The organism is Pseudoclavibacter sp. RFBI5 (genome assembly GCF_002931395.1).
Classification (GTDB): domain Bacteria; phylum Actinomycetota; class Actinomycetes; order Actinomycetales; family Microbacteriaceae; genus Pseudoclavibacter.
Map to the genome: position 1 here is coordinate 170300 of NZ_PSYA01000007.1, position 56944 is coordinate 227243.

Sequence of the window (56944 nt, forward strand, 5' to 3'; positions counted from 1 at the left end):
CCGGGCGGGCGGTTCCTGACCCAGCAGGTCGACGGACGGGAAGCGCACGAGCTCCGGGAGTGGTTCGGCGGCGACCCGCTGCACGACGACGTGACGCTGGCGAACGCGAGCAGCGAGGTGGCGGCCGCCGGGCTCCGCATCGAGCTCGCCGACGAGTGGACTGGGCGGATGGCGTTCGCGGATGCTCGTGCGCTGGTCGAGTACATGGCCCTGGTGCCGTGGGATGTCCCAGGCTTCGAGGTCGACGCCAACATCAGCTCGCTGCGTCGCCTCGACGCCTCCCGGCCGATCGTCGTCACGCAGCGGCGGTTCCGGCTGGCCGCAGTGCGCGACTGAGCTGCTCGACGCGCCGGAGCGTCCGCGCTCGCTGGCGTGGTGCGACGCGGCCCGCGAGAATGGGGCCATGATCGACGTCTTCGGGGAGACCCTGACCCATGAGACGGTCGCGCAGTTCGCCTTCTGGGGCATGGTGCTCGGCGTCGGAATCGCGCTGCGCATCGTCCGCTCGGTGCGGCCGCGCCTGCTCAACCGCACGTGCTGGGGAGTGCTGGCCGCCGCCATCCTCCTGCTCCTCGTCGCTCTGAGCATCGTGACCCTGTCAGCCTCCGTCGTCCCCTCAGTGGTGTCGAGCTTCCTGCTCATCGCGCTGGGGGCAGCCGGCGCCGGTGCCCTCGCCGCGCTCGCAGTCTTCTCCCTGCTCGAGTTCATCGCGCCCAAGCGGCGGCGCGATCTGGTTGCGGCACCCGCGGGCGCTCCCCAGCGGTGACGCCTCGCGGGGGAGCGAGGCGACCTCTCCTGCATCCACGTCCTAGGATGCTCGCGTGTACGTCAAAGTGTGTGGCCTGGATTCTGTCGAGTCGGCGGCGGTTGCCGTCGAGAGCGGAGCCGACGCGGTCGGCATCGTCATGAGCCGCACGAGCCCGCGCAGGCGTTCTGCGGAGGAGGCCGCGAAGATCTTCGGTTCCGTTGCTGCGGGTGTCGATCGGGTGCTGGTCGTGCACGACATGCCGGCCACGGATGCGGCCGAGATCGCGGCAGCAATCGGCGCGAACGTGCTGCAGCTGCACGGCTCCTACTCGGGCGATGAGGTTCGAGCGGCCGGCGCGATCTTCCCGCGGATCTGGCGAGCCACCTCGCTCGCCGACGACCCTGAGCTGCGCGTCGGGGCGTTCGGTGAGGAACTCCTGTTGCTGGATGCGCCAAAGCCGGGGTCTGGCGAGCGCTGGGACCTCTCGGAGCTCGTCCGGCGTCGCCCCGAGGGGCGCTGGCTGCTGGCAGGCGGCCTGCACCCGGGGAATGTGGCCGAGGCGATCGGCGAGGCGGGGCCCTGGGGCGTCGACGTGTCGAGCGGGGTCGAGTCGAGCCCGGGCGTCAAGGACCACGCCCGGATTCGCGCCTTCGTGGAGTCAGCGAAGCGCGCCGGCTGACCGCTCGTGGCCCGATCTGCTGTCCAACTTGCGTGATGAAAGCCACCCCTGTCGCCGCATCCAGCATGCGCTCGTGGTCAGCTCACTAGAGCTGGTCAAGGGCGCGGTGGGTCGACCTCCGCGAACTCCGCCTCCAGGTCGGCGCCCGCGGCGGTGAGGTGGTCGAGCACCGTGCGAACGGCGAAGCGCGCCTGACGGTCTGGACGCGCGATGGCGACGATGCTGCGCACGGACCGCACGCCATCGAGCGGGCGCAGCACCACCCCTGGGCGTGGGCGAGTCGTGAAGCGCGGCAGCAGCGCGAGCCCCGTGCCGGTCGCGACGAGCGCTTCCACGAGTCGGTTGTCGCGGAGCCGCTGCACTCGATCGAGGTTGGTGCTCGTGGCGTTCTCGACGGCGATCAGGATGCTGTCGAACGGGTAGCCGACGGGCACACCCACCCAGGTGGTGCCGAGCAGATCGCCAGGGACGAGGTGGTCGAGGTGCGCCAGCGGATGCTCGGACGGCAGGGCGACGTCGATCGGCTCCCGGGCGAGGACTCGCGTGTGCAGGTGCTCTGCCCCGCGCGGGACGTCTCCCGTGAGGCTGTGCCCGATGACGATGTCGGCGTCGAGGGTTCGCGCTGCGTACTCGGACTCGGCGAGGTCGAAGTCGTCGAGGTCGAGCTGGATCGCCGACCCGGCCGTGCGGCGGAGGAGGCCGGGGACAAGCGCTTCGCTGGCGCTCGGGAGCGCGCCGATCGAGACGGTGCCGCTCGGCTCGCCGAGGCTCGCCTCGAGCTTCGCCTGCACTTCGGCGAGCGCCCGGCCCACGTCGTCGGCGCCGTCGGCGAGGATCCTCCCGGCAGCGGTGAGGCGCAGCCCTCGGGAGAACGGTTCGACGAGGCTCGCGCCGAGCTCCCGCTCTGCGGTCCTCAGCTGCTGCGAGAGGGCGGAGGGGGTGCGGTGCGTGGCCTCGGCCACCGCCGCGAGCGTGCCCCGCAGCGACAGCTCGCGAAGCAGCTCGAGGTGGCGAAATTCCATGTAGGGAGCCTACAGTTACCGGTCACGGATCATCACTGGTGCTTCAGGGTGAGCGCGCCGCACACTGATCCCGTGCCTCCTCGCCATGTCGCCCTCGCCTGCCTCGTCGCAGTCCTCTGGGGCGTGAACTTCCTCGCCATCCACGCCTCGCTCGAGCAGTTCCCGCCGTTCTTCCTCATCGCCCTGCGCTTCGGGCTGCTCGCGATCCCGACGATCCTGTTCATCCCGCGCCCGAACGTGAAGCTGCGGTGGCTCGTCGGGTACGGGCTCGGCTTCGGCACCCTGCAGTTCGTCGGGCTCTACCTCGGTATGGCGGCTGGCTTCCCCACGGGGCTCGCGTCGCTCGTGCTGCAGATGTCGGCGCCGTTCACCGTGCTGCTCGGCGCGATCTTCCTCCGCGAGAAGCTCACGACGCGTCGTGTCATCGGCATCGCGGTCGCGGTCGGCGGCCTGCTGCTGGTCGGTGTCGCCCGGGGCGGCGCCGGAAGCTGGTGGCCGTTTGTGCTCGTGGTGATCGGCGCGTTCGGCTGGGCCATCGGCAACATCTCGAGCCGACTCGCCGAACCGCCGAAGCCCCTGCACCTGACGATGTGGATGGCCGTGGTGCCTCCCATCCCCATGCTCGCCGTCTCGCTGCTCGTGGAGGGGCCCGAGCAGATCTGGGCGTCGCTCGCGACGGCGTGGACCGCCGCGGCGGTTCCCGCGTGGGTTGGGCTCGTCTACACGATCGTGCTCGGCACGGTCCTCGGCTCCGGCATCTGGGTGTGGCTCATGAAGCGCCACCCGGCGGGTGTCGTCGCACCGTTCTCGATGCTCGTCCCCGTGGTCGGCATCTCGACAGCGTGGCTCGTGCTGGGGGAGCGGCCCGGCCCGCTCGAGCTCGTCGGCGGCGCGATCGTGCTCTTCGGGGTCCTCTGGGCGAGCCGCATGCCGGCCACAGCGCTCGTGCCGGCCCCGGAACCGAGCATCCCGGAGTCACCCGTCGCCGAATCGCTTCCCCTTGAGCCGCCTCGTCCCGAGTCGCCTCTCCCGGACTCACCGAAACTCGAGGCCCCCGCGCCTCGTTAGAAGCACGCGGGAGGCGCAGATTCCCGGCACTGGGAACCTGCGCCTCTCGCGTGGATGCGGCCGGACTGTCTTCGCACAGACCTGGCCCAACGACGAAGGCCCCGAGTTCTCCAGCACTTGCAAGTGCAGGGAACTCGGGGCCTTCCAATATGGGGTGAGTAACGGGGCTTGAACCCGCGGCCTCCTAGACCACAACCAGGCGCTCTACCAGCTGAGCTATACCCACCATGTCTGTCGCACGCGTGCTCTCGCTCGCCTGCGACTACGAGAGTCTATTACAGATTTTGGGCGAAGTCGTTCACCACTTCTGCTGCGACCTCTCGAAGCTCCTCGCTGGTCGGTCCGGGCTCGGGCACGAGCACTGCTTTCCGGTAGTACTTGAGCTCGCGGATCGACTCGAGAATGTCGGCCTTCGCGCGGTGGCCGCCGTCCTTGTCGGGGGAGTGGAAGTACACGCGGGGGAACCAGCGGCGCGACAGCTCCTTCAGCGTGGAGACGTCGACGTTGCGGTAGTGGAGGTGCTCGTCGACCTCCGGCATGTACTTCGCGAGGAACATGCGATCGGTGCCGATGGTGTTGCCCGCGAGCGGTGCCGTGTTGGGCACGGGGACGTGCTTCTTCAGGTACGCGAGCAGCTGCGCCGTCGCGGTCTCGAGGCTGGCGCCGTTCGGGATCTCCTCGATGAGCCCGGACGTGGTGTGCATCTGCGTCACGAACTCGCCCATGTTGGCCATGGCTGCGTCACTCGCCGAGATCACGATCTCGAAGCCCTCGTCGAGGATGTTCAGGTCGCTGTCGGTGACGAAAGCGGCGACCTCGACCAGCTCGTCGATGGACGGGTCGAGGCCTGTCATCTCGCAGTCGATCCAGACGAGACGTTCCTGAGCAATAGGCATAAGGGACATCGTAGTGATTCCCCGGGTTTCGTGGCGGCCAGTGCGCCCTTTCGTGGCCCGCTATGCTGGCTGGGATCGCGCCCCAGTAGCTCAGTGGATAGAGCAACGGCCTTCTAATCCGTCGGTCGCAGGTTCGAATCCTGCCTGGGGCACTCATTGTTGCCTGTCTCCCGGTCCCGAGGAGAGCGCGTTCGGTGCGCTCGTAGCCGGGGCCGTGGGCTTCCTCCTCAGGCACATCCCCCGAGGGGCCCGTGGCGGCGATCCTCGCCGTTTGACGCCGTGGTGTCCCCACGCACGTGATGGCGGGCCGTGCGGTTGTCGCTCGGACTCTCAGGAGAGGGAGTTGACGAGCACTCCGCCCACACCACCGGCGAGCATGGGGAGGAGTGCGGCGATACCGAGTGCCGCCGCCGTTGCCGCCGCCAGTCGGGGCTGTCCAGGCCGGAGGAAACCAATGACTCCGAGGACAGTTGCAACTATGGCGAGCACGATGACAGGCATCCGCAGCAGCGTGAAGATCTCTGCGACGTTGAAGGGCAGCTGGTAGGCAGCGTCGGGGACGAAGGGTGTGAGACCCGCAGCGATTGTTTGAGCGACCACAAGCGCTACTGCCACCACGAGGGCCGCGCGTCCGATCGGATTCCGGGCTGGCGCGCTCGAGTCCGCGCGACGGCTGGAACTTGGGCCTGGCATCGAAACCGCTTCTTCGGTCATTTCGCAAGTATGGCAGGGCGGCGTTGTCGAAGGTGTCCATTACAAGCTCATCCGCCGCTGGACGTCGATGGCGTTTCCTTGGATTCTCGACGCTGGGGAGGCCCTCGCTCGCTTATGTCTCCTTGCGCGATCAAGCCGAGTCTGACAAAAAATCTGCCGTTCGCACGATGCCTGTGGCGACCCGCAGAAGCGGTGCAAGTGTGAGAATGGGCGCGTCTCTTCCGGCCAACAGCTCCTTGGAAGGGCAGCCGACATAACCTGTCGGTCGCAGGTTCGAATACCAGGCACCCTTCTCCGCAGCTCCTCGGCCCGGCCGACCTCGATTCCGGAGGCACTCTCGTGAACGTCACCCAGCTCTCTCCCCAGCTCGTGCGCGGCGCCGCGGAACTCGAGCAGACCGACCGGGGCGTTCGGCCCCACCGGCTGCCCGAGGCCGTCCGGTCGCAGTTCCCGGATCCGCAGCTCCTCCTGGTGGAGGCTCAGCCCTCTGGTGTTCGCGTGGTCTTCGATACGGCAGCCGCGAGCGTCGCGCTCGAGCTGCACCCCACGAGATCCGCCTACGCCGGCATCGAACGTCCTCGCGGGCGCGTCGATGTCTTCGTCGACGGCACGCGGCTCGTCAGCGACGAGCTGACGGGCGGCGACGCCGTCGAGGTCGACCTGCAGACCGGGGCGACGTCGTTCCACACGGGCGCGACGCACACGACGACGATCTCGGGGCTCGCGACGGGCGAGGTGAAGCGAGTCGAGTTCTGGCTTCCGCACAACGAGTCGGTCGAGCTGGTCGAGCTGCGCTCGGACGCACCGCTTGAGCCGGTCACGTCGGCGGGCCCGTTGTGGCTGCACCACGGCAGCTCCATCAGCCACGGTTCGAATGCGTCCGCCCCGAGCGACATCTGGCCGGCCGTCGCGGCCCGCCGAGCTGGCGTCGAGCTCCTGAACCTCGGGCTCGGCGGCAGCGCGATGGTCGACCCGTTCCTGGCCCGCGTCCTGCGGGACACGCCCGCGGACTTCATCAGTGTGAAACTCGGCATCAACGTCGTGAACGTCGACGCGATGCGCATCCGGGCGTTCGTGCCCGCCGTCCACGGCTTCCTCGACACGATCCGGGACGGGCATCCAGACACCCCGATCGTGCTCATCTCGCCGGTCTTCTGCGGCATCCACGAGCACACGCCAGGCCCTGGCGCGCTCGACCCGGAATCGCTCGGGGCCGGACGCGTGAAGTTCCTGGCGACGGGCACCCCGGGGGATGAGTCGCAGGGGCGCCTCACCCTCAGCGTGATCAGGCGCGAGCTCGCCTCGCTCGCCGAACGCCGTGCTGCCGACCCGAAGCTGTACTTCATCGAGGGCACCGAGCTCTACGGCGAAGCGGATGCGGAGCTGCTGCCGCTTCCCGACGACCTGCACCCTGGTCCCGAAGCTCACCAGCTCATGGGCGAGCGCTTCGCGGCGTACGCGTTCTCGCCCGGAGGACCGTTCCGGCCGTCGTCCTGAGCGCAGCAGACGCGTCTCCGGGCCGCGCCTGGCACGATGAAGCATGCCCTCTCGACTGCGGATGATCTTGGACGCGCTCACGCTCTCCGAACGCGATGCGCCGGTCCGGTCGCTGGTCGAGGCGTTCGGCGGCGCCCCTGCCTGGGTGTCCGAGGTGCTGGTGGGGGAGCCGGCCGTGCGGTCACGGCGGCTGCGGTTTGCCTCTGGTGGGGAGCTGATCCTGCAGGACGACGCGCTCGTCGCCGTGATCCTGCACACGGTGCCCACCGCCCACTCGCCATCGGCGATCGACCTGTCCGAGTGGCTCGAGGGCGCCCACAACGCGGCGACGCTCGACGACCTCAAGAAGGTCATCGCCGGACGCCGCCGCTTCGCCGGGCTCGGCACCCCCTACTTCGAGCTCGACGACGGATACGCGCGGGCTGAATTCCGCGACCGCCGCGGCTGGAATGACCCAGGCAACCTCGTTGCGCTCGTCTTCACACTCGAGCAGCCGGGCCTCGTCGTCCGCCCTGAAGACGATCTCTGCCCCAGCTGCAGCGGCCTCGTCGTGCGCGACCGGGCCGGCGCCTGTGACCTCGAGCGCACCGTCGACGCGATCGCGGAGGCGCTCGCGGCCGGCCTCCTCCAGGAGAGCGCCAGCTGGGTGCGCCTGTCGGATCTTCGCCCCCTCCACACCTCCGGCCTCATGGAGCGGGTCGAGAGTCAGCTGACCTGCCTCGCGTGCCGCCGCATCCTGTGCGTCACGCTCGTTCGTGGCGGCACCCCGGTCGTGAGCCACCTCGCGCTCGACCAGGCGCGGCGGCACCGGCTCGGCGCGATCCCGCCGGTCGAGCAGTGGGGCGACGCGGCACGCATCGCGGAAGAACGAGACGCCATGCGCTACGTCGACCACGAGCCCGGGCGCTGGTTCCTCGTTGCGCAAGGCGAGCGGCTGTACCTCGACGCGAGGTACGTGGTGACGAACATGGTCGACGACTCCGCCCTGATCTGCCTCGACGAGGACGATCTCGAGCAGTACCGCCTCGTGGGCCGCACGTACCTCAGCGAGCTCGCGGAGCGAATCCACAACGGGTCGCCCCACCGTGAGACCTCGCCCTACTTCTCCCGTGATCTCCGGCGAGGTCCGGAGGGTGCCGCCTATCGCGAGGCGGTGAGTCGGGCCATCGTCAACCACACGTGGTTGGCCTCGCAGAGGCAGCAGGGCTAGCTCGCCGTGCCGTCGGCTGGGGTCTCAGAGCTTCGCCAGCATGGTCGGGATGAGGATCGGCGCGTTGATCAGGAAGTGGAGGAGCATCGTCGCGACGAGGTTGCGACGGATGAGGGTGAACGCGACGAGCGCCAGGGTGCCGACGAGCTGATGGAACAGCCAGCTCGGCCCGAAGAACACCACGTGGGGCGCGATGAAGATCACGAGGCTCACCGCCGCGCCGATCCACCGCGAGTGCAGGAGCGATCCGAGGCGCTCCTGCAGGTAGCCGCGGAAGGCCACCTCCTCCGTGACGGCGGCGGTGACGATGAGCAGCAGGACCCCGGCGATGCTCATGCTCGTGATCGTGGCGACACCGCTGTTCTCCTCCTGCGGGGCCACGAGGCTGGCGATCCAGGACCACGCCATGACGCCCCCGAAGGCGGAGAAGGCCCACTCGATGTCCTTGCTGGTGGGCTTCGTGATGAGCAGCGAGGCAAGCCCCCGACGCTCGCCCCAGAGCACGAGTGCGATCAGGAGGAGCGCCCCGAGCCATTTCCAGGCGTTGCTCGACGCGGGTCCCGCCATACCCAGTCGGAGGTCGATGCCTGCCAGTTCCGGAACCGGCGGGCCGTTGTAGACGACCCAGAACAGCAGGAGCCCCGCGAGGAAGATCCAGCCGTCACGCGTCCGCGGCTCGAACGTCGGCGTGCCGATGCCGCCGCGCGCGGCGTGCCTGTCGATTCGCTCCTCCGTCGTTTCGCTCATGCTCTAGAGTAAACACTCTAGAGTGAACGCTCTACATCGGTTTCGAGAAGGTGGCGGGAGGCAGCGGATGGCGGCACGCACCGGAGGAACGCGCACGGCGATCATCGAGGCCGGCTCTCAGCTCATCGCCGAGCTCGGCTACGCGGGGGCGACGACGGCACGGATCTGCGCACGCTCCGGTGTCTCGTCCGGGACCTTCTTCCATCACTTCCCGACGAAGCTGCACCTTCTGGTCGGCATCCTCGAGGCGGATGCAGCGCAGTCGCGCACCCGGTTCGCAGCGCTCGCGGAACGCGCCCCGGACGATCCGCGAGGTGCGCTGCTCGCCTGGCTCGACCTGCTGCTCGAGGAGGCGAGCGATCCGCACCTCGCCGGCTTCGTCGCCGGCCTGAGTGCAGCACCAAGCGACGAGCGCGTCGAGCAGCTGCTCGAGGAAGTCGCGTCGGGGCAGCAGGGCGCGCTCGAGGCGATCATCACGGCGGGGCAGCGCGAGCGGCTGTGGCGCTCGGATATCACCAGCGACCGGCTCGCCCTGTGGGTCGGGGTGATCGCCGACGGGGTCCTGACGCGCAGCGTCGAGGACACGACCTTCGACGCATCGGGCGCAGCTGACGAGCTGCATGACCTGATCCGCCGCTACCTGGCGCCCTAGGCACGGTTCGGTCGCAATTCGTCGCGTGGCCGAGAAGCGTCCGGTGCTCTGGAAGAATGGCGAACGTGACGAGCTTCGATGCCGCAGGTCTCCACGATTCCGCCAACACCGCGATCGACGCTGATCGTCGCGCCTCCGGTCACAGCCTGGAGCGAGATCCGGGCATGCCGACCAGCACCTGGCGCCTGCGCAGCGACGCGTGGGAGTACCTTCGCTTCGCGATCAAGCGGCTCGAGTCGGGGCACGAGACGTCGAGCATGCTGGATGCAGACGGCGAGATCTCGCGAAACCTCCGCGCGCTCGAGACGCTTGAGCTGTACTGGGCGGGCTTCGGGCAGCGCTACGTCGCAGAGATCCGCGAGTCGCTCGACAAGGGCGAGTACTCGACGGCCCTCGAGCGCATCGGCCGGGTCGTGAGTCGGCTGCGGGGCACGAGCATCCCTGCCGACCATCGCGAGGACCGCCTCGACGAGGCGGAGCGTGCGGAGCTGCAGGACGACGCCGACCCGCGTCCTCGCTTCGAGGTGCTGCTCGTCGACGAGACGACCACCGCCGACCGGGACGCGCTGCGCGCCGACATCCTCAAGCTCCGCAGCGCCGCGGATGCGTTCGTGTACGACTACGTGATCGTGCCGTCCGCGGACGACGCCGTCGCGGCCGTGCTCACGAACCCGAACATCCTCGCCGTCATCATCCGCCCCGGCTTCAGCGACCGCAGCCAGCAGCGCCTCAGCCGCGACATGCGCGAGACCATCGACCTGGCCCACGTCGACTCGGCGGGGACCACGGCGACGTCGCGCTCGAGCCTCGCCTCGGTGCAGCGCGTGCTCGGGCTCGCCGACACGCTCAACACCCTCCGTCCCGAGCTCGACCTGTACCTCGTCGCGGGCGCGCACATCGAAGACCTCGCCGGCGTGCTCACGCGACGCTTCCGCCGCGTGTTCCTGCGCGAGGATCAGCTCGAGCTGCACCTGTCGCTGCTGCGGCGGGTCTCCCACCTCTACGACACCCCGTTCTTCACGGCGATCCAGGAACACGCCAGGCGCCCAGCCGGTGTGTTCCACGCCCTGCCGATCTCGCGCGGCGGGTCGGTGGTCACCTCGAAGTGGATCACGGACCTCGTCGACTTCTACGGCCTCAACCTCCTGCTCGCCGAGACGAGCGCCACCTCGGGCGGCCTCGACTCGCTGCTCGCCCCGGTCGGAGCGATCAAGAAGTCGCAGGAGCTCGCGGCCCGAGCCTTCGGGGCGAAGCACACGTTCTTCGTCACGAACGGCACCTCCACGGCCAACAAGATCGTCCACCAGGCGCTCGTCTCTCCCGGCGACATCGTGCTCGTCGACCGCAACTGCCACAAGTCGCACCACCACGCGCTCATGCTCACCGGGGCCCGCACGGCCTACCTCGAGGCCTATCCGCTCAACGAGTTCGCCTTCTACGGGGCGGTGCCCCTCGACCGCATCAAGCAGCTCCTCCTCGACTACCGCGCGGCGGGGCGCCTCGACGAGGTGCGCCTCGTGACGCTCACGAACTGCACCTTCGACGGCATCGTCTACGACCCGGAGCGGGTCATGGCGGAGTGCCTCGCCATCAAGCCTGACCTCGTGTTCCTCTGGGACGAAGCCTGGTTCGCGTTCGCCGCGTTCCACCCCATCACCCGCCGCCGCACGGCCATGGCGGCCGCGAAGCACCTCGAGGATCGCCTGGCCACCACCGCGCACGCGACCGCCTACCAGGAGCAGCGCGCTCGCCTCTTCGACCCTGAGACTGGCGAGCCTGCTGCCGACGAGGTGTGGCTCGCCGAGCGGCTCCTGCCTTCCCCGGATGCACGGATCCGGGTCTACGCCACGCAGTCGACCCACAAGACCCTCACCGCGCTGCGTCAGGGCTCGATGATCCACGTCTACGACAAGGACTGGTACCGAGAGGCGGAGGAGCCGTTCCACGAGGCGTACATGACGCACACCTCGACGTCGCCGAACTATCAGATCCTTGCCTCGCTCGATCTCGGGCGACGCCAGGTGGAGCTGGAGGGGTTCGAGCTCGTCCAGCGTCAGCTGGATCTGGCGACGAGCATCGCGCAGGCCATCGCGCGTCACCCGCTGCTGCGCCGCACCTTCCGTGTGCTGTCCGGCCACGATCTGATCCCGGCCGAGAATCGCGCCAGCACGAGACCCATGCCCCACCGAGACGGGTTCTCGACGATGTGGCAAGCGTGGGAGGAAGACGAGTTCGTCGTCGACCCGAGCCGGATCACGGTGGAGATCTCGCGCACGGGTGTCGATGGTGACACGTTCAAGCACGAGCACCTCATGGATCGCTACGGCATCCAGGTCAACAAGACGAGCCGCAACACCGTGCTGTTCATGACGAACATCGGCACCTCCCGCAGTTCCGTCGGCTACCTCATCGAGGTGCTCGTGAAGCTCGCGGAGCGCTTCGAGGAGGAGTCCCAGGCGCGGGAGATCGACGGCGAGCGCCCCGCGCCCGCGCCGATGCCGCCGCTGCCCGACTTCAGCGCATTCGCGCCGGAGTACGCCTCAGCCGACGGGCTCCCGGACGGCGACCTGCGGACCGCGTTCTTCCGGGGTCAGCGCCGGGCGAACATCGAGCACCTCAGCCACGCCCAGCTCGCCGAACGGGTCAAGGGCGGCGCCGCGCCGATCTCCGCGGGCTTCGTCACGCCCTACCCGCCAGGGTTCCCCGTGCTCGTGCCAGGGCAGCTCGTCACCGACGAGGTGCTCGACTTCATGGCCGTCCTCGATACGCGCGAGATCCACGGCTACGACCCGCTGCGCGGCTACCGGATCCTGCGCGAAGACTGATCTGCGCGCACCTCGGTCGGCGACTCTCAGCCGTCGCAGGATTCTGGATCTGAGCCTGGGAATACCTGCCAGGGGTATACGGTTACACACACCGTACATACCCCCAGGGGGCACTGCCCCGGCAAGGAGATCCAGGATGACCACCACCACATACCAGGTCACGGGCATGACCTGCGCCCACTGCGAGCGCGCCGTCACTCAGGAGGTCAGCGACCTCGCGGGCGTCGCGAGCGTCGACGTCTCGGCCGAGACCGGGCGCCTCGTCGTCGAGAGCGCAGAGCCCCTCGACGATGCGGCCGTGATCGCCGCCGTCGATGAGGCCGGCTACGCAGCGACCAGGGCCTGACGTGAACGTGCCGGTCAAGCTCAGCCTCTACGCCGCGCTCCTCGCGGCGGTCTTCGGCGCGGCCTTCTTCACGGCGCAGCTCGCCGTCGACGCGGGCCCGGCTGACGACTGGCGCCCACAGATCCATCAGACCCCAGACGAGCAGTCCGAAGCCCCCGAGCACGGAGAGGGAGAACGATGAACACGACGACCGACATCGAGCTCGAGATCGGCGGCATGACCTGCGCCTCCTGCGCCATGCGCATCGAGAAGAAGCTCAACAAGCTGGACGGCGTCACCGCATCCGTCAACTACGCGACCGAGAAGGCCCGCGTCAGCGCACCGGATGGGCTCGACCCGCAATCCCTCATCGACGAAGTCGAGAAGACGGGCTATACCGCCGCGCTGCCGACTCCGGACGCGGCAGAACCGAGCCAGGGGTCTGCGGAGGCTGATCCCGAGCTCGCGAGCCTGCGCCAGCGACTCATCGGCAGCATCGTCCTCTCCGTCCCCGTGATCCTGCTCGCCATGGTCCCCGCCTTCCAGTTCACGTACTGGCAGTGGGCCTCGCTCGCACTCGCGGCGCCGGTCATCGTCTGGGGAGCCTGGCCCTTCCACAGGGCGGCCTGGATGAACCTCCGCCACGGCAGCGCGACGATGGATACGCTCATCTCGGTCGGCACGCTCGCCGCCTTCGCGTGGTCGCTCTACGCGCTCTTCCTCGGCACGGCGGGCGAGGCGGGCATGACGCACCCGTTCGAGTTCACCATCGCCCCCTCCGACGGCGCGGCCAACATCTACCTCGAGGTCGCAGCCGGCGTCACGATGTTCGTGCTCGCCGGTCGCTACTTCGAGAAGCGATCCAAGCGACAGGCCAGTGCGGCCCTCCGTGCTCTCCTCGAGCTCGGCGCGAAAGACGTCGCCGTCCTGCGTGGGGGAGCGGAGACCCGCATCGCGATCAGCGAGCTGCGCGTCGGCGACGAGTTCGTCGTGCGCCCCGGCGAGAAGATCGCCACAGACGGAGTCGTCACGGGTGGCCGCTCCGCCGTCGACGCCTCGATGCTCACCGGAGAGTCCGTCCCCGTCGAGGTCATTGAAGGCGACCGGGTCGTCGGTGCGACGATCAACGCGGGTGGGCGCCTCGTGGTTCGCGCGACGAAGGTCGGCGGCGATACCCAGCTCGCGCAGATGGCGAAGCTCGTCGAAGACGCCCAGACCGGCAAGGCCGAGGTCCAGCGACTCGCTGACCGCATCTCCGGCGTCTTCGTCCCCATCGTCATCGTCATCTCCGTCGCGACGCTCGGCGCCTGGCTCGGCGCCGGCTTCCCCGCCGCGGCTGCCTTCACCGCGGCCGTCGCCGTGCTCATCATCGCCTGCCCGTGCGCGCTCGGCCTCGCGACCCCCACGGCGCTGCTCGTCGGCACCGGACGCGGCGCGCAGCTCGGCATCCTCATCAAGGGTCCAGAGGTCCTCGAGTCCACGCGCCGAGTCGACACGATCGTGCTCGACAAGACCGGCACGGTCACGAGCGGCAAGATGGCCCTCGTCGGGGCCTGGAGCGCGGCTGGCGTCTCGAGAGGTGACCTCCTCAGGCTCGCGGGGGCGCTCGAATCCGCGTCGGAGCATCCCATCGCTCGCGCGCTCGCGATCGGGGCCGCAGCAGAGGTCGGCCCACTGCCCGCCGTCGACGCCTTCCAGAACCACGAGGGCACCGGAGTGCAGGGCATCGTCGATGGCCACCTCGTCGTCATCGGCCGCGAGCAGCTGCTTGCCGACTGGGCCATAGAGCTGGGCGAGGAGCTGGCGACTCGCAAGCGCGAGGCCGAGGCCCTCGGCCAGACGACCGTCATCGTCGCCTGGGATGGTGAAGCGCGTGGCGTGCTCTCCGTGGCAGACACCATCAAGCCGACGAGCGAGCGTGCCATCGCCGAGCTGCGCCGCCTCGGGCTCGCCCCAGTGCTGCTGACCGGCGACAACTCCACCGTCGCGAAGCAGGTTGCGGCCGCAGTCGGCATCGATGAGGTCATCGCCGAGGTGCTGCCGCAGGAGAAAGTCGATGTGATCCGCCGCCTGCAGGGCGAGGGGCGCGTCGTCGCGATGGTCGGAGACGGCGTCAACGACGCAGCGGCACTCGCCCAAGCCGACCTCGGGCTTGCCATGGGGACGGGCTCGGACATCGCCATCGAGGCGGCCGACGTCACGCTCGTGCGCGACGACCTCCTCGCCGCGGTGGATGCGATCCGCCTCTCCCGTCGCACGCTCGGCACCATCAAGGGCAACCTCTTCTGGGCGTTCGCCTACAACGTCGCGGCAATCCCGCTCGCGGCGCTCGGCATGCTCAACCCCATGCTCGCAGGCGCTGCCATGGCATTCTCGAGCGTGTTCGTCGTCGGCAACAGCCTTCGGCTTCGCGCCTTCCGAGGCCTCGAAGCTCCGAGCGCCACCCCAGAGCACACACCACGAAAGGCAGCATCATGAGCGAGACCACCGACGCGGGCGGCCACGCCCACCACGGCTACATCGAGGACAAGAGCAGGTACCTCACTCGACTCAAGCGCATCGAGGGGCAGGCGAGGGGCATCCACCGGATGGTCGACGAGGAGCAGTACTGCATCGACATCCTCACCCAGATCTCCGCGATCACCTCCGCCCTCGAGAACGTCGCGCTCGGCCTCATGGACGACCACCTGAAGCACTGCGTCGCCGACGCCGTGCGGCTCGGGGGAGCCGAAGGCGAGCAGAAGCTCAAGGAAGCATCCGATGCCATCGCCCGTCTCGTGCGCAGCTGAGCGGTCTCGCTCCGGGTCGCGGCGGCGACACTCTGGGTGCTTGCCCCTGAAAATGACTCCCCACCGAAACAGGCGCTCGCTAGGATCGGTCGCACCATGAGCGCACAACAGGAAATCATCACGGCCCTCGGCGTGAAGCCGGTCATCGATCCAGCGGCGGAGATCCGGGATCGAATCGCCTTCATGCGCGACTACCTGCTCGCAAGCGGCTCCAAGGGGCTCGTGCTCGGCATCAGCGGCGGCCAGGACTCGTCTCTGCTCGGCAAGCTCGCCCAGCTCGCCGTCGAGCAGGTCCGCGCGGAGGGTGGCGAGGCGACGTTCGTCGCGGTCCGCCTGCCGCACGGCATCCAGGCCGACGAAGACGACGCGCAGCTTGCGCTGGACTTCATCGAGCCGGACGAGCGCATCAGCTTCGACATCAAGCCAGCGACCGACGGTCTCCAGCATGCCTTCCTGCAGGCCATGGGCCGTGCCATCACCGATTTCAACAAGGGCAACTCCAAGGCCCGCCAGCGCATGGTCGCGCAGTACGCCATCGCGGGTGAGCGCGGCTTCCTCGTGCTGGGCACCGACCACGCGGCCGAAGCCGTCACGGGGTTCTTCACGAAGTACGGCGACGGCGGCACCGACCTCAATCCGCTCGCGGGGCTCACGAAGGGCCAGGGTCGTCAGCTGCTCGAAGAGCTCGGTGCTCCGGAGCGGCTGTACGTGAAGGCGCCCACCGCCGACCTGCTCGATGAGACCCCCGGTCAGACCGACGAGGCGAACCTCGGTCTCAGCTACACCCAGATCGACACCTACCTCACGGGTGGGGAGGTCGATGCTGAGACAGCAGCCCGCATCGAGGCCCTCTACCGGAAGACCGAGCACAAGCGGCAGCTTCCGGTGCTGCCCACCGATACCTGGTGGCGAGCCTGAGGATTCCCGGCCACGACGCCTCCTCGGGATGAGGGCGGCGCTGCTCAGAGGTAGCGGAACGCCTTCACCGCCTCGGGGAAGTCGGAGAATTCGTCGAGCGTGAGGAACGTGGTGGTCGTGCGGCTCATGCGGGTCGCGGCATACACCACGCCCGAGCCGCGCGGGTGCTCCTCGACGTAGCCGCGCACTGCTCCGTTGGACCCCGTGATGCGCCACCGCGCGGCGTGAACCTGAGTGGCGGTCAGCTCGGCGAAACGCTGGGTGAATGGTCCGGTGCGGGGCGCCAGAACGGGAGTTTGCGTGGGCTGGGTCAGCTGCGTCGTGAACATGAGGTCAGGCTAGGAGCGACCACCGACATTCTTCGTCCGGTGCCGTGTTCGCGCAGGGCTCAGCCAAGTTCTCGCGCACCGGCGTAGCCTGGCCGCATGACCGAATTCGTGCTTGCAGGTGGCTGCTTCTGGTGTCTCGATGCCGTGTACAGGAACGTCAAAGGCGTCAGCGACGTGATCTCCGGCTACACAGGTGGTGAGCACCCGAAGCCCGACTACGAGCTGGTGTGCACCGGCACGACCGGGCACGCCGAGGCGGTGCGCGTCATCTTCGACGAGGACGTGGTGCCGGCTGATGTCATCCTCGACATCTTCTTCACACTCCACGACCCCCGCCAGCTCAACCGACAGGGGAACGACGTCGGCACCCAGTACCGCTCCGCGATGTACTACGCCGACGACGCCCAGCGGGAGCTCTTCGAAGCCGCGCGCGACCGTGCCGACGAGCTCTGGGGTGGCGGCATCGTCACCGAGATCTCGCCGCTCGGCCAGTACTTCGATGCCGAGGACTACCACCAGGACTTCTTCGCGAAGAACCCCGGCCAGGGCTACTGCAACTTCGTCGCCGTGCCCAAGGTCAACAAGGTGCGGTCGAAGTTCACGCAGTACATGCTCTGATCTCCCGGCACTCTGCCGACAAGGCGCCTGTGCACGCGATGCCGTGCACAGGCGCCTTTCCCATGGGCACGATCGTCTCCTCCCAGCTCGACACTGGTGCCACGATCCGGCGCGGAGCTCCCGGCACGAGCGCCGCGCCGGATCGCATCGCAGCCAGATCCAAGGGGGAGACATGCACGACCACATCACGCTCATCGGTAACCTCGGCAGCAAGCCGGAGCTCACGACGACGCCGAGCGGGCAGCTCGTCGTGAACTTCCGCATCGCCACCAACTCTCGTCGCCTGAACCGGGCGACGAACAGCTGGGAGGATGTCGACCCCAACTGGTACGACGTGGCCGCCTGGGGAGACCTCGCGACGCACGCGGAGAAGTCGCTCGAGAAGGGGCAGCGGGTGATCGTCGTCGGCAAGCTCCGGATGCGCAGGTTCGACTCGCAGAACGGGCCTCGCACGAAGCACGAGGTGGTGGCGGATGCGCTCGGTCACGACCTCACGGCGGGCTCCTCGACGTTCGCGAAGCGTCTGCGCGTGCGCCAGGATGAGGGCGGCGCTGACCAGCGGCAGCGAGTCGGCGGGGCGCAGGGGCAGGGAGGAATGCAGGGGCACGGCGGAATGCAGGGCGAGGCCCCGCCGGAAGCAGATGAACCGGCGCCAGCACCCGACGAGGTGGAGTGGCACAAACCGCCCGTCTCCGACGAGAGCGAGTACCAGCCGCCCTTCTGAGCGCCTGGCCACCTACACTGGTGACCGCCCCGTCCGAGAAAGGTCACGAATGCGCCGTTTCGCTCTCATCGCCCCAGTGACTCTGGTGGCGGCGCTGGCGCTGGCGGGATGCTCGTCGCAGGAGGCGCAGCCCCCGGCTGAGACGACCGCGGCCGCCGAGGCGACGCAAGCGCCACCCGCGGCCTTCGTTCCCGGCGGAACGGCGAGCGACAACAAGCCGATCTTCGACGAGACGAACCTGCAGACGATCGCGACCAATGGCTCAGCGAGCTCCGTCGAACTCGTCGACGGGCTCACCGCGACCGGCTTCGACAAGGCCGCCATGGAGGTCACGTTCGACCGCACGAACGTCGATCTCGAAGCCGACTACATCATCGTCTCCGTGAAGATCGGCGAGGAGTGCCTCGTCGGCCAGCGCGGCCCACGCGGCTACACCTCGGACATCGTCGCCCCCGTCAGCACGGGCAAATGCCTCATCGGACTCACACAGCCCATCACCTGGTAGCGGAGCGCCGCGCGCCGAGTGCCAACCAACTCCTAGACTGGAACCCATGGCCGAGTACATTTATCAGATGATCCGCGCCCGCAAGGCGGTCGGAGACAAGCTCATTCTCGACGACGTGACGATGTCGTTCCTCCCAGGTGCCAAGATCGGCATGGTCGGCCCCAATGGGGCCGGTAAGTCCACGATCCTCAAGATCATGGCTGGCCTCGACACCCCGTCGAACGGCGACGCGACCCTCAGCCCGGGCTTCACGGTCGGCATCCTCATGCAGGAGCCGGAGCTCGACGAGTCGAAGACGGTTCGCGAGAACGTCGAACTCGGCGTCGCCGAGACGAAGGCGAAGCTCGACCGCTTCAACGAGATCTCCGCGCTCATGGCGGAACCCGACGCCGACTTCGATGCGCTCATGGAAGAGATGGGCACCCTCCAGGAGTACATCGACCACGTCGATGCCTGGGACCTCGACTCGCAGCTCGAGCAGGCGATGGACGCCCTCCGCCTCCCACCGGGAGACGCCGACGTCAGCGTCCTGTCGGGTGGTGAGAAGCGCCGCGTCGCGCTCTGCAAGCTCCTGCTCGAGAAGCCCGACCTGCTGCTCCTCGACGAGCCCACGAACCACCTCGACGCCGAGAGCGTGCTCTGGCTCGAGCAGCACCTCCAGAAGTATCCAGGCGCAGTCATCGCCATCACGCACGACCGGTACTTCCTCGACCACGTCGCCCAGTGGATCGCCGAGATCGACCGCGGCCGCCTCCACGGCTACGAGGGCAACTACTCGAGCTACCTCGAGAAGAAGCAGGAGCGTCTCAAGGTCCAGGGCAAGAAGGACCAGAAGCTCGCGAAGCGCCTCGAAGAGGAGCTCGCCTGGGTGCGCACCAACGCCAAGGGCCGCCAGGCGAAGTCGAAGGCGCGCCTCGCCCGCTACGAGGAGATGGCTTCCGAGGCCGAGCGCACCAGGAAGCTCGACTTCGAGGAGATCCAGATCCCCGCAGGCCCCCGCCTCGGCAGCATCGTCCTCGAGGCGAACAAGCTGAAGAAGGGCTTCGGCGAGCGAGTTCTCATCGACGGGCTCAGCTTCTCGCTGCCCCGCAACGGCATCGTCGGCATCATCGGACCGAACGGCGTCGGCAAGACGACCCTCTTCAAGTCGATCGTCGGCTTCGAAGAGCTCGACGGTGGCGAGCTCAAGATCGGCGAGACCGTCAAGCTCTCCTACGTCGACCAGTCCCGCGGCGGCATCGACCCCGAGAAGAACGTGTGGGAGGTCGTCTCCGACGGCTTCGACTACATGCAGGTCGGGAACGTCGAGATCCCGTCACGGGCCTACGTCTCCACCTTCGGGTTCAAGGGACCAGACCAGCAGAAGAAGGCAGGCGTGCTCTCCGGTGGTGAGCGCAACCGCCTCAACCTGGCGCTCACCCTCAAGCAGGGCGGCAACCTGCTGCTGCTCGACGAGCCCACGAACGACCTCGACGTCGAAACGCTCTCGAGCCTTGAGAACGCGCTGCTCGAGTACCCCGGCTGCGCCGTGGTCATCACGCACGACCGGTGGTTCCTCGACCGCATCGCCACGCACATCCTCGCCTACGAGGGCACCGAGGAAGACCCGAGCCACTGGCACTGGTTCGAGGGCAACTTCGAGGGCTACGAGGAGAACAAGATCGAGCGCCTCGGCCCAGACGCGGCGAAGCCGTCGCGGATGACCTACCGCAAGCTCACGAGGGACTAGTCCCACCAAGAACCCCGGGGTCGCACAGTGCGACCCCGGGGTTTCCTCGTCCCACCCCGCCAGACGACGTCGGCTCGCGCCGGCGCCAAGCAGACACGAAGGACCACCGACTCCGATGCGCTTCCACGTTCCCACGCTCCTCCGCTGGAGCGACCTCGACGCCTACAACCACGTCAACAACTCGCGTGTGCTCACCCTCCTCGAGGAGGCCCGAGTCCGCGCGTTCTGGAACATCGGCGCATCCAACGACGACGAGCGCCCCCTCGCGATCATCGACGCGGCCGCGGAGGGTGGCGACACGCTCACCCTCATCGCCCGCAACGAGATCGAGTACCTCGCCCCGATCCCGTACTCCACGAAGCCCCTCGACGTGCAGCTGTGGATCTCCAAGATGGGCGCCGCCAGCGCGGAGGTCGACTACGAGATCTGGAGCCCCGAAGACGCACAGCCAGAGGGCGGCGAACGCACGAAGTACGTCATCGCGTCCTCGACGCTCGTGTTCATCGACGCGGCGACCCAGCGGCCGCGGCGCATCAACGACCGCGAACGCGACGCCTGGACCGCCTACCTCGACGAGCCCCTCACGTTCCGCGGCGGCCGCAGCAACGCCTGACCGGGCGCGGGGCGCTATTGGCCTTCCTGGCGCCCTGGCCCCCAGCGCTGCGGTTCAGCGGCGCTTGCGGCGAACCATGCCCTCCTGGGCCACCGTCGCGACGAGCGCGCCGTCACGCGAGAACAGCTGGCCTCGCGAGAGGCCACGCCCGCCGCGCGCGACCGGGGAGTCCTGCACATAGAGCAGCCACTCGTCAGCCCGCGCATCCCGATGCCACCACACGCCGTGGTCGAGACTCGCAGCTCGCAGCCCCGGCGTCGACCAGGTCAGGCCGTGCCCACGCATGATGGGCTCGAGGATCGAGTAGTCGCTTGCGTACGCGATCGCCGCGCGGTGCAGCAGCGGGTCGTCCGGCATGCGCTCCACCGCCTTGATCCACACCGCCTGCGCCGGCGTCTGATCGGCGGCGGGCTCGAGGTACACGGGCCCGTTGACGTGCCGCATCGTGAACGGCCGCTTCATCAGCCAGTACGCGGCGAGGGACTCCGGCGCCTCAGCGCCGAGCGTCGCCTTCACCGTCTCGAGGAGATCGGCCTCACTCGGGAGGTCATCCGGATCGGGGATGCCCTCCGGCATAGACACCTCGTGCTCGAACCCATCGTCCACGTCCTGGAACGACGCGATCATCGACCAGATCGGCTGCCCGCTCTGGAACGCGCTCACGGCGCGCGTCGTGAACGAGTTTCCGTCGTGGATGCGGTCGACGGCGAACGTGATCGGCAGCTTCACGTCGCCGGGACGCAGGAAGTAGCCGTGCATGGAATGCACGGGTCGCTCGCCCGACACGGTCCTGGCGGCCGCCACCAGCGACTGGGCCGCCACCTGGCCGCCGAACACGCGGCCGTGGGGCATCCATTGGCTCGGACCCGTGAAGATGTCGTCACGAGTGCGGGCACCCGTGTCGGTGAGGTCCAGCGTGTGCAGGAACGCTTCGAGCGGCGACAGCGCCTCCAGGGCGTCGAACGAGAGCGGCGCCGGCTGCTGCGGCGCGGGTGAGTGCGAGGGCGACTCGGGAACCAGATCTGCCATCTCAGCAGTCTAGGGACCCGCTGCCCCCGGAGAACTGAGTAGGTTAGAGGGCAATGTCTCCCGTTCTCCGCATCCCCGATCTGCACGCCGCACGCGACCTCGAATCGTTCCTCGGTCGAGCCGGTCGCATCGAGGACGGGGCCGTGCGCATCGTGCAGGCCGGCACGGTTGCGGCGTTCTGGGTTCCCATGCTGCGACCGCAGGGACTCCTCGACACTTCGCCGCTCGTGCTCGGCGTCCGCGCGCTGCGAGCCGAACTCGAGGGGGCGGCTGACGACGACGTCCACGCGGGAGCGTTCGATGTGACCGTCCCCCTGCGGGGCCTCCTCGATCGCCTTGCTCGCCGTCGGACGGCCGGCGGTGACGCCCCGTCAGGGGAGGCGGATGCGGCCGTCGGGTTCGACCTCGCCGTCCCGCCGGAGCGCCTCCGCGAATCGTGGGCGGGCATCGCGGCACCGACCGGAGGCTGGACCCAGGCCGGGGCGCTGTCGGCGGCCACGCTCATCGCCGCCGCAGACCAGGGCATCGCCGAAGTCGCCGATGCCGTGCCGGGCAACCTGGGCACCGCGCTGGTCGAGCGCGTGCGCACGGAGGTCTGGACGCGCGTGATCGACGAGCAGAGCGGCCTCACGAGCGGAGCCGCCTTCGCCGCCCTCAGCCTCGGCTTCCTGCGCTCGGGTGAAGAGACCCGCATCCTCACCGCCGGAGCCTGGCTCCGACTCGAGACCACGCAGGGCAACGTGCTCCTGCGATCCAGCTCGGCACGCTGAACGCTGCCGTCGCCCACTGAGCGAGTCGATCGCTCAGCACCCGCGCACCCTGTGCGCCGCACCCCCGGAGGAAACCCATGGACCGCAGCATCGAACGGCTCAAGAAGGACATCTTCGCGAGCAACGCGGGGGAACCGGAGTTCCATCAGGCAGTGACCGAGGTGCTCGACACGCTCGGTCCAGTGCTCGAGCGCCACCCCGAGTACTTCGAGCTCGCGGTCATCCGCCGGCTGAGCGAGCCGGAGCGGCAGATCATCTTCCGTGTGCCGTGGGTCGACGACAACGGGCACGTGCAGGTGAACCGCGGCTATCGCGTCGAGTTCAGCTCGGCGCTCGGCCCCTACAAGGGCGGCCTGCGCTTCCACCCGTCGGTGAACCTCGGGATCATCAAGTTCCTCGGCTTCGAGCAGATCTTCAAGAACGCGCTCACAGGCATGCCGATCGGCGGCGGGAAGGGCGGCGCCGACTTCGACCCGCGCGGGCGCAGCGACCGCGAGATCATGGCCTTCTGCCAGTCGTTCATGTCCGAGCTGTACCGGCACATCGGTGAGCACACGGATGTGCCTGCCGGCGACATCGGCGTGGGCGGGCGCGAGATCGGCTACCTGTTCGGTCAGTACAAGCGCCTCACCAACCGCTTCGAGGCCGGCGTGCTGACGGGCAAGGGCATGACGTGGGGCGGGTCGCTGGTCCGACCCGAGGCGACTGGCTATGGGACGGTGCTGTTCGCGCAGGAGATGCTCAAGACCAAGGGCGACGACCTCGACGGCAAGGAGGTCGCGGTCTCCGGTTCCGGCAACGTCGCGATCTTCGCGATGGAGAAGGCCGTGGCCCTCGGAGCGAAGGTGGTCTCGGCCAGCGACTCCTCCGGTGCGGTGTACGACCCTGACGGCATCGATGTCGAGGTGCTCAAGCAGCTGAAGCTCGTCGAGCGGAAGCGTGTCGGGGCGTACGTCGACCGGGTGGGCGGGCGAGCGGAGGCGCTGTCGAGCGCCGCCGCGATGTGGCACGTTCCCGTCGACATCGCGCTCCCGTGCGCGACGCAGAACGAGCTCGACGGGGATGCTGCCGCGGCGCTGGTCAAGAACGGCGTGCGGGTCGTCGCCGAGGGGGCGAACATGCCGTGCACGAAGGAGGCTGCTGACCGGTTCCGGGCGGAGGAGGGTGTCCTCTTCGGCCCGGGCAAGGCCGCCAACGCCGGCGGTGTCGCGACGAGTGCGCTCGAGATGCAGCAGAACGCGCAGCGCGACTCGTGGACGTTCGAGTACACCGAGGCGCGTCTCGCGGAGATCATGCGCGACATCCACACGCGCTGCAGCGAGACGGCGGAGGAGTACGGGAAGCCGGGCGACTACGTGATCGGCGCGAACATCGCCGGCTTCTCGCGGGTCGTCGACGCGATGCTCGCGCAGGGCGTCGTCTAGCCGCGGCCGCGTCGGGCGACCACGGCCGTTGGGGCCGGGCTCAGGAGGCGGACTCGGCTCCGGGGCTCGGCTCGAAGGTGTTCACCATCGCGGTCGCCGCGCGGTCGAAGTAGTCGGCCATCTGCTGGCGGTGGATGGGGGAGAGGTCGAGCTGGTCCATGGCCGCGCGCATGTGCCGAAGCCAGTGCTCTCTCGCCTCCGGGTTGATGTGGAACGCGTTGTGGCGCATCCGGAGCCGCGGATGTCCGCGTTCTGCGCTGTACTCGCTCGGCCCGCCGAAGTACTGGGCGAGGAAGTGGCCGAGTCGCCAGGTCGCTCCCTCGAGGTCGTCCTGCGGGTACATGCGCCACATGAGCTCGTCGTCGCGCACCCCCTCGTAGAACGCGTGGGCCAGCTTGTCGAAGGCGGGCATGCCGCCGATCTCGTCGTAGAGCGTCGGCAGGGCAGAGCCCCCGCCCTCTGAGGCTCGGAGGTGGATGGGGTTGTTCGTCATCAGGCGGCTCCTCCGGCCGTCGGCTGGCCGTCAGCCCCATCGAGCACGATCGCCTTCAGGGACGGCAGGTTGATATCGGCCGACTTTAGCGCGTCCTGAGTGCGGGCCCGCAGCTCTCGCTCCACTTCCCAGCGCGTGCCAGGGCGGACGCGGATGGTGAGGCGCAGGACAACAGCGTCTGAGGAGATGGACTCCATGCCCCACATCTCGGGAGTGCCGATGAAGTAGTCCATCCAGTCCGGGTCTTCGGTGAGCTCCTTCGCCGCATGGAGCATGACCCGCTCGACGTGCGCGCGGGACGTCTCGTAGGGAACCGCGAGGTCGAACACGATGCGGTTCCAGCCCTGCGAGAAGCTGCCGACGCGCTGGATCTCGCCGTTGCGGACGAACCACAGTGTGCCCTCGACGTCGCGGATCTGCGTGATGCGCACGCCGACCTTCTCGACGACACCCGTCGCCTCGCCCATGTCGATGACGTCGCCGACGCCGAGCTGATCCTCCATGACCATGAAGAGGCCGTTGAGGACATCGCCGACGATGCGCTGCGCGCCGAAACCGAGACCGGCACCGACGGCCGCGCTCAGCAGGGAGAGGGACGCGAGGATGCCCGGATCGATCTTCGCGATGATCATGACGATGAGGATGACCACGATGAGGACGTTGACGATGTTCGTCAGCACCGACCCGATCGTGCGCGTGCGCTGCACCGTCCTCACCGCTGCGAGCGGCGAGCGGACCGAGATGGCCTGCGTGTCCGTCACCCCGCGCTTCTTCTTGACGCCGCTCACGATCTGCTTCACCGAGCGGTCGATGAGCCGCAGCAGGATCCACCGGAACACGAACGCCCCGAGGATATAGAAGACGATCGTGATGGGGATGTCGAAGGGGGCGAGCGCGGTCGTGAGGGAAGTCCAGAATTCTGCCATAGCGCCTCGAGTGTAGGCGGATGCGCCTATCCGTCTCGTGTGAGGCACGTCCGAGCTGCGTCGATACGGAATAGGCGGGCGCCTGCTCCGGTTGCCACACGTATGAGCCTGAACGTGAACGACATCGAAGTCACCACCATCGACGGCGAGGCCAAGAAGCTCGCCACCTACGAGCCGGTGAAGCTCGTGGTGAACGTCGCCTCGAAGTGCGGCCTCTCGGGGCAGTACGAGAAGCTCGAGGAGCTGCAGCGCCAGTACGGCGCGCAGGGCTTCACGGTGCTCGGATTCCCCAGCAACCAGTTCCTGCAGGAGTACTCCGACACCGACAAGATCAAGGAGTACTGCTCGCTCACGTGGGGCGTCAGCTTCCCCATGTTCGAGAAGGTCAAGGTCAACGGCCGGTCGCAGCACCCGCTCTACGCGGAGCTGACGAAGACTCCGGATGCGAACGGCAAGGCCGGCCGTGTGAGCTGGAACTTCGAGAAGTTCCTCATCGGACGTGACGGCAAGGTCACCCGCTTCCGCCCGACGACGGAGCCGGACGCTCCGGAGGTCGTCGCGGCGATCGAGGCGGCACTCGCCGAGTAGCGCCTCGACCCGCAGCACACCGCCGGCTGCAACGCGAAGAGGTCGCCTCCCAGGGGGAGGCGACCTCTTCGCGTTGCCGTGCTTACTCTGCTTGCGCGTCGCGCTCTTGAGCGGCGAGGGCGCGCACCACTCCGGCGCGGCCTTCGATGATCAGGCGGCGGAACGCGGGCGCCGCCCCCTCGTTGTTCGCGAGCCATTCGTCGGCGGCGTCTCGGACGCGTGCCGTCGCGAGGCCTGCGGGGAAGAAGCCCTCGATGAGGGTCTCCGCGATCTGGAAGCTCCGGTCGGCCCAGATCGTCGAGATGTGACCGAAGTAGCGGTCGACGAACGGCTCGAGGAGCGCCTCGTCGGCGACTCGGTCGAAGCCCGCGACGGTGGCGCGCACGATGGCGTTGGTGGCGTCAGAGCGATCCATGACGGACGCCCAGGCCGCTTCCTTGCCCTCGGCCGTCGGGATCGCCGCGCGGGCATGTGCCGCGCTGCGCTCGCCGTCCGCCGTGCGGTCGGATTCGAGCCTCGCCGCGATCTCGGACTCGCCGGCGCGGCCGCCCGCGACGAGCGCGTAGAGGAGCTCCCAGCCGAGGTCGGTGTCGATGTCGAGGCCCTCGAGCTTGAACGTGCCGTCGAAGAGCGCGGCGACGGCATCGAGCTGCGCTGGGCTCTCCGCGAGAGAGGCGAACGACTTGACGAAGCTGAACTGCGCGTCCGATCCCGCCTCAGCCTGCTTGGCCAGCTCGAAGAGCTCGTCGGTGACGACCTCGACGATCTCGGCCCGGTCTTCCGGCGCCGTGTAGAACTTGGCTGCGGAGATGAGCTGGCCGAGCACCGTGCGGCGAGTCGTCGACTCGGTCTCGGTGCCGATGACGCCGAGAACGGTGCGGATGAAGTCGCGTGCGCGCAGCTCCGCATCCCGGGTTGCGTCCCAGAGCGAGCTGACGACGAGGGAGCGGGACAGGGGAGCACGCAGCTTCGGGAGATGCTGCTGCACCGTGGCGACCGAGTGCTCGTCGAGACGGATCTTCGCGTAGGCGAGGTCGTCGTCGTTCACGATGATGAGGTCCGGGAGCGCACCGCCCACGAAGCTCGGCACCTCGGTCCGCGCGCCGTCGACGTCGAGCTCGAAGCGGTGGATGCGCACGAGCTCGTCGCCCTGCACGTTGTAGAGGCCGATCGCGAGGCGGTGCGGACGGATGGTGGGGTGCTCGGCGGTCGCCGTCTGCTCGATGGCGAACGACGCGAAGTTCCCCTGCTCGTCCAGCTCGTAGACGGGGCGGAGCGTGTTGACTCCGGCAGTCTCGAGCCACTTGGCGCTCCACTCGGTGAGGTCGCGGCCACTTGTGGTCTCGAGCTCCACGAGCAGGTCGCGCAGCTCCGTGTTGCCCCACGCGTGCTTCTGGAAGTACGCGTTGATGCCGGCGAAGAACGCGTCGCGGCCGACCCAGGCGAAGAGCTGCTTGAGGACCGATCCGCCCTTGGCGTAGGTGATGCCGTCGAAATTGACCTGCACGTCGTCGAGGTCGCGGATCTCTGCGACGATCGGGTGCGTGGAGGGCAGCTGGTCCTGCCGGTACGCCCACGACTTCTCGCTGGCGTTGAAGGTGACCCAGTTCTCGGTCCACTCGGTGGCCTCAGCGGTCGCGAGCGTCGAGATGAACTCCGCGAACGACTCGTTGAGCCAGAGGTCGTTCCACCACTTCATGGTGACGAGGTCGCCGAACCACATGTGGGCGAGCTCGTGGAGGATCGTGACGACGCGGCGCTCGCGCACCGCATCCGCGACCTTCGACCGGAACACGTAGGTCTCCGTGAACGTGACGCACCCGGCGTTCTCCATGGCGCCCGCGTTGAACTCGGGCACGAAGAGCTGGTCGTACTTCGTGAACGGGTACGGAACCCCGAAGGCCTTCTCGTAGTACTCGAAGCCCTGCTTCGTGGTGCGGAAGATGTTGTCGGCGTCGAGGTTCGGCGCGAGCGACGTGCGGCAGTACACGGCGAGCGGGATCGTGCGTCCGTCGATGGAGGTGAGCTCATCGCGCACGACCGTGTACGGGCCGGCCACGAGCGCCGTGATGTAGCTCGAGATGCGCGGCGTCGTCGCGAAGTGCCAGACGGCACGCTCGCCGTCGACGGGCTGAGGCGCCTGCGACGGCTCGTTGGAGATGACCTGCCACGCCGCGGGGGCCGTGACATGGAACGTGAAGTTCGCCTTCAAGTCCGGCTGCTCGAACACCGTGAACATGCGGCGGGAGTCGGGCACCTCGAACTGCGAGTAGAGGTACACCTCGCCGTCAGCGGGGTCGACGAAGCGGTGCAGGCCCTCGCCCGTGTTCATGTAGATCGCGTCCGCGTCGACCGTGAGCGTGTTGTGCTCGGCGAGGTTCGGCAGCTGGATGCGCACCCCGTCGTTCACGGCGGCGACGTCGAGCGCCTCGCCGTTGAGCACGACGCTGTGCACCTGGCGTGTGATGGCGTCGATGAAGGTGGACGAGCCGGGAACCGCCGAGAACGTGACCGTCGTGATCGAGCGGAACGTCTCAGGACCCGTCGTGAGGTCGAGTGCGACGTCGTAGTGCTCGACGCCGAGCACAACTCCTCGACGCTCGACCGACTCAGCGCGAGTCAGGTTCTCTCCGGGCATTCCAGCTCCTTTGGTGTGAGGGAGCCCGGAGGTTCCGGGCTTGCGGCGCGGCCAGCCTAGTCCTGCCGAGTAGGCTTATGCGTATGCCCGCACCGATCAAAGTAGATTTCTGGTTCGACCCGATCTGCCCATTCGCCTGGATGACCTCGCGATGGATCGACGAGGTCGCTCGCCATCGTGACCTCGACATCACCTGGCACATCATGAGCCTCGAGCTCCTCAACGAGGAGAAGGACATCCCGCAGTCGTACCGCGACATGCTGCAGGGAACCTCTCGCCTCGGCCGCGTCGTCGCCGGCGTCGAGCAGGACCTCGGCAACGAGAAGGTCAAGGCGCTCTACGACGCGCTCGGCACGCGCATCCACCCGGGTGGCCGCAAGGACCGCGACGAGGTGCTGCAGGAGGCGATCACCGAGCTGGAGATCCCCGAGTCGATCGTCGAGCGCGCCGACGCCGGCGAGTTCGACGAGCGCTACCGCGCGAGCCACCTCTCCGGCATGGAGCGTGTCGGTGACGAGGTCGGAACGCCGATCATCGCCATCGACGGCGTCGCCTTCTTCGGCCCCGTCGTCTCTCCTGCGCCGAAGGGCGAGGAGGCGCTTCGCCTGTTCGACGGCGTCGTGATGGCCGCGTCGGTCGATGGCTTCTTCGAGCTCAAGCGCAGCCGCACCCGCGGACCGGTGTTCGACTGATGCGCATCCACGTGGCGACGGATCACGCTGGACTGGAGTTCTCGCAGCAGCTGCAGGAGCACCTGCGCGATCAGGGTCACGAGGTCGTCGACCACGGCCCGTCCGAGTACGACGCCCTCGACGACTACCCGTCGTTCTGCATCAACGCCGCGCAGGCTGTCGCCAACGACTGGGCCAACGGCTCGAAGTCGCTCGGCGTCGTCTTCGGCGGATCTGGCAACGGCGAGCAGATCGCGGCCAACAAGGTCACGGGTGTGCGTGCGGCGCTGGCGTGGAGCGACGCCACGGCGCAGCTGGCGCGCGAGCACAACAACGCGAACGTGATCTCCATCGGCGCGAGGCAGCACGAGATCGTGGATGTGCTGCGGTTCATCGACATCTTCATCGCCGAGCCGTTCCCGGGAGAAGAGCGCCATCTGCGCCGTATCTCGCAGCTCGCCGAGTACGAGCAGACCGGCAAGATCGCCGGGAAGTCGGTGCTCGGCGCCGTCGGCACCGTCGTGCCGCCGATGGTGGAGTCTGAGACGCCGGCGGGGAATGCCTGAGGGTCACTCCGTCCACCGAATAGCCCGCCAGTTCACTGCGAACTATGCGGGGCGTGTCGTCTCGGCGTCCTCGCCGCAGGGGCGCTTCGTCGAGGGTGCTGCCGAGATCGACGGCCGCGAGATGGTCGAGACCTTCGCGGTCGGCAAGCACATGTTCTCGCGGTTCGAGGGCGGCGTCTGGTTGCGCGTGCACCTCGGCATCTACGGTGCCTGGGATTTCTCGGGTCAGGTCTCGACGACGCTCGGGCAGACCGGCGAGTACTCGCGCAAGCGTCCCGGCGTGACGATCGAGGACTCGCGGGGTGAGACCTCGCTCTCGAGCATCGGGGCCCCGAGGCGCACGCGACTGAAGATGGCCGAGGCTGAGCGCGAGCAGGAACTCTCGCAGTGGCCGCCGGAGCCCGTCGGGGCCGTGCGGCTGCGGCTCCTCACCGCGGAGACGTGTGCCGACCTCCGTGGTCCGACCGCGTGTGAGCTGATGACGGGCGACGAGGTCGCTGCGCGCATCGAGAAGCTGGGGCCGGACCCGCTCGTCGACCGCGGTGCGAAGGCGGAGGCGCGCTTCCTCGAGCGTGCGCGGGGCAAGCGCACGCCCATCGGCATCGTGCTCATGGATCAGCAGATCGTGAGCGGCATCGGCAACGTGTACCGGGCCGAGATGCTCTACCGGGCGGGCATCAACCCGCACACGCCGACCTCGCAGCTCACCGACGAGCAGCTCGGGGAGCTGTGGCGCGATTGGACGAAGCTGCTCAAGATCGGCGTCGAGGTTGGCCAGATGATGACGATCGACGGGCTTCGCGGGAAGGCGAGGGCGGCGGCACTCGAGAACCGCGAGGACCGGCACTGGGTCTACGGCCGTGCCGGGGAGCCGTGCCGTGTCTGCGGAACTCCCATCGCCCTCGAGGAGATGCAGGCCCGCAAGCTCTACTGGTGCCCCGGCTGCCAGCTCTGACGTTCTTCGTGAGCTGACAGCCGGCGCGCTCACCTGAGCGAGCGGATGGACGCGGCGGCGCGTTTCGCGTCGCGCAGTCGCGCCTCGTACGTGGTCGCGATGACGACGAGCACCGTGCCCGCGAGTGCGAGCCACGCCCACCAGGGGACGACGCCGGCGACGACGGCGAGCTGCTGGCGGAACGCGGTGACCGCGTGGAGCGCGGTGATGATCGCGCCGAAGACGAGCGGCGCCTGGAGGCGACGCGTGGCTCCCCAGACGGTGACGCCGACCGCGCCGAGGCCGAGGGCGATGAGACGCCAGGGCGCCGGGTCGGCGAACTGCGCCAGGTAGCTCGGGACCAGCAGCAGGGCCAGGCCCGGGGTGAGCGCGGCCCAGCTGCGCAGCGCGGGGCGCTTGTCGAGGAAGAACAGGCCTCCCGCCAGCAGCGTGGCGCCGAGGGGTGCCGTCGCGAGCTCGAGCCAGGGGGCCGGGGTCTCGGTAGCCACGACGCCGATGATGGCGACGAGGGCGGCGGCGGAGAACGCGAGGACGGGGACGCGCAGCGAGGGCCGAGCGCCGGGGGCGGATTGCGTTGGCGCCAGAGTGGGGAGCAGCTCCGGGCGGACCAGGCTCGCCAGCGTGACGGCGCAGAGCACCAGGACCCAGGTGAGTGCGACCTGCTGGCCGTTCTCGACCTCGCGTCGCAGGACGCTCGGGAGGGCGGAGAGCACCAGCGCCGTGATGGCGAGGGGCACGAGCACCGTCGAGGCGAGCGCGGCGAGGCGCGGGTTCTCGAGCTGGTGCTGGCGCCGCCACAGCGCGCTCGCGAAGAGCAGCACGAAGCAGGCAGGCAGGACACCCCAGAGCGGCAGGGTGACCGGGGTCAGGGGGCCCTGCGCTGCGATGACCAGGGCGGGGCCGAGTACGGCGGCCGAGATCGACGAGCCGACGCCGAGCGCGTTGGCCGAGGCGCGCATCCGGGGTGCAACGGGCGCGACCGTGCAGACGACGACCAGCGCGAGGGTCAGGATGGCGAGTGCGAGCTCCGGCACCGAGAGCGACAGGATGCGGGCGCCGGGTTCGTCGAGGGGCTGCGCGACCGCGGCGATCGCGCCCGCACTGAGCCAGATGCCGGGTGCCGCTGCCAGCCACAGGAGGCTCTCGACGCTTGGCGGACGGGGCTCGTCGCCGAGACGGCCGCTCGCGGCAGTCGCGGTGCCGGCTGCGAAGAACACGAGGAACGCTCCGCCGAAGGCCACGAACAAGGAAGAGTCGTCCCAGTTCCCGAGCACCTCCCAGACCCACGCGAGCGCGAGCACCGGCACGCCGAGGTAGCGGAGGATCGCGTACGGCGAGCGCGCCCCGACGTGGAGGCTCGCGACGATGGCGGCGGCCGCGAGCAGGGCGACTGCGGTCGGAAGCGCGCTCCAATCGGCGAACCCTTCGACTCGGGCGCGTGAGGCTCCCGCTCCCAGGGGGACGCCGGCCAGCGCCGTCAGGAGGCCGAGCGCGCGCAGCGCGATCCCGTCTCCTCGGCGCGTTCCCTCGGGAGCCAGGAGCACACCGGCCAGGGCGGTGAGCGCTCCGATGACTCCGGCTGCGGCGGCGATCTGCACGGGGGAGACGCTTTCGACTCCGATGGCCTGCACGTGGTCGACGAGCAGCCAGGTCGCGAGGACCGTGGTGGCGTAGCTGGCGAGTCTCACGAGCAGGTTCGGGGCGGAGAGCACTCGGGCGATCACGACGATGGCTGCCGCGACGAGGCCGACGAGGAGCACGGTGATGCCGGTCTGCTGTTGAATCCATGGGCTGCTCGGCCCGCTGGGTGTGCCGACCGCCACGGCGACACCGTGGGATGCGAGCGCCAGGAAGCCGACGAGGGCGAGTCCGGCGCGGCCGGCGGCGGTGACGAGGCGATCGGGCAGGACGGCTGCGAGGAGGCCCGCGAGCAGCGCCAGGCCAAGCAGCAGGATGGCGCTCTCGAACCGCGTGGTGAGCAGGAGCGCGACGACGACGGCGCCGCCGGTCGCTGCGAGGAGAGCGATGAGCAGCTTGCGGCGGGCGCTGGCTTCATCCGCAGCCCAGACGCGGCGCAGCAGGAGCCACGACACGGTGCCGACGAGCAGGACGCAGGCCGTGAGCCACACGAGTGCCTCGACGCTCGTGATCAGGCCGGTGAGCACGCCGCGCGGGTTGAGGTCGCCGGTCAGGTTCGCTTCGACGTGGGCGAGCGCCGTGAGCACGGCCACGCCGGCGGCCGAGGCGCTCAGCGAGATGAGCAGCGGACGCGCGTGGGCTGGGACGCTGAGGATGCTCGCTGCAAGGGCGACCCCCAGGGCGACCACGATGCCGACGAGGAAGTACAGCAGCGTGCCCGTGGTCGTCTCGGCTGAGTTGATCGCGGGGACGACCGTCGAGAGCACGAGCCCGCCGGCGAGGACGAAGGCGGCCGCTCGTGCCGGCTCGCCAGCGCTCCGCGCCCGGCCGAACCACCAGAGCAGGAGCGCGGAGACGACAAGCGGGACTCCGGCGGGGAGATGGACGCCCTCGGAGCTCGTGATGCCGGGGGTGCCGGTGGCGAAGACGTACCAGGCGGCGGTGAGGAGGCCCACGCCGATCCAGGCGATCGAGGCTCGTCCTCGCGCGCGGAACAGCCCTGCGGGGGAGATCGCGAGCAGCACCGGCACGGCGGCCGAGGTCGCGATCGTCGCCGCGAGGTACTGCGCCCCGGCGGACGACCCGAAGGCGCCGGTGAAGAACGGCGTGCTCACGAGGGAGACGAGCGCGACGGCGGTGGCTGCGAGCTCGGCGGAGAGGACCCTGCTTCCCTGAGCGCCGCGAAGTCGGGCCGCGAGGGTGCCACCGGCAGCCAGCGCGGCGGCGGCGACGCCGAGGGAGGCCACGACCGGCGGAAGGAACTGCGCCGTCACGAACGCCGTGACGAGCGCCCCGAGCGTTGCCCAGAGGGCTGGGGGCAGGACGGCGAGGAGCGGCACCACGGCGGGTGCATCCTCGTCCTGCCGGCGGCGCAAGGCGACGAGCACGAACGCGGCGCACAGCAGCGCGCCGAGCGCGGCGCAGCTCACCCAGAGGGCTCCGAGCGGCCAACCGGCGTCCGTCAGGAGGGCGCCGTCGTCGCTTCGCGCCGCGCTCGACCTGAGGAGCGCGAGCAGCACGAAGGAGGCGACGAAGGCAGGGAGGGCTGCCGCGGAGGCGAGCAGGATGCGCTCGGCGGCGGAGAGCCACGGTCGTGGGAGCAGCAGCGAGGCGGCGAGCAGGAGTGCGATGCCGAGGTAGGAGCACGTGATGGCGAGGTTCGTCCCCGATGGCTCCGGGGTCCTCCAGGCGTCCCGCACGAACGCGACGAGCAGGGGGACGGCGAGCAGCTGCGCGGCCGTGAGTGCGGTGAGGACGGGCCGGAGCGGCGAGGTGCGCCCGGCCGAGAACCGGAGCCCGAAGGTGAGCGCAGCGCCGACGACAAGCGCGCCGATCTCGACGGGTCGCACCGCGAGCCCCGCCGCCAGCAGCGCGAGGATCGCGACGCCGGCGACGCACTGGAGCACGATTCTGAGGGCAGTCGTGGAGACTGCGGAGGCAGGAGGGACCAGCCGCTCGCGGGCGAGCACGACCGCTCCCGCGACGGAGGCCGCGGCGATCAGCAGGTTCGCGATGGTGACGGCGAGCGCCCCAGGAGCGCTCGCGGCGGCGCACAGCGCGAGGAACGATCCCGCCGCCGTGAAGGCGGGGGTCAGCTGCCGGATCCGGCCGGGCACGAGCTGCAGCAGGCCTGCTGCCACGGCGAGCCCGAGCGCACCACCCGCGATGGCCCACCAGGTGCGGAGCTCGGCGCCCGAGAGCGCCCTTGCCATTCCGGCCTGGTCAGCGGCGGCGAAGGACAGCACGGAGTCGGCTGATACGACCGAGAGGCCGAGCGAGATCACCGGGACCGCAGCCGCTGCGAGCGTCGTGAAGCTCAGCGAGGTCACCGCGAGCTGCAACGCGGCGGACTGCGGGCGTGCTGTCGCGGCGAGTCGGGATCTGAGCACCTGGGCTGCGGCCAGCAGGATCGGGATGAGCGCAAGCGAGAGCGCGAGGCGCACGACCCCGGTGAAGCTCAGGGGGACTGCCCCGAGCGAGAGCGCCGTCAGGATGCCGAAGGCGATGAGGAGGCTGCGTGCGGCGAGTGCTCCGCGTTCCTGGCTGACGAGCCAGGCCAGCAGGGCCGCCGAGGCAGCCGCGATGAGGAAGAGGAAGGCGTACCCGAGCCAGGGGTCGTTGCCAGTTGCCGCCGCCGCGCCGCAGAGCACGCCGCCGGCCAGGGCGACGACGCCTGTGACGGAGAGGATCCAGCGCTCGAGCGAGCGCGGAGTTGCACCGCTGAACGAGTCGGCGGCGGGTGGGCCCTGCGTCGCGGCCGAGACGGACGGCCTGACGCGCAGCAGAACGTGCAGCGCGGAGGCGGCACCGGCCAAGACGAGGGCGAGGACCAGGCGCTGCACGGGGGACAGGAACGTGGCGGTGGCTCCGGCCGCGGTGAGGGCGAGGGCGGGCAGCACGGTGAGACTCGCGGCAATGCCGGGGGCGCGCAGGTGCGAGAGGCGATGCCAGGCCTCGAAGGCCGCCGTCGCGACGAGGAGGCCGATGCCCCAGTAGAGCGTTCCCGGCACGTCGCCGGCACCGAGGAGACCCGTGGCCTGGACGGCCCACACGTCGAGGACGACCAGCACGACACCGAGCGCGCCAATTCCCTCCGCCGTGGCCGAGAGCCTCCGGCGCTTCAGGATGCTGGCGGTCGCGATGACCGCGAGCGTCACGCCGGCGGTGATGGCCGCCTTGACCTCGACGCCGAAGACGACCCAGGCGAAGGTGAGGAAGACGACCGCTGCGATGCTGAGGAGCCCGATGCCGAGCACGAGGAGCAGCAGCTGGACGCTCGAGCGACGGGGCCGGGGCGGCTGAGCTGGCGGGGTGGGCGGCAGGTGCTGGGCCGGTGGTGCCTGATACCCGGAGGGCGCGCGCTGCGTGGCCCAGGTCTCCGTCGGCTGCGGCGCCGGGTGCTGCGTCGTCTGTTGCGCCGGCGCGGACACGTGCTGGCCGCGCTGCTGCGTGTTCTGTCCCTGTCCCTGCCGCGGAGCCGGAGCCGGAGCGGCATCCGCCCCGAGGTGCCCTGCGGCTCCTCCGAGGAGCCTCGCGTGGTCGGCCGCGAGCAGCGCGTCGCTTGCCCGGCTCCTGCCCCGCTCCTCCTCCCGGAGTCGTGTCTGCTCGGCTCGAGCCAGCTGGTCCTGTCGCGCCGCGCGGGCCTTCGCCTTGGCCTGCTCGTTCGCCGCGACGATGAACTCACCACGGGCCAGGAGGGGGCCGCGCGCCTGCGCGCCGAGGTCGAGAAGATGGCTGATGACCGCCGAGTCGCGGGTGAAGCCGCAGGCGGGGCAGGACGGCCCTGGAGCGCCATAGGTCTCGAAGCACGAAGGGCATTTGCTCGGGTCGGTGAGATCGCCGAGCGTCTTCGGGAACCGTGGCCTCTGGGCTTGTCTGCCCACTCCTGCGTCAGTCACTCTGCGTCTACCCCCGGGGTTGTCTGGGCGTCAGCCTAGCGAGCGAGCCGCGAGGATGCCGTTCTCCGGACAAGAATGGGGAGGCGAAAGCGGGAGCGGGGGAGGACTGCCCGGCCAGATCAGCCGGGCAGTCGGGCCCGAGACGCGCTCAGGCGCCGACGAACGGGAGGCGCTTGCGCCAGTGGCTGATGGAGACGGCGATGCGAGACGACGTCTGCCCGTCCCACTCGACCGCGAGGCCGTTGCTGCGCATGGTCGTGGCCACGAGACGTCCGAGCTGCTGCTCCGCCTCCGCGCGCTCTTCCGCCGTCTGCGAGGGGCTGGCCGCGAACGTGCCGAACGCGAGGAGCAGCTCCGCGTCGTCACCGGCGAGGCGCTCCGCGTCCTGCTGGTGGAAGAAGACGTAGCCGACGTGCTTGCCGATGGTCCTCTCGGCCTCGATCTCGGCGTGCCCGCAATTCTGGCAGCAGGCGAAGTTCATGCGCGCGACGACGCCCGCCTGCTCGAGGTCGGCGAACGCGGCTCGGAGCTTCTCGTAGTCGCCTTCGCTGGCCCAGTCTCGCTGGCAGTCGGCGAGGTCGTCCCAGGTGGCGGTGACGATCCGCTCGATCTCATCGGGACGGACGGGCAGCGCCTCGTCCTCGGCGAACGAGCCAGCGGTCTCGAGGGCCTCGTCGAGGGAGACGAAGCCGGGTCGGATGAGTTCGACGGTCCGAGCGCGGAGGGTTTCCCGCGCGTTGTGAACGCCGTGCGGCTGGTGCTCGGCCTGGGGGGTGCTCGAGGCTGGGCGGAGGTACTTGAACAGATCCACGGCGGAGACTCTACGTCTCCACGGGTGGAACGTCCAACCGTGAGCTGTTCAGGGTCGCCTTCCCGCCGAGTCTGCTGGAGCTTTCCGGCGGGCTGGGGCGAGACTTGGCGCATGACTGAATGGAATGTGCGCCCTGTCACTGCGTCGGACGAGCGGGAATGGCGGGAGCTCTATCGCGGCTACCGGGCGTTCTACGGGGTTCCCGCCGACGAGGCCAAGATCGACACCGTCTGGTCGTGGCTGAGCGACGAGGCCCACGAGTCGCACGGCTTCGTCGCGGTCGACGCGGAGGGGCAGCTGGGTGGCATCGCGCATGTGCGTCGCTTCGCTCGACCGCTCTCCGCCACCACGGGGCTGTATCTCGACGACCTCTTCACCTCCCCGGCGGTCCGCGGCGGCGGCGCGGGCCGGGCCCTCCTGCTGCACCTCGGCGAGTACGCCGAGGATGCTGGCCTCAGCGTCGTGCGCTGGATCACGGCTGAGGACAACGCGACGGCTCGGCGCCTCTACGACTCGGTCGCGAAGCAGACGGCGTGGGTGACCTACGACATCGTGTCGTGACCCCGCGACGCTCGGTCGCTACGGCATCTCTCGGCGTTCACCGAATCGCGAGAGACTGAGCCTCATCGAGCCGGAGCTCGACACTTCGACGAGGAAGGCCCCTCATGCCGACACACCTCAGCCGTCTGCAGCGCGATCGCGCGCCCCGGCCGACTCGCGACGAGCTCTACGCGGCGGGCAAGGCGCTCCGCAAGACGCAGCCGCACGTCGAGCACGCCATCTTCGTCCCTGGCGAGCGCGACCCCCGGGCGATCCTCGCCGAGCAGAACGAGGCGAGACTGCCAGAGCTCGTGGCGCTGCGCATGGGGCGCATGCTCGACAGCCCGTTCACGTTCTATCGCGGCACCGCCGCGATCATGGCGCACGACCTGTCCCAGGGGGCGAGCACCGGCATCCAGGTGGTGGCGTGCGGCGATGCGCACCTCAGCAACTTCGGGCTGTTCGCCTCGCCGCAGCGCACGCTCGTGTTCGACCTCAACGACTTCGATGAAGCCGCGTCTGCGCCGTGGGAGTGGGATCTGAAGCGGCTCGTGGCGAGCGTGGTCGTCGGCGCTCGAGACCTCGGACTCACCGAGGAGCAGACGAGGAAGGCGGCGAGGAAGGCCGCGGCCGCCTACCGGGAGGGGATGCGCGAGATGGTCGGCCATTCGGCCCTCGACCGCTACTACCTGCGGCTCGACACCGACGTGGCGCATCCCTCGTTCAGGACGGAGGCACAGGACGTGCTCGCGAAGGCGACGAAGAGCGCCAGGAAGCGCACGTCGCAGAAGTTCGTCGACAAGCTCACGGAGCGGGCGGCCGACGGCACCAGGCTCATCGTCGAGAACCCGCCCGTGATGACGCACGTGTCGCCAGAGGCCGAGGCGCGCGTCGAGGAGCTCTTCGAGCGGTACCGTGCGACGGTCGGCACCGACGTGGCGTTCCTGCTCGGCAACTTCACGCTCACGGACGTCGCGCGGCGTGCTGTCGGGGTCGGGAGCGTGGGCACCCGGTGCTTCATCCTGATCCTGACGGGGCCAGGCGGAGAGGCGCTCGTGCTGCAGGTGAAGGAGGCGCCGCCGTCGGTGCTCGAGGCCTACGGCCACGTCGACCCGAGGAGGCTCCTCCAGGCGCGATCTCGCCGCGAGTACGACGAACTCGGAGAGGGGTACCGGGTGGTGAGCTGCCAGCGCATCCTGCAGGCCGTCTCCGATCCGTTCCTCGGCTACCTGCGCTTCGAGGATGAGGACGGCGTCCCAAGGGACTTCTATGTGCGGCAGTTCAGGGATATGAAGGGCTCGGTCGACCTCGACCAGCTCACGCCGTCGGAGTTCTCGAAGTACGGGGAGGCGTGCGGCACGCTCCTCGCACGCGCCCACGCGCAGAGCCCCATCGCGCCGATGATCGCCGGGTACCTCGGCAAGAGCGGCTCGTTCGACGGCGCGATGGCCGAGTGGGCGATCGGCTACGCCGAGCAGTCCGCGCTCGACTACGCCGAGCTGCTCGCGGCGAGAGACCGCGGAGAGTTCGAGGCGGTCTCCGACCGCTGAGGTCTTGTGTGCGGCATCGCCTCGCTTCCCCGGCCGCCCGGGAGCCTAGGAGGCGCGGCGCTGCTGTGCGTCGGTGACCGCATCCGCCGACCCGAAGGCGCTCGGCGGCTCCGGCGCGAGCCAGCCGTGCTCGCGCAGCGCGGCCACGGCGGCCTCTCGCGCCGAGTACGGCACGATGCGGCCGTCGACCTCGACGTCGGCCCGGTGCCCGTGCCCGCCGACGAAGATCAGGTCTCCGGGCTCGGCCAGTGCGACGGCGTGGTCGATGCCGGTCGCCGAGTCGGCGATCTCGTAGAGCTCCCGCTCGGGGAACTCGGCGCGGATCGTCTCGACAAGGGTGCGGCGGATGCTGTCGGGGTCTTCCGTTCGCGGGTTGTAGTCGGTGACGATGACGACGTCCGACTCCTCGCTCGCGGCGCGCGCCATCTCCGGGCGCTTTCCCTTGTCTCGGTCGCCGTCGGCGCCGAAGATCATGAAGAGCCGGCCGGGGGTGAACGGGCGGAGGGCGTGCAGCACCGCGCGGAAGGACGCTGCCGTATGCCCGTAGTCGACGTAGACGCGCAGCTCCGACTCGCCGGAGACGAGGTCGAGGCGACCCGGGACAACGGGGTGGAGCCCGTCCGTGGCGCTCAGCGCCTCCCGAATCTGCTCGAGCGACGCGAGTCCGGTGCCGATGACGGAGACGATCGCGAGCGCGAGGTCGAGCGCCGTGAAGGTGCCGGGGAGGCCGATGCTGGAGGTGAGCTCCTCGCCGTTCGGGCCCCGCAGGGTGAAGTCGGTGCGTTCGAGGCCCTCGGCGTCGATGTGCAGCACCCAGTCGGCGTCGGCTGCGCCCTCCGCGGTGTCGCGTGCGACTGTCACGACGGGGATCAGCGACTCGGCCGCCGCGCGGCGCCCCCACTCGTCTTCGATCGCGATGACGCCGCGCTTCGCGTGCCTCGGCGTGAAGAGCACCAGCTTCGACGCGAAGTAATTCTCCAGCGTGCCGTAGACATCGAGGTGGTCCTGCGAGAGGTTCGTGAAGATGGCGCTCTCGAAGGGCAGGCCGTCGACCCGCCCACCGTCGAGGCCGTGCGAGGAGACCTCGATCGCGGCCGCCTGCACGTCGTCCTCGGTCATGCGAGCGACGAGGCCGTGCAGGTAGTCGGACTCGGGCGTCGTGAGCCGACCGGAGAGGCGGGTCTCGAGCCGCGCGTCGCCCACGATGCGCTCGACGGTTCCCGAGAGCCCGGCCTTGATGCCGAGCGAGAGGAAGAGTGCGTGCAGGAGGTAGCTCGTGGTCGTCTTGCCGTTGGTGCCGGTCACCGCGAAGAGCTGGGGCGAGGCGATCTCGGTGCCGAAGACAGTCGAGGCGGCGACGCTCATGACCTCGCGCGGGTTCTCGACGACGATGGCGGGCAGGTCGAACTCGGCGGCCTTTGTTGCGCCGGCCTCGTCGGAGAGCACGGCGACCGCGCCGGCCCGGACGACCGCTGGCAGGAAGTCTGCGCCGTGCATCCGTGCCCCGGGAATCGCGACGTAGAGGTCACCCGGGCGGATGCGCCGGGAATCGCTCGAGACCCCGGTCACCGTGACGGCGTCGCTCGCGGGGGACACGACCCCGCCGGTCGCAGCCGCGATCGTGGCGAGGGGAACAGCGTGTGGGCTGTTGGGGCGTGCGAGATCTGACTGCAATGGTGTTCCTCTCGGAGGGCGCTGGGGCGCCGCGGGTGGCCTTCACTGCAACGCCTCGGCCGACGCCGGTGCGAGGGACCTCAGTCACGCCAGCGTGCAGATAACAAGAAGATAACGACGACGCATATGCGGGCCACATGACGAACGTGTGAGTCGTCTATGCGCGGCGCATGAGCCGACGAAAAAGACCCCCTCGAGAGGGGGTCTTGCCTGGCTCGAAGCTGCAGGAGGATGCTGGTCGGGGTGACAGGATTCGAACCTGCGACTTCCCGCTCCCAAAGCGGGCGCTCTACCAAGCTGAGCTACACCCCGGTGCCGATCGCGCGGCGAACCGGAGGCAATGCTACCGGACTCCCGGGGCCACGCAGACCACATCCACGGACGCGACTCGCTGATGGAGGGTGGAGTTCACGGACCTCGCCGAGATGGGGTAGCATTCTCTTCGTCCCGATTTGGGGCTGTAGCTTAGTGGTAAAGCCTCTGTCTTCCAAACAGATGATGCGAGTTCGATTCTCGTCAGCCCCTCCAGAGAAAAGCCCGGTCAAGCCAGAGATGGCTCGGCCGGGCTTCGTGCTTCCACGCCCCTCGGCTACCGCAGCAGCTCCCTGATGTCCTCAGCCGAGAGTTCGGTGCTGAACAGCTCGTCGTCGTCGATGACGGCGTTGAAGAGCTTCGACTTGCGATCTTTGAGCGCCATGACCTTCTCCTCGATCGTGCCCTCCGCGATCATCCGGTAGACCATGACGCGACGCTCCTGCCCGATGCGGTGCGTGCGGTCGATGGCCTGCTCCTCGCTCGCCGGGTTCCACCACGGGTCGAGCAGGAACACGTAATCGGCCTCCGTCAGGTTGAGGCCGAACCCGCCCGCCTTGAGGCTGATGAGGAACACGGGAGCCGTGCCCTCCTTGAAGGAGGCGATGACCTCTGCCCGCTTCGTCGTCGCGCCGTCCAGGTACACGTAGGGGATTCCCTCCGCGTCGAGGCGCTTGGCGACGAGCTTGAGGTACGAGGTGAACTGGCTGAAGACCAGCGCCCGGTGCCCCTCGGCGGCGACGTCCGTGAGGTGCTCCAGCAGCGCGTCCAGCTTGCTCGAGGGCACTGTACCCGGCGGCATGCCGTCGAGGCTCGCCTGGATGAGCGCGGGGTCGAGCGCAAGGAGGCGCAGCAGTGTGAGCGAGCGGAACACGATGAATCGGTTCTTGTCGAGGTCCTCGAGCAGCCCGAAGAGCTTCTGGCGTTCGCGTTGGAGGTAGAGGTCGTAGAGCTCGCGGTGCTCCTCGCTGAGCTCGATGAAGAGCGTCTGCTCCTGCTTCTCCGGCAGCTCGGGGGCGACACGCTCCTTCGTGCGTCGGAGCAGGAAGGGGCGGATGCGCGCTCGCAGTCTCGCGAGGCGCTTGGCTCGCACCTCGGCGCTCGCGGGCTCGCTCAGCCCGGCACCGACGCCATCGCTCACGCCGTGCCGCTTGCCTTCGATCGTGCGCACGTACTCTTCCCCGAACCGCCTCGCCGAGGGGAACAGGCCAGGGGCGGTGATCGCGAGGAGGGCGTGCAGCTCGGTCAGCGAGTTCTCGAGGGGCGTACCCGTGATGGCGAGCTTGAACGGCACCTCGAGGTCCCTCGCGCATTCGCTCACGAGCGAGCTCGCGTTCTTCACGAACTGGGCCTCGTCGAGGACGAGCCCCGACCATCCGGTGTCCTCCGCGACGCCGCGGTAGGCCTCGAAGTCGAGCCGGAAGAGCGCGTAGCTCGTGACGACGATGCTCGCCCCGTCGGCGACGTCCGCGACGCGGCGCCCTGAGCTGGCCTGGGTCGCGTCGATGATCCGGGTCGTGAGCTCGGGGGTGAACCTGGCGGCCTCCGACACCCAGTTCGACACGACCGATGTCGGCGCGACGACCAGCAGCGGCGCCGGCTCGCGCCCATCTGCTGCCTGCTCGCGTGCGTGCTGCACCAGGGCGAGGGTCTGCAGGGTCTTCCCGAGGCCCATGTCATCGGCGAGGATGCCGCCGAGCTTGTTCCGCCAGAGGAACGCGAGCCAATTGAGGCCCTCCTGCTGGTACGGGCGCAGTGACGCGTGCAGTCCCCGGGGAGGTTCGATGGGCGAGGGGGCGTCCTCCCGCACCTCACTAAGCAGCTCGCGCCATTCGACGGCTGGCTCGGCCTCGTCGGCGAGATCTTCGAAGTCGGACCAGAGGCTGGCGTGCCTCCGGCTGATCTGCAGTCGGTTCGGCTCCCACTCGTTCAGGCCCTGCGCTTCGCTGATGAGCTCGCGCAGCGGCTCGAACGCCGGGTGCTTGAGGGAGAGGTAGCTGCCGTCGATGAGCAGCAGTCTCGGCTTCCCGAGCGCGAGGGCCTTGAAGAGCTTCGTGAAGGGGATCACCTTGCCGTCGACGGTGACGGTGACCCCGAGGTCGAACCAGTCATGCCGCTCGGTGGGCACGGTCGTGACGGTCAGGTTCGGGGCTCCGCGGAGCTCCCGGTAGGCGGGCGGCGTGCCGACGGTCTCGACTCGGATGCCCGAGAGCCGTTCCAGCAGCGGCAGGGTCTCGGCCGCGAAGCGCGCCGCCTCGATCTGCGAGAGGGTGACCCGAGCGGGCAGGGCTCCGGGGGAGTCGACGTCCTCCGGCATCCAGTCGCGCGGGAGCATGCCCTCCTCGAGCACGCTCGAGAGTGCGGGCGGTGCGGCGAGGGACCGAGGATTGGCCCATCGCCAGCGCAGCTCGATGCTGTGCCGGGGGCCGAACGTCGTGGTGAGGATGAGCTCGGGAGGTGTCGGCTCGGGGATGCGGACCGACGAGTCTGCGCTGCCCAGCCGCAGGTGCGCCGCGAGCTCTGGCAGGTGCGAGCGCTCGAATTCGTCGGCGTCGTCGCTCGGCACCGTGAACTCGGTCCTGCGGGCGCGTCCGGGGTCGAGGAGGGCCAGCTGCTGGTGGGAGAGCCTCGTGTCGCTCTTGGCGAGGCGGATGCGGTCGGGCTCGTCGGCGTCGAAGGCGTAGAAGCCGTGGTCGCCGACCGGTCGGGCCGTCTCGAAGTCGGCGGGCGCATCCCCGATGGTGAGGAGTGGCGCCACGGTCAATCCGCCCGGGGTCCGTTTGGCGTCGAGTGTGAGGCTCGAGCCGGCTTCGAGCGTGATGCTGGCGCGCTTGCCCGTGCCGACGAAGGCGATGTCCAGGCTGATGGCCTCCTGGAGCATCGTCCACATCACGGGGCTCTGCGCCTCGTCGAGGAAGAGCCATTCGCTGTCCTGGCCCGGTTCTGGCGGGCGCGCGGCTCGGTGCACCGCGAAGAACTGCGCGAACCACGCCTGGTGCCGCGGGTCGAGGTCTCGACGCCCGCGCAGGTGCTGCAGCTTCGCCCAGGTGAGATCTCCTTTCACCCACTTGCCGCGAACCCCCTGCATCACGGGTCGTGCCCCGAGCCGGAGCTCGTCGAGCGCCGTGGCCGCGCCGTCGTCGCCCGTGAACGCGCGGCGGGACGTGGGGCCGTTCCAGCGGTACATGGTGCGCGGGATGAGTTCACGCACTTCGAACTGCAGGGCAAGGGGCACGACTCGCTCGGAGGCGTGGCCCTCAACCGGGGCGGCAGGCTGCTCGAGGAGTCGCCCGAGTGCGCTGCGCCAGGACGCCTGCGTGGGACTCTCGCTCGGATTGCTCACCGGTGCAGTCTACGAACCACCACCCCCACCGGTCTTGCCTCGGCGCTTCGTGCGGCGTAACGTACAACCAAATGGTTACACAACAGCTCGGCCAGGACGACGTCAGCCGCATCTTCCAGGCCCTGGCGGATACGACGAGGCGCGACATCCTCACGCGCGTGCTCCGCGAGGAGCAGTCCGTGACCACCCTCGCCGAGGCCTACGCCATGAGCTTCGCGGCCGTGCAGAAGCACGTCGCCGTGCTCACGAAGGCAGGCCTCACGGCGAAACGGCGGCGGGGAAGGGAGCAGCTGGTCCATGCCGACCGGGCGACGATCGCCCAGACGACGCGGCTCCTCGAGTCCTACGAGCGGCTCTGGCGCGACCGAGCATCCCGCATCGACGCGCTCCTCGCCGACGACGACGAGAGCGCACCACCATCTCCGCGCGCCGACGCTGGCGAGCGGTGAACGAAGGAGAGAGCATCATGCCTGTCATCTCAACGCAGAAGGATCCGGATCAGCGCACGCTGACCGTCGTCACCGAGCACGCCGCGACGCCGGAGCGCGTCTGGCGGCTGTGGGAGGACCCCCGCCAGCTCGAGCGTTGGTGGGGTCCTCCGACCTGGCCGTCCACGGTCGACTCGTTCGAGTTCTCGCCTGGTGGCAGGGTCCTGTCGCACATGACGGGACCGGACGGCACGACGGCGGGGGAGTGGTGGGAGTTCGTCAGCATCGAACCGCACCACACGCTGTCGTTCGACAACGGGTTCGCGCACGACGACGGCTCACGCAACCTCGAGCTGCCCGTCATGCGCTGCACCGTCACGATCGAGGCTGCCGGCGACCTCACTCGCATGACCACCGTCTCCGTCTTCGCGTCTCCGGCCGACTTCGACAGCGTCATCGAGATGGGCATGGCGGAGGGCATGACGGAGGCCATGGGCCAGATCGACGCCGTCCTCGCCGGCTGAGAGTCGGCGTGCTCAGCACAGCGGCGCTCGTCGCGGCGGGAGGCCGCGACGAGCGCCGCGTGGGTGTCGGATCGGTCTCTGCCTACTTGTTGACCTTGCCGACGAGGTGCTCGCCGGCGGCGACGCGTTCCGCGTCGTCACTGCCGGGGATGACGTTGCCGCGCAGCGAGCGCCCGGCGGTCTCCTTGAAGGTCAGCACCGAGATGAGACCGATGAGTCCGGCACCCGCGAGGTAGAACCCCGGGATGAGGACGTTGCCGGTCTGATCGATGAGCCACGTGTTGGCCGAGGCCGCGGTTCCGCCGAAGATCGCCGTTGAGATGTTGTAGCCGATCGCGAAGCCCGAGTAGCGCACCGCGGTCGGGAACAGTGCGGGCAGCGTCGACGAGATGGTCGAGATGATCATGACGAGGAACAGGCCGAGGATGCCGAGGCCCGCGATCTGCGCGATGAGCGATCCGGTCTGGATGAGCATGACCGCCGGCACGGAGAAGACGGTGAAGCCGATGCTCGCGGCGATGAGCTGCGGCTTTCGGCCGATGCGGTCGGACAGCGCGCCGAACGGCACGATCACGGCCATCATGAGCAGCTGGATGACCACGAGCGAGAACGTCGATTCGGCGGTGCTCTGGTCGAGGGTCGTCGACAGGTACGTCGGCATGTAGGTCAGCACGAGGTAGAAGGCGACGTTGATGAGGATCACGAAGCCGAAGAGCTTCAGCACCTGCATCGGGTAGTTCTTCAGCAGCGACACGAGGGCGCCGATGGCGGTCTGCTTCTCGCCGGGCTCCTGGGCGTCGTCGACGAACGTCTCCGACTCGCTCAGATGGCGGCGCATCCACAGGGCCACGAGGCCGAGGGGGAGCGTGAGCAGGAACGGCAGGCGCCACCAGCCCTCGAGCATCCCGTCGTCGCCCACGATGAAGGCGAGCGTGGTGCACAGGATGGCGGCGGCGCTTGCACCGGCGAGGGTGCCGAACTCGAGGAACGAGCCGAAGAAGCCGCGCTTGTCATCCGGTGCGTGCTCCGACATGAAGATCGCCGCACCGGCGTACTCGCCGCCCGCGGAGAAGCCCTGCAGCATGCGGAGCAGGATGAGCAGGATGGGCGCTGCGAAGCCGATCGAGTCGAACGACGGGAGGAGGCCGATCGCCGCCGTCGAGAGGCTGATCATGATGATCGTGAAGACGAGCACCTTCTGGCGGCCGATGCGGTCGCCGAGCGGGCCGAGCACGATGCCGCCGAGGGGGCGCACGAGGAACGAGACGGCGAAGGTCGCGAAGGTCAGGATGAGGGCGAGCGCGCCACCCTGGTCGTCGCTGAACGTGAAGAACAGCTGCGACACGTAGATTGCGAGGTAGCCGTAGATGCCGTAGTCGAACCACTCGATGGCGTTGCCGATCGCGGAACCGGCGACCGATCTCCGTGCCGTCTTGCGTTGGATTGGTGTGAGGTCGATCTCGCGGGTCAGGGGTGCAAGGGTGGCACCGGGGCCACCTCTGCTGGACTGATCAGAGGACATGGGGGTGCTCCTTGCTGAATTTTCCACACGGGTGATGTCCAAGCACAGCGCGCGGACCTGGGTGTTACCGGGACGCCTCCGCGAGACGTAGCGCTATCAACGCGTATGCGCGCGCGGCGACGAGCAGCTCGTCGGTCCGGACGCGCTCCTCAGGCTGGTGCGCCTGCGACTTCACGTCACCCGGCCCGAGGATGACGACGGGGATCTCGTGGTGACGGGCGATGAAGCCGCCCTCGCAGGCCGCGCTCCACCCGCCGATGCTCGAGGAGCCGCCGGCGTCGGCGACAGCCTGCACCGCCGCGGCCGGCACCACGGAGTCGGGTGGTGTCAGGAACCCCGGCATGGCCATGTCGAGGTGGCCCGCGACGGTGATGCGCTCGGAGTTGAGCATCCCGCTCCCTGCGATGGCTGCGCGGATGCGCGTGAGCACGTCCTCGAGGATGCGTTCCGGTTCCTCGTCGGGGAGCACGCGTCGGTCGACGTAGAGCGTGCACTCCTCGGCGACGATCGACGTGCCGTGCCCGCCGGCGATCATGCCGACGTTCCAGCTGCCGGTGCCGATGAGGCCTGGGACGGCGGCGCTCTGCTGCGCGATGCGCCTGGCGTCGTCCTCGATGGCCTGCACCGCGATGGCGGCCGCGGCGATGGCACTGGCTCCGTCGGCCGGGTTGCCGGCGTGCGCCGCCGCGCCGCGCAGAGTGATGATGAAGTTCGTGGCGCCTCGGCAGGCGACGACGGTGTCGAGGCCCGTGGCCTCGGCGACGATGCACGCCGAATATGGCGCGATCTCCTCGTCGTCGTTCACGGCGAGGGTGGTCGGAGCGTCGGCGATGTAGCGGAGGGCGCCGGTCGCCGTGTCCTCCTCATCGACCGTGCAGAGGAGCGCGAGGCGGACCTCGGGCCGCTCGGCGTGCACCGCCGACATCGCCGCGACGACGGCCGCCAGGCCACCCTTCATGTCGACGGCGCCGCGGCCGATGAGCATGCCATCGATGAGACGCGGCTCGAAGGGGTCGCCGAGCCAGCCCACGCCCGCTGGGACGACATCGCTGTGCCCGAGGAAGAGGAGCGCTGGTCCGTCGCCACTTCCCAGCTCGGCGAGCAGATTGTGCCGCCCCGGGGCGACCTCGGTGAGCGTGACCTGAGCGCCCGCCCGCTCGCACAGCGACGTGAGGACCTCGACGGTCGCCGCTTCCGTCTCGCCAGGGTTCTCGCCGCGTGCCCTGATCAGCTCCGCCGTGTCGGCGACGATGCTCTCCAGGTCGAGCCGGGAGAGCGCCGACGCCTCCGTCTGGCTCACGCCGCTCATGCATCGCCCTTGACGATGAGCTCGCGGGGAGCGCGGGTGAGCACCTCGACGCCCGTCTCGGTGATGCGGATCGACTCGGAGACCTCGAAGCCGAAGCCCGTCATCCACATGCCTGCGATGAGGTGGAACGTCATGTTGGGCTTGAGCACGGTCTCCTCGCCGGAGCGGATGCTCACCGTGTGCTCGCCCCAGTCGGGCGGGTAGCCGATGCCGATCGAGTAGCCGAGTCGGGATGCCTTGCTGAGCCCCTGCTTCGCGAGCTGGGCGTCCCAGGCCGCGACGGCGGCATCAGGGGTCTGGCCGGGGCGGAGCAGCTCGAGGGCCGCCTCGAACCCGTCGAGGGTCGTCGCCGCGACCCGCTGCAGCTCTGCGCTCGGGGTGCCGAGGCTCACGGTTCGCGCGAGCGGAGCGTGATAGCGGCGGTGCGCGCCAGCCAGCTCGAGCGAGACCGCCTCCCCGGCGACGATCTCGGCGCTCGACCACGTGAGGTGCGGCGTATCCGCCCCTTCCCCGGCCAGCATCATCGGCACGATCGACGGGTAGTCGCCCTCAGACGCCCCGACGCCCGCGGCCTGCGCCGCCTGGATCTCCGCGGCGACGTCGCTCTGTCGTCTGCCGCCGCGCAGCGCGTTGATGCCGACCGCCATCGCGTTGGAGCTCACGGCGGCCGCGGTCCGCATGAGCGAGATCTCCGCCTCCGACTTCACGAGACGCACCCAGTTGACCAGCTCCCCGCTGTCGACGAGGTCCCACTCGGGGAGGCGGCGCTGCAACGTCAGGAACGAGCGGACCGAGAAGAAGTGCGCCTCCGACTCGTAGCCGACCCGCATCCGCCGATCTGCCTGGCCCCGCTCCCGCAGCTCGGTCGCCGCCCAGTCCATGGGGTGCACCTCCGCCCGGTGCACGAGGCTCTCGGGGTAGCCGGCGACCTGCTCGCTCGGCAGCCAGGTCGTGTGGTGCGCGCCATGCGCATCCATCGCCCGCATGACGAGGAGGAGCTCACCCTCGGCCGGCACGTAGAGGAACTGCGGCATGTAGAACGACCAGGCGTTGTAGCCGGTCAGGTAGTAGAGGTTCGCCGGGTCGGTGACGAGCAGCGCGTCGAGGCCGGCGTCGCTCATGCGGACCCGAGTGTTCGCGAGCCTGACGTCGAACTCCTCGCGGCTGAAGTCTGCTGGCTGCGACATCTCGCTCCCTCTCTTGCGGCGGTCCCGAGAATCTACTCGCTCGCGGAGCCGGTCGAGTGCATGTAGTTCAATGGATGCGCGATCACTGCCCCGTCCGTCGCCCCGAGGAGCTCACGTGCCAGACAACTCGACACCAGAAGATCCTGAGAAGGACGGCGAGGTCGACTACTCGCAGCGCGACTACCAGGCCCCATCCGGCTACCGCGCCCCCGACTTCGTCTCGAAGTGGGCGGCGCAGGACAGCAGGGGCGACGAGCAGCGGCTGGAGGACGAGCGACGCGAGGCGGAGCGCGACGCCGAGGAGGCGGCCGAGGATCCCTACGCCGCTCCGCAGGAGCACACGCAGACCTTCGACACCCCGCCTGGGCTGCCCGACCCGCCGCGCACGCTCGAAGAGCTCGATGAGGCCATCAAACGCGATGCCGCCTCCCAGACGCCGGGATTCGTCGTGCAGGGCGGCGCGTCTGGCGAGGAGCTCACGCAGTCGGCCGACGGGCAGCTGGACCGGCAGGAGCTGCTGCAGCGTGTCGCCACCGACAGCAGCGCGCTCCTCGGGAACCGAGCTCGCGACGTGCAGCGGGCGGCGTCGGCTGGCGGGTCGGGGAGTATCGCCAAGCCTCTCGGGGACCTCGCATCCGCACCACCGAGCCAGATACCAGGAGCCCCGGCCGCGGCATCCGCCTCGACGGCCGGAGGCGGGGCGACGGGCACTGCGAAGAAGAAGGGCGGGGGCGCCTGGTTCGGGCTCATCGCCGCGATCCTGGCCCTCACGTTCGCGATCTCGGGGATCACGTTCATCGCCTGGGCGCTCATCGTGTTCGCGCTCATCTCGAGCGTCGGCCTCCTCCGCGCGGGTGGCGGGCGGCGGGCCGTCGGGGTCATCACCCTCCTCCTGACCGTCATCGCGCTCGTGATCCAGCTGATCGGGTCGGCCGGCGGCTCAATCCGTGGCGCCGTGACCGAGCTGTCCGGCGGCACCGGCACCCTCGACCTCAACGGGACGGCAAGCGTCTCCGGCACCGGCAACGCGAGGTTCGACGTCGTTCTGCCGGACGGCGCCGACGACATCGGCCTGCTGCAGGTCGAGTTCGAGGGCGAGCAGCTGCGCATCTACGACGTCGACGCGGAGGGCGAGCAGATGGGCAGCTCCTCGATCAGCGCCTACTCCGACTACTCGGGCCTCGCCGTCATCAACGAATGGATGGACGACGAGTTCCGGGCCATCGACATCGAAGCGGAGGGGGAGTGGACCGTGAGGCTCGTCTCCGTCGACACGCTTCCCTCGTTCGACGCCGAGTACTCGGGGACAGGCCAGGAAGTGCTCCTGTACGACGGCGTCGGGGGTGACGCGACCTTCACGTTCGAGCCCGACCAGAGCGTCACGATCGACACGTTCGGCGCAGACGGCTGGTACGAGAACATCAGCGAGGTGACGTCGCTCACGCGGCCGTTCGAGGCCGGCCCGACGATCATCCGCATCGAGCCGTACGAGGAGGAGACCACCTGGAGCATCAGCTTCGACGGTGCAGCGCCGACGCCGACGCCGACGCCCTGACTCGCGGCGCTCAGTCCTGCCGGCGATACCGCAGCTCGGGGCGCCCGCGCTTGCCGTAGACCGGCTCAACCTGGGCGAGCCCCCGCGCGCAGAGGTGGTCGAGGTAGCGACGAGCCGTGACCCGGGAGAGGCCGCAGCGCTCGGCGACCTCGAGCGCCGACTGCCACTCGGGGTGCAGCTGCGACGCGACGAGCTTGATGGTCGGCTCCGACAGCCCCTTCGGGAGCGGGCGGCTGCGGCCAGGCGGCTGCGCCTGCGCACCCTGCCTGTCGCCGCCCGTTGCCTGCGCGCCCGCCCGGCGAGCGAGCATCCCGTCGATGTCCTGCTGCCGCAGCGGCAGGGTCTGGGCCGGCGAGGACGCCAGGGGCGGAGCGAAGGTGCGGGTGTCGCGGTAGTTGGCGAGGCGCGCCTCGAAGTTCGCCTTCGAGAAGGGCTTCACGAGGTAGTCAGAGATGCTCGCCGTCGCCAGCTGAGCGACCGAGAGCCGGTCGTTGGCCGAGGAGATGATGATGGCGTCGAAGGAGTCCCCGAGGAGGTGGCGCAGGCGACGCAGTACCTCGACGCCGCTGAAGTCGGGCAGGTGCACATCGAGCAGCACGAGGTCGATGTCCGTGCTCGCGGCGACCTCGAGGGCTTCCTCTCCTGTTCCCGCGACCGCCACGACCTCGAAGCCGTCGACGCCCGCGAGCATCCGCTCGTGCAGGCGCCTGACGGCGGTCTCGTCGTCGACGATGAGGGTGCGGATCGTGGTCACTGGTCCATCCTCCCAGTGCTCGCCGCTTCCGAATCCGCGTCAGCCCGCGTGCTCGAGTTCGGAAGCGTCGCGACGAAGCGGGCCCCGCCGAGCTCGCTGTCCGAGATGACGAGCGCACCGCCGTGCGCCTCGGCGATGCGGCGCACGAGCCCGAGGCCGACGCCGCGAGGGATCTCGAGGCCGTCCCTCGTCTCGGTGGTCTTCGTCGAGAAGCCAGCCTCCGTGATCCGGTCGCGCAGCTCTGGAGCGATGCCCGGCCCGCTGTCGTCGACCTGGATCCGGAGCCCGCCACCCTCCTCCTCGATGGCGACGCGGACGACCCCGTGCTCGCCCTGCGTCTCGACGGCGTCGACGGCGTTGCGGACGAGGTTGCTGAGCGCGGTGGCGGCGTCGTCGCCGAAGGCGAGCTCCGTTCCCGCGCGGTCCTCGATCTCGACGTCGACCTGCAGCTGCCCGCCGTGCTCGCAGAGGCGCGCGCTCGCGGCGGCGAGGATGGCGCGGACACGCACCGGGGCGTCCGCGAGCGTCTCCTCGAGAGCGGGCGCCGCGGCGAGCGAATCGACGGGCGTGAGCGTGCGGATGTAGTCGAGCGCCTCCTCGCGCTCGTCGACCTCGATGAGGCCGAACAGCACATGCAGGCGGTTGGAGAACTCGTGCGTCTGCTCGCGCAGCGCGGACGCCAGACGGCGCTGCGTCTCGAACTCCTGCGCCGCGACGGTGAGCTGGTCGAACCGGCGGCCGAGGAGGAGGGAGACTCCCGCGGCGCAGGCGAGACCGAACAGGCCCGCGCCGACAACCCAGGGGACGACCTGCCAGATGCGTTCCTCGAGCTGCGCCGAGATGGAGGATTCGAGGATGCCGACCGAGGCGGTGCCGACGACGACGCCATCGCGCCAGACCGGCACCTTCGCGCGCAGGGTGGGGCCGACCGTGCCGACCTCGGTGCCGACGAAGGTCTCCCCGCCCAGCGCGATGCTGGGGTCGGTGGAGACGAGCTCACCCCGCCGCTCCGGCACGGGGTGCGTGATGCGGATGCCCGCATCGTCGGTGATGACCACGTAGTCGACGCCTGCCGACTCGGAGACGAGGTCCGCCAGCGGCTGCAGCGTCGCACCGGCATCCGGGGACCCGACCGCCTCGACGACGGCAGGCAGCTCGGCGAGGCTCATGGCGACGTCGAGCGCGCGCTCCCCGGTCTCCTCGCGGATCGAGGTGTGCTGCACCTGGAGGGCGACGAGCAGGGTCGTGAGCATGCAGATCGCCACGATGGAGAACTGCACGGCGACGAGCGTGATCACGCGCGGGCCGCGCAGGGCCGTCAGGCCGCCGATTCGCGTTCCGTCCATCCCTGCACCCCCTCGTGTCCCGACTTCCGGCGACGGTCCCGCGTGTCCACAAAGACCACAAAGGCCAGAACCCGCCGACGGTCACCGCCGGTGCAATCGTAGACAGAAGCGCAGACCAGCGCGGCGACAGAGTCGTTGCCAACGGAAGGAATACTCCATTGAGTAGAACAAGACTCCCGAACAAGCTGCTCACCTCTCTCTTCGCGATCATCACGGTCGCCGTCCTCGGCTTCGCGGTCGTGGATGCGAGCAGCGCGGGTGCCGGAGCCTCGGCCAGGAGCAAGCTCACGATCATGGCCCCGGCAGCCCCAGGCGGCGGCTGGGACGCCTTCGCCCGCGAGGCGCAGCAGGCGATGCGGGCGAACGGCATCGTCAACAACGCCCAGGTCGTGAACGTGCCAGGCGCTGGTGGAACGATCGGCCTCAGCCAGCTCCTGCAGATGCAGAGCCGCGACGACCTGCTCATGGTGACGGGCGGCGTCATGGTCGGCGCGACGGTCCTCTCGAACACGGGGGAGTCCCTCGCGGACACCGTGCCCATCGCGCGCCTCGCCGACGACTACAACGCGCTCGTCGTGCCGGCCTCGTCGCCGTACAGCACCCTCGAGGAGTTCGTCGAGGGCATGAAGGCGGACCCGGGCAAGCACTCGATCGCCGGCGGCTCGCTCGGCGGCATCGACCACCTGCTCAGCGGAATGCTGGGCAAGTCGATCGGCGTCGACCCCAAGGACGTCAACTACGTCGCCTACTCGGGCGGCGGCGAGGTGCTCTCCTCGCTCCTGTCCAGCACCACCGCCGCGGGCCTGTCCGGCTACAACGAGTTCAGGGACCAGATCGAAGCTGGCACCCTCAAGGCGCTCGCCATCTCGGCCCCGGAGCCCGTCGACGGCATCGACATCCCCACCTTCAAGCAGGAGGGCGTCGACGTCGCGATGGTCAACTGGCGCGGAGTGGTCGCCCCTCCCGGCATCGACGACGCGACGCGCGACGAGCTCATCGACATCGTCACCGAGCTCGAGAACAGCCCCGAATGGGCGGAAGCGCTCGACCGGAACAACTGGACGGACAGCTTCCAGCCCGGCACCGATTTCGAGGACTTCCTCGTCGGTGAGACAGATCAGGTCACCGCACTCGTGAAGGAGCTCGGACTATGAGCACGCTGCAGAATCCACGCGAGGCGCAGAGCCCGCGTGAGACGGACGGGCCCGGAACGGGCAGCATCTCGACCAAGGGCCGCTCGTGGTGGCACGGTCGCAGCGAGCTCGGCGTCGCCGCGTTCATCTTCGTCCTGGCCTGCGCCTTCGCCATCGGCACGGCCACCATGGATGTGCCGGCAACGGCAGGAGTCCCCGGCCCGCAGTTCTTCCCGACCATCGTCGTCATCCTCCTCTTCATCGTCTCCATCGCGCTCGCGATCACGGTCATCCGCAAGCCGGCCCGTGACGACGAGGACGAGGCCGGGCAGATGCTGGAGATGTCGCCAGAGCTGCTCGAGGACATCGGGCAGATCGACACGACGTCCGAGATCCGAGTGGTCACGGCCGCGGCGGGCGAGGAGCGCAAGAAGCGCACGGGCACCGACTGGAAGACGCTCGGCATCGTCTTCGCCGCACTCGCGGGAACAGCGCTGCTGCTCGAACCGCTCGGCTGGATCATCACCGCCGCCGTGCTGTTCTGGGTCGTCGCGTACGCCCTCGGCAGCAAGCGCCACCTCTTCGACATCGGAGTCGCGTTCCTCTTCTCGTCACTTGTGCAGCTGTCGTTCTCGGCGGGCCTCGGCCTCACGCTGCCGTCCGGAATCCTGAGCGGAGTCCTCCCATGGATCAGCTGACCCACCTCCTCGAGGGCTTCACGGTCGCCCTCACCCCCATCAACCTGCTGTGGCTGCTCATCGGCGCCGTGCTCGGCACCGCCGTCGGCGTCCTGCCCGGCCTCGGCTCCGCGATGGCCGTCGCCCTCCTCCTGCCCGTCACGTTCAGCCTCGACCCGACCGGCGCGTTCATCATGTTCGCGAGCATCTACTTCGGTGGGCTCTTCGGCGACTCGACGTCCGGCATCCTCCTCAACACCCCTGGCAACTCCTCGGCCATCGCCACGACGTTCGAGGGGCACAGGATGGCGAAGGACGGCCGGGCTGCCAAGGCGCTCGGCACGTCGGCGATCGGCGCGTTCATCGGCGGCACCATCGCGACGGCGCTCGTCGTGTTCTTCTCGCCGTTCCTCGTCCAGCTCGCCACCCAGTTCGGCCCCGCCGAGTACTTCGCGCTCGCGGCGTTCGCGTTCGTCGCGATCTCCTCGGTCGTCGCGGACTCCGTGATCCGCGGCCTCATCGCGCTCGGCATCGGCCTCGCGATCGCCCTGGTCGGCGTCGACGGCCCGTCTGGTGCGGCCCGCTTCACGATGGATCTGCCTCAGTTCTTCGACGGCATCTCGATCATCGTCGTGACCGTCGGACTGCTCGCGATCGGCGAGGTCCTGCACGTCGCCAGCCGCATCCACCGCGAGGGCGGGCTCACGAAGATCCCCGCGTCCGGTTCGCCGTACCTCAACCTGCGCGAGTTCAAGCAGGCGCTGCCCGCGTGGCTGCGCGGCACGGCCTACGGTGTGCCGTTCGGTGCGATCCCCGTCGGCGGGTCCGAGGTTCCGACGTTCCTCGCCTACGGCACGGAGAAGCGGCTCGCGAAGCGCCGCAACGACCCCGACTTCGGCACGCGCGGCTCCATCCAGGGTGTCGCGGCGCCGGAAGCCGCCGGCAACGCGACGGCGGGCACCGCGATGGGCGCGCTCCTCGCGCTCGGGCTCCCGACGTCGGCCACGGCGGCCATGATGCTCGCCGCATTCCAGCAGTACGGAATGCAGCCGGGACCGCTGCTCTTCGAGCGCAGCGGCGACCTCGTCTGGCCCCTGCTCGCGAGCCTCTTCGTGGGCCTCCTCATCCTGCTCATCATCAACCTGCCGTTCGCGGCGGTGTGGGCGAAGCTGCTGCTCATCCCGCGCCACTACCTGTACGCGGGGATCACGGGCTTCGCGATGCTGGGCGTGTACGCGATCGCCTCCTCGGCGGTCGACCTGTGGCTCGCGATCGCCATCGGCGTCTTCGGGTTCGTGATGCGCCGGTACGCGATCCCGCTCGCGCCGGTGCTCATCGCGGCCATCCTGGGACCCCTCGCGGAGACCGAGCTGCGGCGAGCGCTCGCCGTCAGCGAGGGCGACCTCGGCATCCTGGTCGACTCGCCCATCACGATCGCCATCTACGTGCTCATGGTCGGCGCGATCGTCATCAGCGCCGTCCAGCACCTGCGCACCCGCACCCGCGAGAAGCTGATCCTGAAGGCGAAGACGGAAGCCGTCGCCGTGCAGGCCGCAGAGCGCGAGGACGCGAAGTAGGCGCGCTTCCTCGGAGGACACGCCGCGACGGGCGGGTGGATGCGCGAAAGCGCGCCACCCGCCCGTCGCGCTGCCCCCGTCCCGCGTTCGCCAGCCTGCTTCTTGCTGACTTCTCGCGCGCGGACGAGGGCGCGCATTGTGCCTGCCCGCCCACGACGACCTGATTGCCGGTAGAGTGCTGTCGTTTGTGGGTGCCGTAGGCTGTCCGCAGCCGCATCAGTGCGGCGATACGCCCATCTGGGTGGTGCGCGGCGTGCAGTCGCACCCCGCTCCACGCGCGAATCCGCGCAGTCACCCCACGTATCTCAGGAGATGCCCCACGTGAAGACCTCGGTCGAACAGATCAACCCGACCCGCGTCAAGCTGACGATCAACGTAGAACCGGCTGAACTCAAGCCATACGTCGACTCGGCCTACCGCACCATCGCAGAGCAGATCCAGGTCCCCGGCTTCCGCCGCGGCAAGGTTCCGACGCCGATCATCGACCAGCGCGTCGG

Annotated in this window: 50 protein-coding genes, 4 tRNA genes and 1 pseudogene (2 of these 55 cut by a window edge); 35 read left to right on the top strand and 20 right to left on the bottom strand. The window is 69.3% G+C overall.

The window, feature by feature from the left end; genetic code table 11:
* The 3 genes from C5E06_RS05695 to C5E06_RS05705 form a co-directional block, all read left to right on the top strand.
* Positions 1-336: the end of a class I SAM-dependent methyltransferase gene (locus C5E06_RS05695; protein WP_258067524.1), read on the top strand. Its footprint begins 432 nt before the window's first position; the window shows 336 of its 768 coding nt (coding positions 433-768); the start codon falls outside the window, past its left edge; its stop codon occupies positions 334-336.
* Between the two features lie 67 nt (positions 337-403).
* Positions 404-766: a hypothetical protein gene (locus C5E06_RS05700; protein ID WP_104306272.1), complete on the top strand. Its 363-nt coding sequence runs from the start codon at positions 404-406 to the stop codon at positions 764-766.
* Between the two features lie 55 nt (positions 767-821).
* On the top strand, positions 822-1427 hold the full coding sequence (locus C5E06_RS05705; RefSeq protein ID WP_104306273.1) for a phosphoribosylanthranilate isomerase: 606 nt from the start codon (positions 822-824) through the stop codon (positions 1425-1427).
* Between the two features lie 95 nt (positions 1428-1522).
* Here the strand turns inward: C5E06_RS05705 and C5E06_RS05710 are convergent, their stop codons facing one another.
* Positions 1523-2449, bottom strand: a complete 927-nt coding sequence (locus tag C5E06_RS05710) for a LysR family transcriptional regulator (RefSeq protein ID WP_104240727.1) — start codon at positions 2447-2449, stop codon at positions 1523-1525.
* Positions 2450-2521: 72 nt separating this feature from the next.
* On the opposite strand from C5E06_RS05710, the gene C5E06_RS05715 reads away from it, so the two are divergent.
* Positions 2522-3517 carry an EamA family transporter gene (locus C5E06_RS05715; protein ID WP_104240728.1) on the top strand — a complete coding sequence of 332 codons (996 nt, stop codon included), beginning with the start codon at positions 2522-2524 and terminating at the stop codon, positions 3515-3517.
* Between the two features lie 150 nt (positions 3518-3667).
* Here the strand turns inward: C5E06_RS05715 and C5E06_RS05720 are convergent.
* Both C5E06_RS05720 and orn read right to left on the bottom strand, forming a co-directional pair.
* A tRNA-His gene (locus C5E06_RS05720) sits at positions 3668-3743 on the bottom strand.
* 49 nt (positions 3744-3792) lie between these two features.
* Complete coding sequence (gene orn, locus C5E06_RS05725) at positions 3793-4413, bottom strand: oligoribonuclease (protein ID WP_104306274.1); 621 nt, start codon at positions 4411-4413, stop codon at positions 3793-3795.
* Positions 4414-4492: 79 nt separating this feature from the next.
* Between orn and C5E06_RS05730 the strand changes: the two genes are divergently transcribed.
* A tRNA-Arg gene (locus C5E06_RS05730) sits at positions 4493-4565 on the top strand.
* A 178-nt stretch (positions 4566-4743) separates the two neighbouring features.
* Here the strand turns inward: C5E06_RS05730 and C5E06_RS05735 are convergent.
* Positions 4744-5013, bottom strand: coding sequence for a hypothetical protein (locus tag C5E06_RS05735; RefSeq protein ID WP_104306275.1), 270 nt, complete (start codon positions 5011-5013; stop codon positions 4744-4746).
* A gap of 453 nt (positions 5014-5466) precedes the next feature.
* On the opposite strand from C5E06_RS05735, the gene C5E06_RS05740 reads away from it, so the two are divergent.
* Both C5E06_RS05740 and C5E06_RS05745 read left to right on the top strand, forming a co-directional pair.
* Positions 5467-6624, top strand: coding sequence for a GDSL-type esterase/lipase family protein (locus tag C5E06_RS05740; protein ID WP_104306276.1), 1158 nt, complete (start codon positions 5467-5469; stop codon positions 6622-6624).
* Positions 6625-6667: 43 nt separating this feature from the next.
* Positions 6668-7834, top strand: coding sequence for a hypothetical protein (locus tag C5E06_RS05745; protein WP_146081318.1), 1167 nt, complete (start codon positions 6668-6670; stop codon positions 7832-7834).
* A gap of 24 nt (positions 7835-7858) precedes the next feature.
* On the opposite strand, the gene C5E06_RS05750 is transcribed toward C5E06_RS05745, so the two are convergent.
* Positions 7859-8581 (bottom strand): CPBP family intramembrane glutamic endopeptidase, encoded by a 723-nt coding sequence (locus C5E06_RS05750; RefSeq protein WP_104306278.1) that lies wholly within the window; start codon positions 8579-8581, stop codon positions 7859-7861.
* Positions 8582-8648: 67 nt separating this feature from the next.
* On the opposite strand from C5E06_RS05750, the gene C5E06_RS05755 reads away from it, so the two are divergent.
* From C5E06_RS05755 to nadE, 7 genes are all read left to right on the top strand, one after another.
* The gene (locus C5E06_RS05755) at positions 8649-9233 is read left to right on the top strand and encodes a TetR/AcrR family transcriptional regulator (RefSeq protein WP_104306279.1); all 585 of its coding nucleotides are present in this window, start codon (positions 8649-8651) and stop codon (positions 9231-9233) included.
* Positions 9234-9397: 164 nt separating this feature from the next.
* Complete coding sequence (locus C5E06_RS05760) at positions 9398-12058, top strand: aminotransferase class I/II-fold pyridoxal phosphate-dependent enzyme (RefSeq protein WP_258067534.1); 2661 nt, start codon at positions 9398-9400, stop codon at positions 12056-12058.
* A gap of 136 nt (positions 12059-12194) precedes the next feature.
* A complete protein-coding gene (locus tag C5E06_RS05765; RefSeq protein WP_104240733.1) occupies positions 12195-12404 on the top strand; it encodes a heavy-metal-associated domain-containing protein in 210 nt (69 codons plus the stop codon).
* A gap of 1 nt (position 12405) precedes the next feature.
* A complete protein-coding gene (locus C5E06_RS05770) occupies positions 12406-12585 on the top strand; it encodes a hypothetical protein (RefSeq protein WP_104240734.1) in 180 nt (59 codons plus the stop codon).
* Positions 12582-14861, top strand: a complete 2280-nt coding sequence (locus C5E06_RS05775) for a cation-translocating P-type ATPase (RefSeq protein WP_104306281.1) — start codon at positions 12582-12584, stop codon at positions 14859-14861. Before C5E06_RS05770 ends, C5E06_RS05775 begins: the two co-directional genes overlap by 4 nt.
* Positions 14858-15172, top strand: a complete 315-nt coding sequence (locus C5E06_RS05780; RefSeq protein ID WP_104306282.1) for a metal-sensitive transcriptional regulator — start codon at positions 14858-14860, stop codon at positions 15170-15172. Before C5E06_RS05775 ends, C5E06_RS05780 begins: the two co-directional genes overlap by 4 nt.
* 96 nt (positions 15173-15268) lie before the next feature.
* Positions 15269-16090, top strand: a complete 822-nt coding sequence (nadE, locus tag C5E06_RS05785; protein WP_104298870.1) for an ammonia-dependent NAD(+) synthetase — start codon at positions 15269-15271, stop codon at positions 16088-16090.
* 44 nt (positions 16091-16134) lie between these two features.
* Here the strand turns inward: nadE and C5E06_RS05790 are convergent, their stop codons facing one another.
* Positions 16135-16419, bottom strand: coding sequence for a hypothetical protein (locus tag C5E06_RS05790; protein ID WP_104298871.1), 285 nt, complete (start codon positions 16417-16419; stop codon positions 16135-16137).
* Between the two features lie 96 nt (positions 16420-16515).
* Here C5E06_RS05790 and msrA point away from each other — a divergent pair, with 96 nt between their 5' ends.
* From msrA to C5E06_RS05815, 5 genes are all read left to right on the top strand, one after another.
* Complete coding sequence (gene msrA / locus C5E06_RS05795) at positions 16516-17037, top strand: peptide-methionine (S)-S-oxide reductase MsrA (protein WP_104306283.1); 522 nt, start codon at positions 16516-16518, stop codon at positions 17035-17037.
* Positions 17038-17209: 172 nt separating this feature from the next.
* Complete coding sequence (locus C5E06_RS05800) at positions 17210-17761, top strand: single-stranded DNA-binding protein (RefSeq protein ID WP_104298872.1); 552 nt, start codon at positions 17210-17212, stop codon at positions 17759-17761.
* Positions 17762-17810: 49 nt separating this feature from the next.
* Positions 17811-18266, top strand: a complete 456-nt coding sequence (locus tag C5E06_RS05805; protein ID WP_104306284.1) for a DUF6993 domain-containing protein — start codon at positions 17811-17813, stop codon at positions 18264-18266.
* A 46-nt stretch (positions 18267-18312) separates the two neighbouring features.
* The gene (gene ettA / locus C5E06_RS05810; protein ID WP_104240742.1) at positions 18313-19995 is read left to right on the top strand and encodes an energy-dependent translational throttle protein EttA; all 1683 of its coding nucleotides are present in this window, start codon (positions 18313-18315) and stop codon (positions 19993-19995) included.
* 115 nt (positions 19996-20110) lie between these two features.
* Entirely contained in the window at positions 20111-20608 is a 498-nt protein-coding gene (locus tag C5E06_RS05815) for a thioesterase family protein (protein WP_104240743.1), read from the top strand.
* A 54-nt stretch (positions 20609-20662) separates the two neighbouring features.
* Here the strand turns inward: C5E06_RS05815 and C5E06_RS05820 are convergent, their stop codons facing one another.
* Positions 20663-21637 carry an acyl-CoA thioesterase II gene (locus C5E06_RS05820; protein WP_104298875.1) on the bottom strand — a complete coding sequence of 325 codons (975 nt, stop codon included), beginning with the start codon at positions 21635-21637 and terminating at the stop codon, positions 20663-20665.
* Positions 21638-21690: 53 nt separating this feature from the next.
* Between C5E06_RS05820 and C5E06_RS05825 the strand changes: the two genes are divergently transcribed.
* Both C5E06_RS05825 and gdhA read left to right on the top strand, forming a co-directional pair.
* Complete coding sequence (locus tag C5E06_RS05825) at positions 21691-22407, top strand: hypothetical protein (protein WP_104306285.1); 717 nt, start codon at positions 21691-21693, stop codon at positions 22405-22407.
* 77 nt (positions 22408-22484) lie between these two features.
* Positions 22485-23831 carry an NADP-specific glutamate dehydrogenase gene (gdhA, locus tag C5E06_RS05830; protein ID WP_104240746.1) on the top strand — a complete coding sequence of 449 codons (1347 nt, stop codon included), beginning with the start codon at positions 22485-22487 and terminating at the stop codon, positions 23829-23831.
* A 40-nt stretch (positions 23832-23871) separates the two neighbouring features.
* Here gdhA and C5E06_RS05835 read toward each other — a convergent pair whose 3' ends face one another.
* The gene (locus tag C5E06_RS05835; RefSeq protein WP_104306286.1) at positions 23872-24324 is read right to left on the bottom strand and encodes a globin; all 453 of its coding nucleotides are present in this window, start codon (positions 24322-24324) and stop codon (positions 23872-23874) included.
* On the bottom strand, positions 24324-25250 hold the full coding sequence (locus tag C5E06_RS05840) for a mechanosensitive ion channel family protein (RefSeq protein WP_104240748.1): 927 nt from the start codon (positions 25248-25250) through the stop codon (positions 24324-24326). Before C5E06_RS05840 ends, C5E06_RS05835 begins: the two co-directional genes overlap by 1 nt.
* A 108-nt stretch (positions 25251-25358) precedes the next feature.
* Between C5E06_RS05840 and C5E06_RS05845 the strand changes: the two genes are divergently transcribed.
* The gene (locus C5E06_RS05845; RefSeq protein ID WP_374953225.1) at positions 25359-25838 is read left to right on the top strand and encodes a glutathione peroxidase; all 480 of its coding nucleotides are present in this window, start codon (positions 25359-25361) and stop codon (positions 25836-25838) included.
* Positions 25839-25920: 82 nt separating this feature from the next.
* Here C5E06_RS05845 and pepN read toward each other — a convergent pair whose 3' ends face one another.
* Positions 25921-28476: an aminopeptidase N gene (pepN, locus tag C5E06_RS05850; protein WP_104306287.1), complete on the bottom strand. Its 2556-nt coding sequence runs from the start codon at positions 28474-28476 to the stop codon at positions 25921-25923.
* An 83-nt stretch (positions 28477-28559) separates the two neighbouring features.
* On the opposite strand from pepN, the gene C5E06_RS05855 reads away from it, so the two are divergent.
* Genes C5E06_RS05855 through C5E06_RS05865 form a run of 3 tightly spaced genes read left to right on the top strand, consistent with a single transcriptional unit; the run spans position 28560 to position 30668 of the window.
* The gene (locus tag C5E06_RS05855; protein ID WP_104240751.1) at positions 28560-29168 is read left to right on the top strand and encodes a DsbA family protein; all 609 of its coding nucleotides are present in this window, start codon (positions 28560-28562) and stop codon (positions 29166-29168) included.
* Positions 29168-29713 carry a ribose-5-phosphate isomerase gene (locus C5E06_RS05860; RefSeq protein WP_104240752.1) on the top strand — a complete coding sequence of 182 codons (546 nt, stop codon included), beginning with the start codon at positions 29168-29170 and terminating at the stop codon, positions 29711-29713. Before C5E06_RS05855 ends, C5E06_RS05860 begins: the two co-directional genes overlap by 1 nt.
* Complete coding sequence (locus C5E06_RS05865; RefSeq protein WP_104306288.1) at positions 29706-30668, top strand: Fpg/Nei family DNA glycosylase; 963 nt, start codon at positions 29706-29708, stop codon at positions 30666-30668. The genes C5E06_RS05860 and C5E06_RS05865 overlap by 8 nt, the downstream gene beginning before the upstream one ends.
* A 29-nt stretch (positions 30669-30697) precedes the next feature.
* Here C5E06_RS05865 and C5E06_RS05870 read toward each other — a convergent pair whose 3' ends face one another.
* Together C5E06_RS05870 and C5E06_RS05875 are read right to left on the bottom strand one after the other, a co-directional pair.
* A complete protein-coding gene (locus tag C5E06_RS05870) occupies positions 30698-36205 on the bottom strand; it encodes an SCO7613 C-terminal domain-containing membrane protein (RefSeq protein ID WP_104306289.1) in 5508 nt (1835 codons plus the stop codon).
* Between the two features lie 148 nt (positions 36206-36353).
* On the bottom strand, positions 36354-37016 hold the full coding sequence (locus C5E06_RS05875) for a DUF6891 domain-containing protein (RefSeq protein WP_104240755.1): 663 nt from the start codon (positions 37014-37016) through the stop codon (positions 36354-36356).
* A gap of 111 nt (positions 37017-37127) precedes the next feature.
* Between C5E06_RS05875 and C5E06_RS05880 the strand changes: the two genes are divergently transcribed.
* Together C5E06_RS05880 and C5E06_RS05885 are read left to right on the top strand one after the other, a co-directional pair.
* Positions 37128-37577 carry a GNAT family N-acetyltransferase gene (locus tag C5E06_RS05880; protein WP_104306290.1) on the top strand — a complete coding sequence of 150 codons (450 nt, stop codon included), beginning with the start codon at positions 37128-37130 and terminating at the stop codon, positions 37575-37577.
* A 104-nt stretch (positions 37578-37681) separates the two neighbouring features.
* Entirely contained in the window at positions 37682-39106 is a 1425-nt protein-coding gene (locus C5E06_RS05885; RefSeq protein ID WP_104306291.1) for a DUF2252 domain-containing protein, read from the top strand.
* Positions 39107-39151: 45 nt separating this feature from the next.
* Here C5E06_RS05885 and C5E06_RS05890 read toward each other — a convergent pair whose 3' ends face one another.
* Positions 39152-40780 (bottom strand): Mur ligase family protein, encoded by a 1629-nt coding sequence (locus tag C5E06_RS05890; protein ID WP_104306292.1) that lies wholly within the window; start codon positions 40778-40780, stop codon positions 39152-39154.
* Between the two features lie 235 nt (positions 40781-41015).
* Positions 41016-41092: transfer RNA gene (locus C5E06_RS05895), tRNA-Pro, on the bottom strand.
* Positions 41093-41234: 142 nt separating this feature from the next.
* Here C5E06_RS05895 and C5E06_RS05900 point away from each other — a divergent pair.
* A tRNA-Gly gene (locus C5E06_RS05900) sits at positions 41235-41308 on the top strand.
* Between the two features lie 61 nt (positions 41309-41369).
* On the opposite strand, the gene C5E06_RS05905 is transcribed toward C5E06_RS05900, so the two are convergent.
* The gene (locus tag C5E06_RS05905; protein ID WP_104306293.1) at positions 41370-44435 is read right to left on the bottom strand and encodes a DEAD/DEAH box helicase; all 3066 of its coding nucleotides are present in this window, start codon (positions 44433-44435) and stop codon (positions 41370-41372) included.
* A gap of 71 nt (positions 44436-44506) precedes the next feature.
* Between C5E06_RS05905 and C5E06_RS05910 the strand changes: the two genes are divergently transcribed.
* Together C5E06_RS05910 and C5E06_RS05915 are read left to right on the top strand one after the other, a co-directional pair.
* Positions 44507-44884, top strand: coding sequence for a helix-turn-helix transcriptional regulator (locus C5E06_RS05910; RefSeq protein WP_104306294.1), 378 nt, complete (start codon positions 44507-44509; stop codon positions 44882-44884).
* A gap of 17 nt (positions 44885-44901) precedes the next feature.
* Positions 44902-45387 (top strand): SRPBCC domain-containing protein, encoded by a 486-nt coding sequence (locus C5E06_RS05915; RefSeq protein WP_104298988.1) that lies wholly within the window; start codon positions 44902-44904, stop codon positions 45385-45387.
* Positions 45388-45469: 82 nt separating this feature from the next.
* Here C5E06_RS05915 and C5E06_RS05920 read toward each other — a convergent pair whose 3' ends face one another.
* The 3 genes from C5E06_RS05920 to C5E06_RS05930 all read right to left on the bottom strand — a co-directional run bounded on the left by C5E06_RS05920 (position 45470) and on the right by C5E06_RS05930 (position 49405).
* A complete protein-coding gene (locus C5E06_RS05920; protein ID WP_104306295.1) occupies positions 45470-46909 on the bottom strand; it encodes an MFS transporter in 1440 nt (479 codons plus the stop codon).
* Positions 46910-46973: 64 nt separating this feature from the next.
* A complete protein-coding gene (locus C5E06_RS05925) occupies positions 46974-48218 on the bottom strand; it encodes a M20 family metallopeptidase (RefSeq protein ID WP_104306296.1) in 1245 nt (414 codons plus the stop codon).
* On the bottom strand, positions 48215-49405 hold the full coding sequence (locus tag C5E06_RS05930; protein WP_104240763.1) for a M24 family metallopeptidase: 1191 nt from the start codon (positions 49403-49405) through the stop codon (positions 48215-48217). The genes C5E06_RS05925 and C5E06_RS05930 overlap by 4 nt, the downstream gene beginning before the upstream one ends.
* Before the next feature lie 115 nt (positions 49406-49520).
* Between C5E06_RS05930 and C5E06_RS05935 the strand changes: the two genes are divergently transcribed.
* Positions 49521-50960 carry a hypothetical protein gene (locus tag C5E06_RS05935; protein ID WP_104306297.1) on the top strand — a complete coding sequence of 480 codons (1440 nt, stop codon included), beginning with the start codon at positions 49521-49523 and terminating at the stop codon, positions 50958-50960.
* 10 nt (positions 50961-50970) lie between these two features.
* On the opposite strand, the gene C5E06_RS05940 is transcribed toward C5E06_RS05935, so the two are convergent.
* Entirely contained in the window at positions 50971-51714 is a 744-nt protein-coding gene (locus C5E06_RS05940) for a response regulator (RefSeq protein WP_104306298.1), read from the bottom strand.
* Complete coding sequence (locus C5E06_RS05945) at positions 51711-53060, bottom strand: ATP-binding protein (protein WP_104306299.1); 1350 nt, start codon at positions 53058-53060, stop codon at positions 51711-51713. The genes C5E06_RS05940 and C5E06_RS05945 overlap by 4 nt, the downstream gene beginning before the upstream one ends.
* A 158-nt stretch (positions 53061-53218) precedes the next feature.
* Here C5E06_RS05945 and C5E06_RS05950 point away from each other — a divergent pair, with 158 nt between their 5' ends.
* The 4 genes and pseudogenes from C5E06_RS05950 to tig form a co-directional block, all read left to right on the top strand.
* On the top strand, positions 53219-54214 hold the full coding sequence (locus C5E06_RS05950; RefSeq protein ID WP_181062900.1) for a tripartite tricarboxylate transporter substrate binding protein: 996 nt from the start codon (positions 53219-53221) through the stop codon (positions 54212-54214).
* Positions 54211-54891 carry a tripartite tricarboxylate transporter TctB family protein gene (locus C5E06_RS05955; RefSeq protein ID WP_104306300.1) on the top strand — a complete coding sequence of 227 codons (681 nt, stop codon included), beginning with the start codon at positions 54211-54213 and terminating at the stop codon, positions 54889-54891. Before C5E06_RS05950 ends, C5E06_RS05955 begins: the two co-directional genes overlap by 4 nt.
* Positions 54879-56447, top strand: a complete 1569-nt coding sequence (locus C5E06_RS05960) for a tripartite tricarboxylate transporter permease (RefSeq protein WP_104240768.1) — start codon at positions 54879-54881, stop codon at positions 56445-56447. Before C5E06_RS05955 ends, C5E06_RS05960 begins: the two co-directional genes overlap by 13 nt.
* A 321-nt stretch (positions 56448-56768) precedes the next feature.
* Positions 56769-56944, top strand: a pseudogene (tig, locus tag C5E06_RS05965) (trigger factor); its annotated part runs 1233 nt beyond the window's last position; the annotation flags it as partial.

Coding starts and splice junctions, on each gene's coding strand:
- C5E06_RS05700 (WP_104306272.1), top strand. CDS start 404: ATGATCGACGTCTTCGGGGAGACCCTGACCCATGAGACGGTCGCGCAG.
- C5E06_RS05710 (WP_104240727.1), bottom strand. CDS start 2,449: ATGGAATTTCGCCACCTCGAGCTGCTTCGCGAGCTGTCGCTGCGGGGC.
- orn (WP_104306274.1), bottom strand. CDS start 4,413: ATGCCTATTGCTCAGGAACGTCTCGTCTGGATCGACTGCGAGATGACA.
- C5E06_RS05745 (WP_146081318.1), top strand. CDS start 6,668: ATGCCCTCTCGACTGCGGATGATCTTGGACGCGCTCACGCTCTCCGAA.
- C5E06_RS05750 (WP_104306278.1), bottom strand. CDS start 8,581: ATGAGCGAAACGACGGAGGAGCGAATCGACAGGCACGCCGCGCGCGGC.
- C5E06_RS05755 (WP_104306279.1), top strand. CDS start 8,649: ATGGCGGCACGCACCGGAGGAACGCGCACGGCGATCATCGAGGCCGGC.
- C5E06_RS05760 (WP_258067534.1), top strand. CDS start 9,398: ATGCCGACCAGCACCTGGCGCCTGCGCAGCGACGCGTGGGAGTACCTT.
- C5E06_RS05765 (WP_104240733.1), top strand. CDS start 12,195: ATGACCACCACCACATACCAGGTCACGGGCATGACCTGCGCCCACTGC.
- C5E06_RS05775 (WP_104306281.1), top strand. CDS start 12,582: ATGAACACGACGACCGACATCGAGCTCGAGATCGGCGGCATGACCTGC.
- C5E06_RS05780 (WP_104306282.1), top strand. CDS start 14,858: ATGAGCGAGACCACCGACGCGGGCGGCCACGCCCACCACGGCTACATC.
- nadE (WP_104298870.1), top strand. CDS start 15,269: ATGAGCGCACAACAGGAAATCATCACGGCCCTCGGCGTGAAGCCGGTC.
- C5E06_RS05790 (WP_104298871.1), bottom strand. CDS start 16,419: ATGTTCACGACGCAGCTGACCCAGCCCACGCAAACTCCCGTTCTGGCG.
- msrA (WP_104306283.1), top strand. CDS start 16,516: ATGACCGAATTCGTGCTTGCAGGTGGCTGCTTCTGGTGTCTCGATGCC.
- C5E06_RS05800 (WP_104298872.1), top strand. CDS start 17,210: ATGCACGACCACATCACGCTCATCGGTAACCTCGGCAGCAAGCCGGAG.
- C5E06_RS05805 (WP_104306284.1), top strand. CDS start 17,811: ATGCGCCGTTTCGCTCTCATCGCCCCAGTGACTCTGGTGGCGGCGCTG.
- ettA (WP_104240742.1), top strand. CDS start 18,313: ATGGCCGAGTACATTTATCAGATGATCCGCGCCCGCAAGGCGGTCGGA.
- C5E06_RS05815 (WP_104240743.1), top strand. CDS start 20,111: ATGCGCTTCCACGTTCCCACGCTCCTCCGCTGGAGCGACCTCGACGCC.
- C5E06_RS05820 (WP_104298875.1), bottom strand. CDS start 21,637: ATGGCAGATCTGGTTCCCGAGTCGCCCTCGCACTCACCCGCGCCGCAG.
- C5E06_RS05825 (WP_104306285.1), top strand. CDS start 21,691: ATGTCTCCCGTTCTCCGCATCCCCGATCTGCACGCCGCACGCGACCTC.
- gdhA (WP_104240746.1), top strand. CDS start 22,485: ATGGACCGCAGCATCGAACGGCTCAAGAAGGACATCTTCGCGAGCAAC.
- C5E06_RS05835 (WP_104306286.1), bottom strand. CDS start 24,324: ATGACGAACAACCCCATCCACCTCCGAGCCTCAGAGGGCGGGGGCTCT.
- C5E06_RS05840 (WP_104240748.1), bottom strand. CDS start 25,250: ATGGCAGAATTCTGGACTTCCCTCACGACCGCGCTCGCCCCCTTCGAC.
- pepN (WP_104306287.1), bottom strand. CDS start 28,476: ATGCCCGGAGAGAACCTGACTCGCGCTGAGTCGGTCGAGCGTCGAGGA.
- C5E06_RS05855 (WP_104240751.1), top strand. CDS start 28,560: ATGCCCGCACCGATCAAAGTAGATTTCTGGTTCGACCCGATCTGCCCA.
- C5E06_RS05860 (WP_104240752.1), top strand. CDS start 29,168: ATGCGCATCCACGTGGCGACGGATCACGCTGGACTGGAGTTCTCGCAG.
- C5E06_RS05865 (WP_104306288.1), top strand. CDS start 29,706: ATGCCTGAGGGTCACTCCGTCCACCGAATAGCCCGCCAGTTCACTGCG.
- C5E06_RS05880 (WP_104306290.1), top strand. CDS start 37,128: ATGACTGAATGGAATGTGCGCCCTGTCACTGCGTCGGACGAGCGGGAA.
- C5E06_RS05885 (WP_104306291.1), top strand. CDS start 37,682: ATGCCGACACACCTCAGCCGTCTGCAGCGCGATCGCGCGCCCCGGCCG.
- C5E06_RS05910 (WP_104306294.1), top strand. CDS start 44,507: ATGGTTACACAACAGCTCGGCCAGGACGACGTCAGCCGCATCTTCCAG.
- C5E06_RS05915 (WP_104298988.1), top strand. CDS start 44,902: ATGCCTGTCATCTCAACGCAGAAGGATCCGGATCAGCGCACGCTGACC.
- C5E06_RS05920 (WP_104306295.1), bottom strand. CDS start 46,909: ATGTCCTCTGATCAGTCCAGCAGAGGTGGCCCCGGTGCCACCCTTGCA.
- C5E06_RS05925 (WP_104306296.1), bottom strand. CDS start 48,218: ATGAGCGGCGTGAGCCAGACGGAGGCGTCGGCGCTCTCCCGGCTCGAC.
- C5E06_RS05930 (WP_104240763.1), bottom strand. CDS start 49,405: ATGTCGCAGCCAGCAGACTTCAGCCGCGAGGAGTTCGACGTCAGGCTC.
- C5E06_RS05945 (WP_104306299.1), bottom strand. CDS start 53,060: ATGGACGGAACGCGAATCGGCGGCCTGACGGCCCTGCGCGGCCCGCGC.
- C5E06_RS05955 (WP_104306300.1), top strand. CDS start 54,211: ATGAGCACGCTGCAGAATCCACGCGAGGCGCAGAGCCCGCGTGAGACG.
- C5E06_RS05960 (WP_104240768.1), top strand. CDS start 54,879: ATGGATCAGCTGACCCACCTCCTCGAGGGCTTCACGGTCGCCCTCACC.